Raw genomic sequence first — 57671 nt, forward strand, 5'->3', positions numbered from 1 at the left:
AAATTAACGCCAAATTCGTTAGCAATCTCATACTTCATTTGATCGATTGCATTTTTAGCTCCAGGAACAACTAATTTGTTTCTACTAGAGTTACTTTGTGACATATATCTTCACCTCCTGACACTAATATCTTGTGTCAAACAAAAAAAGATATACGCTTTTTTAATTATTTTTAAAAAATATCGTCGTTTTTCTTATAATTGTGATCGACTGTAATAATTTCAGCAGTTTCTACACATTCATCAATCAAAGTTTCAAAATCAAACCCAGACTCAAATATTTCCGCTTTATATAACTTAGGCTTAGTTGCCGGAGCTTTAGGTGTAAAAATAGTACAGCAATCTTCATGAGGGCGAATCGAAATTTCATAAGTATCGATCCTATCAGCAATATCAATAATTTCTAATTTATCAAGACATAATACTGGTCTTAGTACTGGAATCTTAACAACTTCATTGATTACCTGCATACTATTTAAAGTTTGTGAAGCAACCTGTCCAATGCTTTCACCATTGACTAATGCAAGACAATTATTTTTATTAGCAATTTTTTCACTAATACGATACATCATCCTTCTCATGACTGTCATTGCATAACTTTCGTCACAATTATCATAAACAGCTAATTGCAATTTTGTAAAATTAATTACATGAACTCTAATTGAACCGTGAGTATAATGACGTAATTTATCAACTAAATCAAAAACTTTTTCTCGTGCCAATTCATTAGTATAAGGTGGTGCAGCAAAATGGATGCACTCAATATCTACACCACGTTTTAATGTTAAATATCCAGCTACTGGTGAATCAATTCCTCCTGACATCATCAATAATGCTTTTCCACCAACTCCAACTGGATACCCACCTGCTCCTTTAATAATATTATCCATTACATATATCGCGTCATAACGAATTTCAACTGTTACTAAAATTGCTGGAGCATGGACATCAACTTTTATTTCTTTTGTAGTGTGATGAAATACATATCCTGCAATTTCACGATTAATTTCTTGAGAACTTCCAGGGAAATTCTTATCTGAACGTTTAGTATTAATCTTAAACGTATTCCCATCATTGTTTTCAATTATTTGTAAAACCGCTTGTTTAGCTAATTCGAGATTTTTTTCCATTTTATATGCTACTGAAAAAGAATAGATTCCAAATACTGTTTTCAATTTCGTACATACAGCTTCATGATCAGTACCATTTAGAACTACATACATACGATCATGTTGTAAATCATATGTTAAATGATTAAATTCTGCTAATATCTCCTTAGTATTTTTTAAAAGACGATTCGTAAATAATTTACGGTTTTTACCTTTTGTTGTTAATTCACCAAAACGTACTAAAATATAATTTGCTTCCATATTCTACCTCTGCTTCTTTAATTTACGCATACTTTCTTGTAAATAATAACAAAACCGATCGATTTCTTCTCTTGTAGTATGCTCTCCAAAACTAATTCTAAGCGCACTAGAACTAATTGCTTCATCTAAATGTAATTGCGCCATGACTCGTGAAACATTGCTCGTTTTTGATGAACAAGCACTACGCGTTGATAAATATATTTCTTTTGTTTCCAAATCATGTAAAATAACTTCTGGTTTATAACCTAAGCATGAGAAATTCAAAATTGATGGTAAACAGCAATTTTCATCACTATTAATAACAATTCCTTCTATCTCCTGTAAACATTTTCGACAATAATCATTTATATCTTTAATATGTTGATTTTTTTGTTCAAAATTATCTAATGCTAATCTTAAAGTTTTCGCAAAAACAATATTAGTACAGGCATTAGAAGTTCCACCTCGTAAACTAAATTCTTGTTGTCCGCCACTAATTAAAGGAACAATTGTCGTTGAACGTCGTTTGAATAATAAGCCACTACCTTTTAAACCATAAATTTTATGTGCCGAAAAAGAAGCTAAATCCACATCATTTAAATCGATTGGTAATTTTCCTAAAGCCTGTACCATATCAAAATGCAGTTTTACCTTATCGTATTTTTTAACAATTTTTTTAATTTCATCAATAGGATTAATGACCCCAATTTCATTATTTACATACATAATTGATACTAAAATCGTATCATCACGAATACTTTTTTCTAATTCTTCTAAAGAAATCCGCCCTTTATGATCAACCCCTAAATAAGTTACCTCAAATCCAAAAAACTTTTCTAACTCTTTACAAGTTTCATAAACAGATGAATGTTCAATAGCTGTAGTAATAATATGTTTACCACGATTTTGATATTGAAAGGCTGTACCTTTAATTGCCATATTATTAGCTTCACTACCACAGCTAGTAAAAATAATTTCATCTTCTTTAACTTTGAAGGACTCACTAATTAATTTACGTGAATGTTCCATCAAACGATTTACCTCAATACCTTTATCATACATTGAATCAGCATTATAAAAATAATTGGATAATAAATTATGATAAGTATTTAACACTTCTGAATTTAATGGCGTTGTTGCCACATAATCTAAATATATCATCGTAACCCCCTACATTATTATATGCAATAAAAATCCAAAGTCTTATGACTCCACCAAAATATCTTTCAAACAACATTAAATAATTCTACAATATTTACTACGAAAGTAAAGAAATAAAATCATTTTCTTACTTGCAATTCCAAAGTACTTTAATTTTCCTATATAATTACTTTTATAAAACCAACGTAAACCATCAAATTGTAATTATCTTAAATATTTTAACACAACACTTTTTACTTATCCACCAGCATTTTCTTAGCTGGAACACCAATCGCAACGATATTATCAGAAATGTTTGAAACAACTACCGCTCCAGCACCAACTGTTACCCGATTACCAATTCTAATATCATCAATGACAGTACTACCTATTCCCAGATAAGATTTATATCCAATCGAACTGTGACCTGCCATCGCAAACTTAGGACAAATATTAACATAATTTCCTACCATACAATCGTGTTCAATAATTGCTCCATTATTGACTATACAGCCAATCCCGACCTTTGTATTAATATTAATTATTACATTAGCCAATATCGTTGTACCACTACCAATTTTTGCAGATGAACTAATTAAAGCTGTTGGATGGACTATCGTTGCTAAAGGAATACCAAAAGCAAGTAACATTTTTATTTTTTCTTCTCGTAAATCATTGCTACCAGTTGCAACAATAACCTCATCATATAATTTTACTACTTTATCGAATTCACTTTCTTTAAATACAGTATGATTAATTATTTTTCTACTTCCTTTTTCTTTGATTTCTAAAAAATCAATTTGTTCATATGCATTCATGGCTAAAGCACACTCAAGAGTCACAAGTCCTTGATCTCCTGCACCCCAAATTAATAATTTTTTCATTTTTATCTCCTATTTTTATTAATAAGCTTTAATATCCCCATTATATTACTTTTAAACTATAATACCTTGTACATTCTTCATAATTATACTCTCACCCATAAAAAAAGGCAAAATCTTATGATTTTGCACTATTTTTATTAATCAACATCTCATATGATCCAGGATTGATTTTTTCAATAATATCTACTGCAGTAGTCAAAGCTTTAGTATATTCACCATTTCTAAATAACAGCTCTGCTTTAGTTAATTCTGTGTTAACTTCTAAAAAAGAACTACGATAACGATTACCATAAATAATTGCATCTTCAACCATTTCTGCAGTAACAATCAAATTATGAACATTATCATATAATTTATAGATTACATCTCGTGCAGCATCAACTTGAACTGAGAGACGCTCTAAATCAATTGGTCGACGTCTGATAAATTTCAAAATTTCATCCGCTTTTTGATAAGAATCATCAATATAATCTTTATAAGATTCATTAATCATTGGTAAATGTTTATTTTTAATCTCCGATTTTATTTCTAGTAAGACAATATTAATATTATCTAACTCATCTAAAGCACGTTTTTCTTGTAATCTCAAAGAATTTTCTAATTCAATATACTTATTCAAAGATTCATCAAAAGGTTTACAACGATCAATCAATTCTTCAAAACGCTCAATCAAGACACTATATGAAAAATCATTGCTTTCAATTATTACTGTTAATTGATCTAATTCATCTAAAATCCCTTTAAAAGCCTCATAATCTTCTTTAACAGTAATTTCATAATCAGATAATAAATAATTCCTTTGAAGTTCACCTAAAGAATTAATAGTATTTCGAAGGCCTTCATCTAAATGCCCAATATGTTTGTAACAAGCATTACGTGATTCCTCATAGCGACTATATGCAGCTTCCTCTTTTTCAAAGTCTGCCGCTAAAGAATTTAGATCTTCTGTCATTACTTCAATGGAAGCACCAACATTTTCTAGATTTAACTCTTTAATAGCTTGGATCGTATTTTCTAGATCAGCATTAATCTTATTATAGCGAACTGTTGTATTAAGACGTTCAATTGAAAAATCGCGTTCTTTCATTTCAGTAATAACACGGTATAATTCATCTAATCGCTTAGGAATATATTTTCGAACAATTGAAATATAAGTTGGTAAATCACGAAGATAAGCACTTAATAGATCAATGTCTTTATCAATTTTATCTGCTGATACTTTAGCTTCATCAAAACGCTGACTATTCATCAATGCTTCTAATTGAACAAAGCGTTCTTCAATATCTGCAAATTTTTGAGGAATAGCAGGTACAAAATCTTCTATTTTAAAACGTACAGCAGCAAATTCATCATTTGTTAAACGGAACTTCTCTTTAATTTTAATAATTTCTACACGTTGCACATTTTCTATTTCAGTGATCACCTCAATTTCTTTAAGCAACGCCTTAGAACGTTTCTCATAATTATCAATATCTTGTCTTAATTTATTTAGATCTCTGCGAACCCCTTTTAATTTTCGATAAAACAATCGCTCATCAATATCATTGATCAATGGCGCAATTTCATTACTTTGTAGATTTACTAAATCATTAAATTCTAGTTCAAAATCATCATATTTTTCTAAAACATCTGGCATGTTTTTTCCAATTGCTTTAATCCGCCCTAAGCGGTATTGAATTGGCAAAGTTTTAATTGCATTCATATCATTTTCTAAAACTACAATTTCTTTACGATATATTCTTAATTTAATCATCCAGTATGTTATTAAGATCACAATAGTTACAATTAATACTACCCCTACTATGATTACATTTTTTGTTCCAAATTTTTTTAATATATTATCTAAAAAGTCCATTATATTACATCCCTCTTTTTTATAAATCTTACTAATAAAGTATACCATAAGTGTCATATGATGTCTAAGTAATATCTGTGCAGTTTTAAATTATTTTTATAATTCTTTACATTATTTTTGTTTCGCGTAATATATAAATACAGGAGGTAGTTTATGAATAAAAAAATCTTAACGCCAATGCGAAGCTATTCTCAACGCAGAGTTTATTATATTTACCGTGAATATTTTAGAATGCTTCAAACTGCAAATCTAGATCCTATTATTATTGGACCAAGCAGTGATGATACACTAGATTTTTTAGTCACTCACTGTGATGGTCTATTATTAAGCGGCGGATTTGACATTGATCCCGTTTTATACCATCAAGTATTAAATCCTCTAACCAATAAAGAGGAAGCAGAATTGGAAGAATTAGAAATTAAGTTGATTCATAAGTTTTCAAAAGCTCATAAACCTATATTAGGGATTTGCCGTGGAATTCAAACTATCAATGTTGCATTTAACGGTACTTTGATTCAGGATATTCCTGAGACAAAAAAATATGATAATCATCTCCAGGAAAATTTAGAAGGATATCATCATCTCGTGAAAACTATTCCTCATACAAAACTAAATAAATATTTAGGAAATGAGTTTATGACCAATTCATTTCATCACCAGGCAATTGATGATATTGCCCCTGGCTTTGTTGTCAGTGCAATTACTGCTGATGGAATTATTGAAGGCATTGAAAAAGATAATATTATTGCTGTACAATGGCATCCGGAAAAAAATCATGATAAAATTCAAGCAGGTTTAATTAAATTATATAAAGAGTTACTGGAGGAAGAAAAATGAAAAAAATTGCATTTATTGGGGTCGGAGTAATGGGTAAAGCAATGGTTCAAAATTTGAGTCAAGCAGGATATCCTGTATCTATTTATACGCGAACAAAAAATAAAGTTGAAGATCTTATTAGTGATAAAATTATATGGCACGATTCAGTTGCTGAGTGTGTCAAAGATCAAGACATTGTCATGACTATGGTAGGATTTCCTCAAGATGTTGAGGAAATCTACTTTAGTTCCAAAGGGATAATTGCTAATGCTAAAAAAGATTGTATTCTCATTGATTTCACTACGTCTAGTCCATTGTTAGCAAAAAAAATTTTTGAAGAATCTTCAAAACATAGTTTAGCCAGTCTTGATGCTCCGGTATCAGGCGGTGATATTGGTGCCAAAAAAGGGACATTGTCAATTATGGTTGGCGGTGATGAAAATGTCTTTAAACAAATTGAACCAGTGTTAGAAGTCTTAGGAAGCAACATTAATTATGTTGGTTCAGCCGGAAACGGTCAACATACAAAAATGGCCAATCAAATTGCTTTAGCCGGAGCTTTAGCTGGAGTTTGTGAAGCTCTTACATATGCTAAAGCAGTCAATTTGGACCCTCAAATAATGCTTGACTGTATTTCAAGTGGAGCTGCTGGTTCATGGCAAATGACTAATAATGCCCCACGAATTCTTGCTGATGATTTTGCACCGGGGTTTTACATAAAACATTATATCAAAGATATGAAAATAGCCAAAGCTGTTAATGATACAAACAACCTTGACTTAGAAGTTTTAAATACTGTTTTACAACAGTTTGAACAATTACAAACCGACGGATTTGAGAACTTAGGCACTCAAGCTCTTATTAAATATTATCAAAGATAGTTATGAACTAACTATCTTTTTTTGTTTGCAATAACCATGGCTACAACCATTAAAATCATCGCCATAAATTTATTAAAATTAAAATTTTCTTGTAGTAACAATGAACCAATATATGTAAACACTGGATTTAGTCCTAATAAAAAACTTGTTTTAACACTTCCAATTTCGTGAACAGCTCGAAAATACGTTAATTGAATTATAGCAAATCCAATTCCAGAAAAAATTATGAAAAGTACCCATAAAGTTATTGAAATATTTTCAAGATGATTGCTGCTAGGAATAAATAAAGTAATTAACGCTAATTGAAAGAAGCTCAAACATAAATATTGAAATGTAAAAGGCAAACTGTCTTCTTTTTTACATTGGTGCTGCATTAATAAATTACCATAACTATATAACACAATTCCACCAATCATCATTAAATGACCAAGAGAAATCTGACTAATATTAAAATCTAGAGAAATAAGAAATCCAATGCATGCGATTATCATAGCAATCAACTGGTAACGATTGACCTTAGTATGATAAAAAAGCCATGTCAATAGGATTGTCACTAGCGGTGCTAAGGAATTAACAATTGCATTTGAACTTCCGGTAATTAAATTCAATCCCTCAAAGGTAAGTATAAAATTAATTGTAATCGAAAGTAATGATACCTTTATTCCTAGACTGCCTTTATACCATTTAAAAGGTATTTTTTTATATTTCATGATTACAAAAATTGCAATAACCGACAACAGTACTTTTAGAGCAGCTAAAAAATATGTTGTAGTGTTTTCTAACATATATTTCATTACAAGAACGTTGGTACCCCATAAAAAACTAGAAAAGATTAACCATCCATATAACATCATATCACCAAATTTATTATTCCCCAGATATTCATAAATAAAACTAATAAATATAGGAAAGCAACATAAAAAAATGATATGTACTAATCATATCATTTCATTAATTATCTGCTGTTTATCCTTATTTAACTGTTCAATTAAATCGTTTATTGAAGGAAACTTTTTCTCACTGCGAATATGTTTAATAAACATAACATTTACTTGTTTTCCATATACATTCTGATCAAAATCGAAAATATTAACTTCTAATGAAGCTTGCTTCAAAGCAGTAAAGGTTGGATTATAGCCTAAATTTGCCATTCCTATATATTCTTTACCATCGATGATTACTTTAGCACCATACACTCCATTTTTAGGAAGTACATAATCTATTGCTGCCACATTAATTGTCGGAAAACCAATTTTACGACCGTTTTCACGTCCATGAACAACTTTTCCAGTCACTTGATATTGCCGACCTAACAATTGACTAGCCAATTCAACTTGACCATTACTTAAAACTTGTCGTAAATATGAAGATGAGATTTTATGCTGTTCATATTCTAATTTATCAATAATTGAAATTTCATAATCATTATTTCTATTATTTTTTAGATAAACACTATCGCCACTACCATGATTTCCAAAATGAAAATCAAAACCACAAACAACATGCTTGATTTTTGGTTTAATAATAAATTCGTCAATAAACTGTCGTGGTTCCTTACTAGCTAATTGATGATTGAAACGTAATACAAATAAATAGTCAAAATTTAATTTTTCTAGAAATTCTATTTTATCTTCGAGACTCATCAAATATTTAAAAGAACTATCTAAAAGATATGATTTAGGATGAACGTCAAATGTTAATAGCCCTTTTTTTAGATTCTTTATTTTTGACACTTTTAATACTTCATCAATCAATTTTTGATGACCTAGATGCATGCCATCAAAAAAACCCAAAGCAACACAACTTGGTTCCAAAGCAATCATATTTTCTTCATTCAAATATATTACTTTCATCACCATAAACCTCTAATACTTTTTAAATAACCATTTCCATCAGGGCCATACATTGCAAGAACTTTCCCCTGCCGATTTAAGATAACAACCTGTTCATTTAAATCTGATTTGATTTTTTTTCCATGAAAAATTATTTTTTCATCATCTACAACTAATTGTTGATATGAATTTAAAGCTTCTTCTAAACTTACTGTTGTGTATTCACCATTTTCAATCTGTTCAAGTGTAAAACAATTTTCTAACGAAAAATTTCCTGATTTAGTTCTAATTAAATCTTTCATATGTCCCGGATAACCTAAAGCCTTCGCAAGATCATAGCATAGAGAACGAATATATGTTCCTTTCGAACATCCCACTTTAAATTTAATTAAATTATTTTCGATTTGTAATATTTCTAAATGATTAACTGTAACTGATCGTGTTGGCACTTCTACCTGCTCTCCTGCACGAGCATACTCATATAATTTTTTACCATTTACTTTAATTGCTGAATAGATTGGGGGCTTTTGTTCTTGAGAACCAATAAAATTATTGAAACAAGCAACTATTTCATTATTATCAAGAGCATGGAACTCTTTTGTTTCAATAATTTTACCACTAGCATCATATGTATCAGTACTTGTTCCTAGACTAAGTGTTGCAACATATTCTTTGCTTTCGCTTGTTAAAAACTGCAAAACTTTTGTAGCCTTATTTACACACACAACTAAAACACCAGTTGCATCAGGATCTAAAGTTCCGCAATGCCCCACTTTTTTTGTTTTTAATATTCGTCTTAATTTATTAACCACGTCATGGCTTGTCATACCACTAGGTTTGTTTACTAAAATAATTCCATCCATTTTCATCACCGCTTTACATTGTACCTATCTTTACATTAAATTGCAAATAACTTTGCTTAGTAATGATATTTTTGTTAGAATATAGCAAGGTGATAAAAATGACAATGAAAAAAGTACTTGGCTGTATTCGTAAAGCCGATGAAGAATTTAATTTAATTCAAGATGGTGATAAAGTATGTGTGGGCGTTTCTGGTGGTAAAGACTCTATGCTCCTTTTATACTGCTTATCATTATATAAAAAATTCGCAACTGTAAAATTTGATGTTATTGGAGTACATATTGAAATGGGCTTCCCAAATATGGATTTCAGTGAAGCTGATGCTTTTTGTAAAAAAAATGGTATTGAACTTTATCATGAACCTAGTGATGTATATGAAATCTTAAAGTTAAATAAGACCGATGATGGTCGTCTACAATGTTCATTATGTTCTAAATTTAAAAAAGCACTTGTAATCGATGGTGCAAAGAAATACAGATGCAACAAAGTTGCCTTTGCGCATCATGGTGATGATGCTGTTGAGACACTATTTATGAATATGATCTACGGTGGTAAGATTGCAACCTTTACCCCCAAAATGTATTTAACAAGAACTGAAATGAACTTTATTCGTCCATTAGTTTATGCTTACGAATCAGATATAGTTAGTGCTGTTGAAGAAGCACATGTTCCTATTGTCCCTTCAACATGTCCAGCTGATAAGCATACTAAACGAGAAGAATTTAAACATTTACTAAATGATCTATATTTAAAATATCCGCAAGCTAAAAGCAATCTCCTTACCAGTTTAACAAACGAAGAAAATACAATGTTATGGAAAAAAACGCCAAGAAAAAAGTAAGTTATAAAACTTACTTTTTTTTAAATATGCTTAATTACAAAATAATTTTTCTTGCCGCGACGAACTACAGTCGCCTCATTTCCAAATGCATTAGCTTTTGTAACTATGAACTCAACATCTTTAATTCGTTCACCATTTATTAAAATGGATCCGCCATTAACAAATTCGCGAGCTTCTCGTTTACTCTTTGCTGCCCCACAAGTAGTTAGTGCGTCTAAAATATTCAAGTCTTCATTAACTTCAATACTTGGTACACCTTCAAAGCAAACCTTGACCTGTGCTAATGTTAGTGATTGAATTTGTCCCGAAAATAACATTTTTGAAATATTTACAGCTTCCTCATAAGCTTCAGCACCATGCAAGAATGTGATTACTTCACGCGCTAATGCTTGATGAGCTTCTCTTAAATGTGGTTGCGTTTTATTCTTTTCTTCTAATTCCATAATTTCTTCAGGTGTTAAGAAAGTTAAAAATTTTAAATAATCAATTACTTTATCATCTTCTGAGTTAATAAAAAATTGATACATTTCATATGGTGATGTTTTCTCTCTATCTAGCCAAATAGCCTTACCATTAGTTTTTCCAAATTTTGTTCCATCACTTTTAGTCAATAATGGCATTGTAAAACCATATGCCTCTTTACCATCTTTTTTGCGAATCAATTCAATTCCAGCAGTAATATTCCCCCATTGATCTTGACCAGCTACTTGCATAACACAATTTTTGTTATTGTATAACCATTCAAAGTCCATTGCTTGCATGATCATATATGAAAATTCAGTATATGTAATCCCTGCATCTAAACGACGTTTTACAATATCTTTGTTTAACATATAGTTAATATTAAAATATTTTCCATAATCTCTTAAAAAATCAATGAAATTAAGATCCTTTGACCAATCATAATTATTAACAACTTCAAAACCAAACAAATCTTGTGCTTGTTTCTTTAAGCAAGCAAAATTATGTTCAACTGTCTCTTTGGTAATCATTGGTCTTTCAGTATCTGGTTTAGGATCACCAATCAATCCGGTTGCTCCACCAACTAATAAAATTGGATTATGTCCCGCTTCTTTTAATCGCTTTGAAATTAAAAATGATGAAAAATGTCCAATATGGAGACTATCACCAGTAGGATCAGTCCCAATATAAAAAGTCATCCCACCATTATTTAATTTTTCTTCTAAATCTGGTGAACTAACATCTTTGATTAATCCACGCCATACTAATTCATCATAAATCTTCATCCGTTATCCTCCATTTATAAAATAAAAAGAGATTTCTTCCTAAAAGGACGAAATCTCGCGGTACCACCTTTATTCATGTATAAAATACATGCACTCATCATTCATAACGGAACTACCCGTCTAGACTTTTCACCTAGAAACTCCAGAGTGTATTCATCAGTAGTACATCCTTGTTTACACCAGCCACAAGGTCTCTAAAATGCCTATTTTGATTACTATTTTCCTTCAACGTCGTAATAGAATTATATGCTATATTTTTAAATAAGTCAACATACCCTAATAGTTTTGTCAAAACTTATCGTTCCTGATACTATTTAAATATTTTAATCATATTTAATTTTAATGATTTACTTTATTTTCATATAAATAGTATCCCTACATTCATTATTTCTTTCTTCACAAGTTCCTTCTTCAAAAGTAATTATTTTTTCTTTGATAACACCATTATTATACTCTATTACCATGCTTATTTCATAGCTTAATAATTCCTGTTTAACTGTTTGATAGATTATTTGTTCGTTATCTATTACTGAAATATCTTTATTTTCTAAATTTAATTCAGTATAAAGAATATTTCGATAGTTTAGAGGATCTTGCTGATCATAAGGAACAGTCATCCTATCGCCTTGGTTAATTTCTATCCAAAAAAGTCCGCCATACATATTTAAGCTTTCCTGACTATAGCCTGCTTGTTCTAAAGCTGCACGGTAATCTTTAATAATATCAATGATATGATCATTAACGTATGATTCTAAATTTTCTTCTGTTAACTGATAGCGTTCTTTTAAAAGTTCTTTATCTTGATCACGTAATTCGTTAAACATTTTAAATTGGATACTAAAATCATTTTTTTTATTTAACTCCGATAAATCATCATGAAATAAATCTAATGATTTAACCCGATAAAAATCTAAGCTTGTCCCCTTAATTACAGAATAGCTGATACTCTTAATGTTTTCACCAACAATACGAATATCAAATGGTAAACATGAGCGTTTAGCATTACATCTCCAGGTTGTTCCAAACATATCACTACTCATGTCAATACTAACTTTATCGTCTGTTAATTCATAGGTTTCATCATTAGCATAAATATTTGTAATGAAGTAATCAACATCTATTAATGTTTTTGTTTCATTATCTCCTCTTGGATAAGTTCTAAAATAAATTGTTCCCGTGATCATAACTGCTATCACGATTAAAGCTGTAGCATATTTAAATTTACAGATGCTTTTTTTCTGTAAAATACTATTTTTTACTAGATCAAGCTTTTGCTCTGGTATCTTGATTCCATTGACAATCTTTTTGTAATCATTATTCTTCATGATTCTGCCTCCAGTTCTATTTTCAATTTTGTACGAGCTCGCTTTAACCTTTGCTTAACAGCGGCTTCACTAATTTTTAAAATGACTGAAATTTCCTTCACTGAATATCCCTCATAATAATACAAATGAATCACTCCCTTATATTTAGGAGCCAGTTTAAAAACTAGTTCTTGCAATTTTAAATCACTATTTTCTAATTGATAAAATTTTTCTTCAAAAACACTAACATTTCTTTTCCAATAACTTTTTAAATTATTTTTACAAAGATTAATACAAACTCTTAATAACCATCTTTTAAGATGCTCTTCATCGTTAAAATCATTTTTCTTTAATAGCTTAATAAATGTATTTTGAACAATATCTAAAGCATCTGCCTCATTTTTTAGATAAAGAAAAGCGACTCGATATATCATATCTTTATACTTTTGGAATAGGTGTTCGAACATTGCTTCCTCCATTAAATTTCCTCCCTTCATCTAAATAACAATTGAAAATTATAAATCGTGACAAAAAAAAGACCTTCATAATGAAAGTCTTAGTCATTTGTCGAATTGCGTTTAATAAACATATGTTGTACTGCAATTTCTTTTGAAGTAATTTCTTCATCTTGTAGGAACTTAGTTAATAAACGAACAGCTAAAGCACCCATATCATAAACAGGCACATTCATTGATGAAAGGGTCGGTTTACACATAATTGAATAACTTGTATTCAGCATTCCTACTACTTCCATTTCTTCAGGAATTTTAATTCCATTTTCTTGAGCTGCATTAATAATCGCAACACCGTCTTTATCATATCCACAGAATACTAAATCATGTTTGTGATTTTTAAAATATTCAACAAAATTCGGATATGTATTTTCATAATGGCTAGAGCTTGTAACAATTTGATCGGTAGTAAACTCTTTGTTATATTTTTTATATGTATCCTTGATTCCTTCAATAATTTCATCACTTTTAATTAAATTTTGTTTTGGTAAGATATAGACAATGTCATCTTTACCTTTAGCTAGATATTTATCAACAATCTCCTCAGCAGCTTTTTTAACATCAATATAAATAGAACCAATGTTTTCACCAGACATTTTTGTTCCGATAACAACGATAGGTAAATTATACTTCACAATCGATTCAACAGTTTCGTCAATATTATCATTATTAAATAAGATTACTCCATCAACACGTGACTTTACTAATCTTTCAGTAACATCAGCAACTGTATTTTCATCACCAATATCATCAGTCGTATACATATTGATATTATAATCTAAATGTCTACCAGTATCGCCAATTCCACCAATCATATCTTTGACATGAGCAAATAGTGATTGTGGGAAAACGATTGCAATTGTTGTTGTTTTGCTAGTAGCCAATCCTCTAGCAATATCATTTGGTTTGAAATCTAAACGATCAATAACATCCAAGACTTTTTGTTTTGTTTTTTCTCGAACAACATTTGAACCGTTGATTACTCGAGAAACAGTCGCAAGAGAAACACCAGCTTCTCTTGCGACATCATAAATAGTTACTTTTTTCATTAATCTTTTAGATCCTCAATGATGACATCTAATTCATCTTCAATATCATCCATTGCATCATCTAATTCTTGTAACACATTAAAATCTTTGTCTTGAACTTTTGTTTTGATTTCTTTAAATTTTGTTGTAACCTCATCACTAACTTTAGCAACCGATTCTTTAAAACTTGCGTATTCATCACTAGATTTTACCGAAGTTGCTAGTTGTTCTAATTTAGTTTTAATATCTCCTAATTTTTCTCCTGCTGTATCTTTAAATTCATCAACATCAAATTCATCAATTGCTAATTTGATTTCTTCGATAGTATTGTTGATCAAAGATTCAACATCATCTTTAGTCATGTTTTGAGCTTTATCATATAGATCTTGAGACTTTTCTTTTAATTCACCTCTTAGCTCACTACCTTTTTTAGGAGCACATAACATTCCAATTACTGCACCGATACCTACACCGGCAATAAATTTTCCTAATTTCATCATTATTTCACCTTTCTAAAATTTCTTTTTGAACAATCCAATAATAGCACTTATAGGATTAAACTTAGGTCGATTTGGATCAAAGAAACGCGCGATTGTTTCTACTGGCGCATTCAAAAGATCTAACTTGTAAGTTATATCATCCATAATTTTATCCGCTTTATTAATTGTGCTTTGAGCCATTTCGACTGTGTTCCCCACTTGTTTAACTGTGGTTGAACTACGAAGCAATAAAATTCCTAAGCTAACTAAGGCAAATGCTCCAGAAAGTATTAAAACACAGTAACAAACATCAATTGCAGTCATAGCATTACCTCAACTTTCTACAAATAATTATACCATAATTCTAGATACTTATATAGATTTTTTTATCGCGATAACTTTTTCTTCAAGTTTATAAATATCTTTGCTAGACATAAACAAGAACACAACATTATCGAACTTAGCTAATTCTTTAGCAGCTTCTTCATCTTCACCAATAACTTTTGCTCTTGGTAGATTATTAGCGATATCATAAATATCTATGTCAATTCCTTCTTCTTTCACTGCATTTTCGGGAAATGGACAGAAATATGGATAATCAGCTAAATCCATAGATTTGGCAAAATCAACGGCAAAACGAGCGCCACGTGAAAAACGATCAGGTTTAAAAATTGCTACAATTTTTTTACTCGGGTATCTAACACGGGTTGCTTCAATTACATACTTAATTGCAGTGGGATGATGGGCATAGTCATCTACGTAAACATTATTCCCTACTTCAGTTACACTGTATCGTCGTTTTGTTCCCTCGAAAGTTGCCATTCTATTTTGAATATAATCATTAGTCATATTTTCTAAATAACCAAGCGTAATGATCGCTAATGAATTATACAACATATGCATTCCAAAATAAGGTAAATTAAAATGACCAAATAATTCATTATGAATATATACATCAAACGATAAACCATTACTGTTTTCAAGCACATTTACCGCCCTAACGTCATTATAGTCATTTAAACCAAATCTCATAACTCTTTTTTTAAAATTTATTTTTTTAATGTTTGGATCATCCCCCCAAACAATTACTGTATCTTTTACTTGATTAGCAAATTTTTCAAAAGACTCAATATAACGCTCTAAATTTCCAAAATAATCGACATGATCTAATTCAATATTATTGATAATCGCATATTTAGGATAATAATGTAAAAAATGATCTTGGAACTCACATGATTCTGCAATAAAATATTTACTATCTTTTACTGCATGACCAGTTCCATCACCAATTAAAACTGTAGTTTTATCAAATTCTTCAAACAAATGATAAGCCATCCCTGTTGTCGTTGTTTTGCCATGAGTTCCAGCTATACTAATTGAGATGAAGTTTTCCATAAACTCTCCCAAAAATTCAAAATATCGATAACATTTAACATTCGGATTAGCTAAAGCAGCTTTAACTTCTGTGTGATCATCACCAAAAGCATTTCCAATAATAACTGTATAACCATCTTTAATGTTGTTAGCATCAAATGAATAGATTGGGATATTTCTCTTTCTTAATTCCTCTTCAATGAAGATGTATTTATCAATATCGCTTCCACACACTTCATTTCCTAGTTCATGAAGGATTTCAGCTAATGGCGCCATCCCTGAACCTTTAATTCCAATAAAATAATACATTCTTTATGTCACCTCACTTCACCATTTTAGCACAATTTAAGATAAATGTATTGACCGAACCCTAAAAAGTATGTTTTTTTATTCGACAAGAAAATGATTAAGAGCTGTAACCCTTAATCATTAAATTACAAATAAATCCTTTGGATAACTATTTAAAACTTTACAGCCATCTTTTGTAACCATGACTAAATCTTCAATCCGCACCCCAAATTTACCTGGCAAATAAATTCCCGGTTCAATTGAAAAAATCATACCTTCTTTAACTTCCAAATCAAAGTTAACAGAAACATCACCAAATTCATGAACATCTTTACCAATGAAATGACCCAACCTATGATTAAATTCTTTGCCATAGCCAGCATCGGTAATAATATCACGAGCAGCCTTATCAATATCACAAAGTCTAACCCCAGGTTTAATCATTGCTTCAGCTGTTTCGTTAGCCAAACGAACCAAACCATAGACTTCTTTAGCTTCTTCACTTACTTCTTGATAGAAGACAGTTCTTGTCATATCTGAGCAATATCCGTTATACTTACACCCCATATCAATAATGATACTGTCACCTGGTTTTAAATGGCTATCATCATTTTCATGATGAGGATTAGCACCATTAGCTCCATAAGCGATGATAGCATCAAAACTGTTGCCATCACCACCAAATTTGCTATAAATACCACTCAATTTACCGGCTACTTCAAGTTCTGATAATCCTAAAGATACTTGATGAATCACTTCATGAATTGCTTGATCATTGATCCGACTTGCTTCAATCATTAAAACCTGTTCATTTTCATCTTTAACCATTCTTACAAAATCTACACAAAATGAGCCATTAACAAATTTAACATCTGGTAGTTTTTCCATTAAACTTAATAAAAAGTTTGCACTCCAATGTTTATCAACTCCAATTGTACCAGAATTTTCAACATAATCTGCAATTGTTTTTGTCGCATCATCAGTATCGCTATGCCAAACAATTTCAATCCCTAGATCATTTTCTACAAAGAATAATTTATTGAAGAACAACTTATGGGCACCATTTGCTGCAAGCATCAATACATACATTCTTTCACCGGGGTTATTTACATAATCAATCAAATAATCAATTGAAGAAGGTTCACTGATCAACAAATAATCAAGACCAGCTTCCTTCATATTATTTACAACTGCATCAATTCTATTCTTGTTCATCTTCAATCACCGCGATTCCTAATTCTTCTAATTGAGCATTATCTACCTCACTTGGTGCTTTTGACATTGGACATACTGCACTTGCATTTTTTGGAAAAGCAATAACCTCACGAATATTTTCACTACCAGTAAGTAACATTGCTAGACGATCCAGACCTAAGGCAAATCCCCCATGTGGTGGAGTACCGTATTGAAAGGCCTCAACAAACCAGCCAAATTGACTATCAATTCTCTCTTGGGTAAAACCTAATGCTCTAAAGGCTCTTTCTTGTAATTCTTGTTCGTAGATACGTTGTGAACCTCCACCCAATTCAAAACCGTTTAATACAATGTCATAAGCATCAGCTAAACAATTTGCAGGATCGTTTTCAATTTTATCAATATCACTATCTTTAGGTCGAGTAAATGGATGATGAACCGCATAATAACGTTCAGTTTCATCATCATATTCAAACATTGGAAAATCTACGACCCATAAAAATGCAAATTCATCAGGGTTAAATAATTTTAATTCTTTTCCTAAATGATTACGTAAAGCTGCCAAAGCATCACAAACAACATTATATTTAGCATCGCTAACAAATAATAATAAGTCATTATCACTTGCATCCATTGCTTTTAATAATTTTGTCATTTGTTCTTCGTTAAAGAATTTAGCAATTGGTCCCTCAGCCTTTCCAGCTTTAACTTTTAACCATGCTAATCCTTTTGCTTTATATGTTTTAACTACATCCGTCAATTTATCAATTGCTTTACGAGAAAAATTGTCAGCTTCACCTTTGACATTAATTCCTTTTACATGCCCATCAGCTTCTAACGCGCTCTTAAAAACCATAAACTCAACATCTTTAACCACTTCATTTAAATTAACTAATTCTAATCCAAAACGAATATCTGGCTTATCAATTCCATATTTTTCCATAGCTTCATGCCAAGTCATTCGTGGCAATGGCAGTTGCAGTTCAATTCCTTTAACATCTTTCATTACTTGTGCTAACAGCTGTTCACCAATACTAATAATTTCATCAGTAGTCATGAAACTCATTTCAACATCAACTTGAGTAAATTCCGGTTGCCGATCTAATCGTAAATCCTCATCTCTAAAACAGCGTGCGATTTGATAATAACGTTCAAATCCTGAAACCATCAATAATTGCTTAAATAATTGTGGTGACTGTGGTAAAGCATAAAATGAACCATTATGAACCCGTGAAGGGACTAAGAAATCTCTTGCTCCCTCAGGAGTAGAACGATTTAAATAGGGCGTTTCAATATCAATAAATTCATGATTATCTAAGAAATTTCGAATACTGCTAGTAATTTTATGACGCATAATTATTTTATTCTGCATTACCGGTCTTCTTAAATCAAGATAACGATATTGCATTCTTGCATCCTCACTTGCATCAGTATCATCAGTTGTGTAAATAGGTGTTACTTTAGCCGTATTGATAATATCAATTTGAGCAGCTTCAATTTCAATATCCCCAGTTGGCATATTAGGATTTTTAGAACTTCTTTCAATTACTTTACCAACTACATGCAGGACATATTCATTTTTAATATCCTTACCTAGAGCTTCCATTTCTTCATTTAATACGATTTGCGTGATTCCATAACGGTCTCTTAAATCAATGAAAACCAAAGAACCTAAATTTCTTTTTTTAGCAACCCAGCCTTTTAATTCAACAATTTTATTAACATCACTAATTCTTAATTCACCATTGTTATGAGTTCTATTCATGTACATGTCCCTCCATATGATTTTCAATATATGCAACAATATTTTCAATTGGTACAATATCTTGTGTCTTTGAATGTGTACATTTAATATTGACTACTTCGTCAGCAATTTCTTGATCACCAATGATCATTGCAAAATGACTATTCAAACGATCAACCGTTTTAAACTGTGCTTTTAAAGAACGACCTTGATAGTCCATATCAACACTAAAGCCATTTGCACGTAGCATTGCCGTGATCTGTACCGCTAAATCTCTTGCTTCATCTCCCATTGGCATAACATACACATCCAACCCCTCAGGTTCTTCTAATTCTTCATCCATAGCAATCAATAATCGTTCCATTCCAAAAGCAAATCCAACTCCAGGTGCTTCTGGTCCCCCTAATTCCTGTACTAAGCCATTATAACGACCACCGCCACCAACAGTGGCTCCTGCACCTAAGCGTGGATCATCAGATATTACTTCAAAAACTGTATGACAGTAATAATCTAAACCACGCACTAAATTTGTATCAACAACATATTCAATTTCTAGATCATCTAATAACTCACATACTTTGGTAAAATGTGCCTTAGCCGCTTCACTTAAATAATCAACTGTTTTTGGCGCATTTGCCATCGCTGGATGATCATGATCTACTTTACAATCTAAAATTCTTAACGGATTTGCTTCATAACGATTTTTACAATCTTGACATAAATCATCTAAATATGGTGCAAAGTGTGCTTTCAAAGCTTCACGATAAGCATCACGACTATCACCATCACCAAGAGTATTTATATGTAATTTGACACCTTGTAACCCTAAAGCCTCGACTAATGTTACTGCCATTGTCATACATTCAACATCTAAATATGGTGATTCATAACCAATCATTTCTACCCCGAATTGGTGAAACTGACGTTGCCGCCCATTTTGAGGACGTTCATATCTAAACATTGGTCCAATATAATATAATTTACTAATTTTATCAGGATTAGAAAACATTTTATTTTCTACATAAGCTCTCGCAACTCCAGCTGTTCCTTCAGGTCGTAATGTAATTGAACGCCCCTTTTTATCAGCGAAAGTATACATTTCTTTACTTACTACATCAGTTGTATCGCCAACTGCACGAGTGAATAACTCGGTGTGTTCAAAAATAGGAGTTCTCACTTCTTTAACATTATAATTAGCACATATTGTTCTAATTAGTTGTTCTAATGTTTGCCATTTAGCACTCTTTTCTGGCAAAATATCCACTGTTCCTCGTGGTGCTTTATACATCATCTTTCATTTCCTCCTTGATAATATAAAAACGCCCTTAAAATAAGGACGTTAGTTAACGCGGTACCACCTTAATTCGTGTTAAATAACACGCTCTTATGTCTTAACGCGACAGACGTTTACTCCTACTAGATTTCAAAGTAACTCCTCCCAAGTGTCCCGTAATGATCCTTTAAATACTTTCACCAGACGTATTCTCTCTATAAAAGGATTTAACTACTTAATCTTGTTCATTGGATTAAATTGATTATATATAATATTTCATAAAATTGCAATAACTAATGAATAACCCGTTTAATTTCATAGATTCCCTGAATCCGATCAATATTATCGATTGCTTGTTGTAAACGACTAGCATCTTCAACTGAAATCTTTAATTTAATGATTGCTTTCATATCTACAACATCAGCATGGATATTCAAAATATTAATTTTCATCTGCCCTAATGATGTTACCACATCATTCAATAAATTAGGTCGATCCAAACCAACTATTTCTAAATCTGCTTGAAATTTCATCGTTGAAATGGATGCAAAATCCCAATAAACATCTATCAATCTTGCTTTGATTTCAGGCTGTTGAATATTCGGGCAGTCTCGACGATGTACTTTAATTCCCTGACCTTGTGAGACAAAGCCCATAATATCATCTCCAGGAATTGGATTACAGCACTTTGAAAGTTGAATTCTTAGTCCATCTAATCCCTTAACAACAACACCCGAATTATTACGCGAAGACTGCTGTTTTTCATTTACCTGATTATTTCGCTGAAGCATTTTCGAAATACTGTCAAAGAACCCCGACTTTTTAGGTACAACTCGATCCAGCAGATTCATTGCCGGTAAACTTTTTTTACCAATAAAATATAAGATATCATCAAATGAGCGGGCACCAAAAGAACCTAAGTATGTTTTATACGTATCTGGATCCATATATTTCTTTTCATCTAATTGGCGTTTTTTCAATTCATCACGAAGCATTTTACGCCCATCTTCAATTGTCTCTTTTTTAGTTTCTGCCTCACGATTAGCAATAAATTGTCTAATTTTATTACGCGCACCTGCAGTTCGAACAAATTTTAGCCAATCTTCACTAGGTCCTAATGACTGCTTATTAGTTTTAATTTCGACTACATCACCAGTATTTAATTTAGTATCAATAGGCACCATAACATTATTAACGATAGCTCCAACTGCTTTATGTCCAACTTCCGTATGAATTCGGTAAGCAAAATCAATTGGTGTAGAACCATTCGGTAACTCTACGATCTTTCCTTGCGGTGTTAAAACATAAACATTGGCCTCAAAGATATCACGCTTTAATGAATCATAATACTCTTTAGCATCACCGTCTTTAATATCGTCACTTAGAGAAATAAATTCTCTAAGCCACTGCAATTTTTCACCAATTTCTTGTTGTTCTTTCTTCGATGAATAGCCTTTATTTTCCTTATAGCGCCAATGAGCTGCAACTCCTAATTCAGCTAGCTCATCCATTTCTTCAGTTCTAATCTGAATCTCAAAGGTATTTCCATCCTCACCAATTACTGAAGTATGCAAAGATTGATACATATTTGGTTTTGGCATAGCAATATAATCTTTAAACCGTCCTGGAATCGGGCGATATTGATCATGAATCAAGCCTAAAATTCCATAACAATCCATCTTATCTTGAGTGATGATCCTTAATGCATATAAATCATAAAGTTCATCAAAACGTTTCTTTTTTACAAACATTTTTTTATAAATACTATAGATTGATTTAGCCCGTCCCAAGATACGATACTGATAGCTATTATCATCCAATATTTGTTTAACCGATGCCATCATTTTTGCAACTGATTCTTTCCGTTCTTCTTGTTTAGTCGCTAATAATTTTGATATCTCGCTATATGCAACAGGATCAAGATAAGATAGGCTTAAATCCTCTAACTCTGTTTTGATATCATTGATTCCTAAACGATGAGCAATTGGTGTATAAACTTCTAACGTTTCTCGAGAAATTCTTTTTTGTTTATGAGGTGGCATAAATTGTAATGTTCGCATATTATGAAGTCGATCTGCAAATTTAATCAAAATAACGCGAATATCCTTTGCCATAGCAATATAAATTTTACGATGATTTTCAGCATAAACATCAGATTCATCTTTAAATGGCATTTTACCAATCTTGGTAACCCCTTCAACTAACGTAGTGATTTCCTCACCAAAACGTTCTACCATTTCTTCCCGAGATACTCCACAATCTTCCATGACATCATGCAAAAGTCCTGCCGCAATAGTAGCGGGTCCCGTTTGTAACGTTGCCAAAATATATGCTACCCAAATCAGGTGAATCGTATACGGTTCACCGCTTTTGCGTTTTTGCCCCTCATGCTTCTCCATAATAAAATCGTATGCCTGATTAATTAAATCAATACTTTCTTGATTTGTAATATATTTACCACACACTTCAAGAACATCATTAATTGTAACTGTATCGCCAGCACCTTTATATTCAGCCATAATGTCACCCCCTCTTATTATTAAAAAAGAGATTTAATCTCTTTTTAGTATTTCAATATTGAATAGATATTATACCCTTGAAGTTTATCACGTCCTTTTAATCCTTCAAGTTCGATTAGAAAAGCAATTCCTACTACCTTTCCACCTAATTTTTCAACTAATTTTACAGTTGCTTCAACTGTTCCACCAGTTGCTAATAAGTCGTCTACAATAATAACATTTTGCCCTGGTTTAATACTGTCAGCATGCATGTGCACTTCATTAGTTCCATATTCTAAAGCATAAGTTTCACTTACTGTTTCACGAGGTAATTTACCCGGTTTTCTAACCGGAACAAACCCTGCATTTAAATTATATGCAACGGGACATCCAAATAAAAAACCTCGAGCTTCTGGTCCAGCAACAATATCAACATTAGTATCCAGACTTTTAGTCCACTCAACAAATCGGTCAATCGTTTCTTTAAAAGCTTCCTTATCAGCCATCAACGGTGTTACATCTCTGAAAATAATACCATCTTCAGGAAAGTTTTCAATACTTGCAACATACTTAGTTAAATCCATTCTATTTCCTCCACATAATATCCTATGATATTTAATTATAACATTTTTATACTTTAATTTAAACTATTTAATATCTTCAATAATTAAGTTGACAGATTCAATATTATTAAAAACATTAATATTAAACTTACCAACTGCATTGATCATTTTAGTATCTTTTAATTGTTCAAAAAGATCTCCATGATTAAAAAATAACGCTTGTGCTTTGACTTGCGGTAATGACAAATCAAAACGAATATGTTTACCATTCGATAACGACGTAACTTTACTTACTGGTAAATCTTTTATGAAAAAACGCATTTCTTCATTGCCATTGCCTAGTGGCTCTAATAACTCTAATTGTTTTACACTAACTTTACTAATCTCATTTCCTGTAACTTCAATTACATCCACTAAAGGAGGAGTATAATCTTTTAATTGTATATTTAAATACAATTCTAATTTTTCTTTTAGCTCCTCAACTTTATCACTACCTACACTAAATCCACCTGCTAAAGCATGACCACCATAACTTTCTAACAAATCTTGAACATTTTCAAAAATTTTATTCAACGGTATCCCTTCAATTCCACGAGCACTGCCTTTATAAAGATTTTTTTCACTATCAAATGTCATCACAAAGCTAGGTCGGTTATATTGTCGAGTATATTTTCCTGCCACTAAACCAATGATTCCTTCGTGTATTTCATTTTGATAAGCATATAAAAATTGCTCATTCGGGTCAATCATTGTTAAAACGCTTTGATATTGTTTATTTGTTAATTCTTGTCTTTTAGCATTTACTTCAATTGCTTTTTCACTAACTGCTTTTAATATTCCAATTGAAGCATCACTTCTAAAATATTTAACGAGATGATTAGGATTAATAATTTCACTTAAGCGACCAAATGAATTAATCTTCGGGGCGATGATAAACCCAATACTAGTAACACTATAGGTCTGATTACTCCCCAATAACAATTCTAATTGAGGATATTTATTTTCTTTCATAAATTCCAATGCTCTTTTTACCAATGCTCGATTTTCATCAAGTAATGGCATCATATCAGAAATTGTTGTAATAGCTGCCAATGAAAATAAGTATTTATCATGCTTTTTTAATAATGCACTTGCTAATTTATAAGCTACAAAACCACCCGAGATTTCTTTATAAGGATAATCGGGTGAGATTTTTGTATGAATAATAGAAAAAGCATCTGGTAATTCATCATCATAATTATGGTGGTCAGTAACAATAACATCCACTCCCAATTCATTAGCTTTTTCGATTGCCTCATATGCCTTAATTCCATTATCAACCGTAATAATTAATGTATACCCTTTATTTGCCATTTGTTCAACACGATTTGCATTTAATCCATATCCATCTTCTAAACGACTCGGAATATGGTATCCCACTTCCACTCCTAATTGTCTAAAAGCTTCAACTAAAATTGATGTTGCTAAAATCCCATCACAATCATAATCACCGTAAATACAGATTTTTTCTTTATTACCAATTGCCTCATGAATTCTTTCTAATGTCATTTCTGCTTCAGAAAATAAAGAAAAATCATGATATACTAAACGACTTGATAACATTGTTTCAATTTCTTGAGATGAATATTGTTTATACGCAAAAACCTTAGCTAAAAGTGCATTAATCTTGTATTCTTGCATATAGTGGTTGTAGTCTAAATCATTAATAATCCGCCAATCCATATAATCTCCTTTCAAAGAAAAATAGTTGCCTTAGCAACTATTTTGAAATAAAGTCCGAAAAATCATTTATACTCAAACGAGATGCTTCTTTAACTACTTGTAAACTCAGATAATCAAAAATTTCAGAAAAATCTAAATTCATGATATCATCAATTATTTCACACATGGGAACGGCATCTCTTTGTTTCCATTTGCGCTCAAATAAGTAGTCTTTAATTTGTTGTTCAGAAATATTATGAATATTCTGCTGTTTAAAATCACGGGCTTTTAGTTTTATTAAAAAATTTAGGTCACGTTTATTAAATTTAAAATCATTAATCGATTCCATTTTCAGCCCTCCATTCAAAAGTCACTTACATATTATATGACAAATTTCACCAGAAAGGAAGTGCTTTATGAAAAGAAAACTAATAAATTCTTTTATCATTCTTTCCGCTAGTTCAGCAATCACAAAATTGTTTAGTATTCTTAATCGCATGATTTTAGCGCGACAATTAGGACAAGAAGCGATGGCACTATATATCTTAGTAATGCCAACGGTTTCATTATGCATTACCTTAGGTCAATTAGGAATTCCTTCAGCAGTCTTTCGACTTGTAGCAAACCCTAAATATAATAATAAAAAAATTGTCATCTCCGGTTTAACGATTTGTCTTTTTACTTGTATAATTGTCATGAGTGCCTTACTTTTTTCATCGAAATTTATTAGTCATAACCTTTTAAAAAATGAGGGTGCTTTCTATCCTTTGTTGTCACTGGCATTGTTTATTCCGCTCGTAGGGATTAGTGGAATAATTAAAAATTATTTTTTAGCGAAACAAAATGTCTTTTTAGTTGCTAAAGCTGGCTTTGTCGAAGAAGTTGCTCGATTAAGTTTTAGTTATTTAATGATTAGACAATTTTCTTTCTTAACAGATACCTATCTAGTTAGTTTTGCAACACTGGCAATGTCTGTTGGTGAATTAGCATCCATCCTCTATTTGACGACCCGTCTCAAGGATCATCATATTACAACCTTTAATAAGCAGAGTATTGTCAATAATTTGCAAATTAAAGATATGTTAAATATCGCTATGCCATTAACCGGTTCACGTTTATATCAATGTTTAGTTAGCTTTCTAGAGCCAATCATCCTCGTCTATGTTTTAACCAAATTCGGTTTAAAAGAAAGTATGATCCATCAACAATATGCAATTATAAGCGGTTATGTCATATCATTATTAGTTACACCCACTTTTTTTAATGGCGTAATTTATCGCCTGATTCTCCCGATCATCACTAATGATGTAGTTTATCATAAAATCAGCGCTGCTAGATATCATATTCTAATTGCTATGATTGGTAGTTTTTTAATTAGTCTACCGTTTACATTGATTTTTTATTTATATCCAGAAGTTTGTTTAAAAATCCTTTATGATACAACAAGCGGAGCTACTTATTTAAAATATATGTGCATTCCATTCACTATCTTTTATTTAGAAACCCCTCTTAGTGCATTGCTTCAAGCTTTGAATAAAAATCGTTTAATGTTTGCAATCAGCATCATTCAATGTACTTTAGAAATAGTTTTAATATATTTTCTTAGTCAGTCACTAGGGGTTTTCAGTATAGCTGTCAGTATGTTAATCGGCATTGTCGTTGCACTATTTATTAATATGGTCGCTTGTTATAAATATCTATTTATCGATAATAAAAAAGCTTAAAGAATAAAATTAAGCATTTTCTTTAAGCCATTTTGAAAATAATTGTAATCCTGTTTTTATTTCGTCACTGTTATTAGCAAAGCCAAAACGTAAATGATATTCTTGATCAAAACATGCCCCTGGAACAAAAAACACTCCTGTATCCTGTTGTAATTTAGCACAAAGTTCCCTAGACTTTATCGAAAGATGATATTTTAAAAAGGCTATTGTTCCAGCTTCAGGAACAACGCAATCAACCAATGGCTCTTGAGCTAACCAATCAATGAGAATCTGTCGATTAGTATTAATAATTTTTCTACTTCGTTCAAGTATCTTGTGATAATTTTCAATAACTAAAGTTCCAAGATAATCGTTAAGATAACCTGTTGAAATAATATGATAATCACGACGATCATTTATCAGTTTAATTACTTCATAATTAGCTTTTACCCAGCCTAACCGTAAACCAGCAAATGATGTAACTTTAGATAAAGAGGCTGTAGATATCCCTTTATCATATAAATCACTGATTGCGACTTCACCATCACCTAATCCTTGATACACCTCATCACAAAGAATATATAAGTGGTATTCTTTTGCTAAATCAGTCAAATTTTCTAGAAACTCTCTAGAAAATTTTGTACTTGTTGGATTATTAGGATTAACGAGACAAATCATTTTTGTATTATCCTTAATTGCATTTTCGAAATCACTTAACCGAGGTAACCAATCATTTTCCTCCAACAACGGAATAAGCGTAGTTTCAACACCTAATGATTCTGGAAAAGAATAAAATTGTTGGTATGTCGGTGTAATCGTAATTAAATGATCACCAGCTTCGAGCAAAGAAATTAAAACCATCTCATTAGCATTGATACAGCCATGACTAATCGTAATGTTATCGGCATCACCATTTTGGTATAATCTTGCAATCCCTTCCCGCAATCTTTGACTACCAACAATAGGTCCATAGTCCAATTTAGTATTTAATAAATTATCAATGACTCCTTTTTTATTTTCAACCAATTCTAATAAATCATTAATACTCATTGAAGCTACACAAGTTTCCGCCAAATTATATCGATAGTTGGTTTCATATTCAGTCATCCAAGCTTCAACATCAAATAAATCAATTTTCATTAATGCATCACCTTACTTAAGAAATCTTTTGCACGCTCTGATTTTGGATGTGTAAAGAAATCCTCCGACTTTGCTTCTTCAATAATTTTTCCATTTTCTAAGAAAATCACACGATCTCCAACTGTTCTTGCAAACCCCATTTCATGAGTTACTACCACCATTGTCATTCCTTCTTTTGCTAATTCCTGCATTACTTCCAATACTTCGATAACCATTTCAGGATCTAACGCACTAGTCGGCTCATCAAACAACATCACTTCCGGTCCTAAACATAGTGCTCTAGCAATAGCAACACGCTGTTTTTGCCCACCCGATAATTTATTTGGATAAACATCTTTTTTATCACTCAATCCAACTCGTTTTAACAGCTCTAATGCTTTTTGATTCGCTGCCTCTTGTTCCATTCCCAAAACCTGAATTGGAGCTAATGTTAGATTTTCTAAAACTGTTTTATGTGGAAAAAGATTAAAATGCTGAAAAACAAATCCCATTTTGCTACGAAGTTCTTTAAATGCTTGAGGGTTTTTAGCATTCAATGGCTGCTCATTTATGAAAACAGTTCCTTCTTCAGGAATTTCTAATCCATTAATACAACGTAACACTGTACTTTTCCCACTTCCACTAGGTCCAATCAAACAAACGATTTCTCCTTTTCTTATTTCTAAAGAGACATCATTCACTGCTTTTAAATCGTTAAATTTTTTAGTAATATGCTCAACTTTAATCACTTACAGATAACCGCCTTTCTATCTTTCTCGCAAAATAAGATGTTGTTAAGGTCATAATTAAATATAATACAGCAGAGGCCAATAATGGCGGAATCAAATTAAATGTATTCGCCCCCAAAATTTGTGCTGAATATAATAATTCAGTTGCTCCTAGAACCGAAATTAGTGATGAATCTTTAATTAAAGTAATGAACTCACTGACGATTGGAGGAATGATTCTTTTAAACGCCTGAGGCAAAATGATTAATTTCATTGTTTGTGTATAATTTAGTCCTAATACTTCACAAGCTTCCCATTGACCTTTATCAACTCCCATAATTCCACTACGGATCAATTCTGTCGAATATGCACCACTATTAATACTCATCGCAATAGCACCACAAACATATGGATCAGGAATAAATCTTTCCCCAGTAATCGAACGCATTAATAACGGAAAAGCAATATAGAGAAAAAGTATTTGTAACAACATGGGCGTTCCACGGATCAATTCAACGTAAACATTTCCAATAAGTCTTAGTATTTTATGTTTTGAAATTTTTGCAGCAGCACCTAAAACCCCAAGAATAAGGCCAAAAAACAAAGCACAAGCGGCTAGTAATAAAGATTTACCAGCCCCTTGTAGTAAAAAAATCAAATTGTCTGCTGTGCAAAAAGCAACTAATGCATCCACGTTTATGCTCCCCACTTAGTTTTTAATTCTTGATATTTATCTGATTTAATGAATTCAGCAAGTGCTTTGTTGATGTCTTTAATTAAATCTTCACTTCCTTTATTAGCGATGATTAAATTTTCTTCTTCTAATAAAGTTTCATCTAACATCTTATATCCGCCTTGTTCTACATAGTTTTTAGCAACTGCTTCATCTAAGATGATTGCATCAATCCCACCAGAATTTAAAGTTTCAATTAAAACTTTAACATCTTTTACTGCTTTAACTTTAGCATCTTTAATATCATTAGCTACACTTTCACCAGTAGCAGCCAATTGAGCTCCAATATTTTTACCCTCTAAATCAGTTTTAGTAGTAATTGTACTATCATTAGCAACTAAAGCAACTTGTCTAGAATCATTGTATTTGTCTGACCATAATACATCCCAGTCTTTATGCATTGTAAATCCAGAAATTCCTAAATCAATTTGATCAGAAATCAGACTTGTAGAAATTGTATCAAATGACATTTGTTTAAATTTATATTCATAATTACCACCGTTATCATTCATAATTTTAAACAACTCTTTAGTCATATCAATATCAAATCCAACCATATCTTTGCCCTCTAAAGACTCATATGGTGGATAATCTGGAGAAATCCCAATCAAAATTTCTTTCGTACCATCACTACCGCTGTTTCCGCCGCAGGCAGCAAGTGTAAATGCCATCGTACATACTAATAATACTTTTAATAATTTCTTCATTTTTCTTACCTTTCCTTTCCTATCCTTGCGTAAAATAAAAGTCTCTTAGCTAATTAAAAGCTAAGAGACGAAATTTCCGCGGTACCACTCTTGTTGATATAAAAAGTCTTATATCCCCTCTTGTCTGTAAAGTAGACATACTGACTGCCCTACTATTAGTTCAAACAGTCCTCTTCAAAGTGCGGTTCATTTAATCTTGTTTACTGACCTTTCACCAACGCCAGTTCGCTAAGAAACTTAATTAAATTACTCTCTTTATCAACGAGTTTTTATATATACCTGTATTATATGAAAAAATAATCTTATGTCAACTGTTTTCGGTTATTTTTGACCAAGAAATTTATGATTAAAGTTATCAATATGTTCGCATATCTTCTTTAGCGGTTCATTATAAGATTCTAATTCCATTAATGTAGTATCTAACATTTCATTAGTTTCGTTGAGCATATCAATATTTTCTTGGTACTGTTTAGTTCGACTCCGCTTTTTTTCATCACTACGTAGCAATATCATACAGCCAATAATTAAAAAAGCCAAAATACCTGCTATCATTAAAATCCATTTTATTAGTTCCATTTTTCATCACCTACTAGTAGTATACCACATTTAGCTAATCTATCCATCCAAAATGTTTACAAGCATATTCAATCCCATCTTCTTGATTAGATTTAGTTATATATGTAGCTACTTCTTTTACCTCATCAATTGCATTTCCCATTGCAATTGAAATAGGTGCTTGTCGCATCATTGAAATATCATTATGTCCATCACCAAAAACAACTATATCTTCAGGTTTTCCTCCTTGTATTTCAATCATTTTCAAAATTCCATGATATTTTTCCAACGGCTCAACAATTAATTGATCACCATGATATCGCATATAACCAAGTTTATGGATTGCAGTCAACTCAGCTTCCTGCTTGTGTGTAGCCATAATAAAAATCTTATAAATATTATCAACCCGATGAAAATCAATCTGTGGGTCTACAATAATTTTTGTATGCATTTTAAAATTACTTAGCCACTCATTACATGTATATAGTTCAGGAACATCCCCTAAAGATACACCGAAAGGAAATTTCTTTTCTATGCACTCATCAATTATTTCTAAACAAATATTTTTATCTAATGGTTCAATTCCTAGTAATTCTCCATTTATGACTAAACCATTTCCCCCATCACAAACTAGATTATCAATTTTTGATTCATGACTAAAATCCATTGCCATCCAGTGCGCTCTTCCTGTCGCAATTGCAACAAAATGACCATTTTTTCTTAACTTATCTAATGTTTCAAAAGTTGAGGGTAAAATAATTCCCCCAGGATTACTATTAGTTAATGTTCCGTCAATGTCAAAAAAGAAATATTTTCTCATATATAATTCCACTCCCTTTAGTACGCAACTAATAATCTCAATTGCCTAGCTTTGCTAAACTAGCAATTAACAGGCATGCATACCTTCCTTTCCAAATTAAAATATAGTTATTTTTTAATTCAAATTATTTATTAGTATTTAAAAATAACCCATTATTTATTGTACATTGTTTTTAGCCGGCTTTACTAGTATTTAATTAATTATAGAGTAGCTTTAAACTGATTTTTTATTCGTGTATAAAATTTCTTATCGTCTTCATGATGAATATATGCACCATTTTTTTATTGGATTTTTAATGAAGCTAGATTATTTTTATGGACTGACAGATATATTTTATCCTCTTTAATAATATTTTTAGCTATTTGAAGAGTTACCTTTAATCCTTCACAGTATGCCCGTTTCCTCTATATTCTTTTTTATTACATATCCAATATGTCCGGCACCATGAGCCAACTTTTCAGTCAAGTAATGTCCAATCCTAAATCAGTCAATAATTTGATCCTCTTCCATAAAAACACTTCTGTTTCCGGAACCCATCCCTCAAGAAGTCCAATCCCGTTGGAAGAATTAATATAACCTGGCAAAATTTTATTTTCAAAATCATTTTTGTCTTCTAGAACATTAGAAACATACTCATATTCTTGCTCTAATATCTGCCATATTTATCTTCTTTGAGTACAACATTTCTAATCTCCTTTTTCTTAAATTACTAATCTTATTTGAATCAAAAAATATAGTTAATAATAATTTTTAGCAATAATATTTTATCTATAAAGCTCATTTTAATTCGATATGGTCAATAAAATTAAGTGGTAGATCACTTAAAATATCTAGAGCCCAACATTCCCGCTCACGTTCTAATAACGTAAGTGGTGAATGAGCATCATATCCAAAAGTTACTTTACAACCATACATAGCAATTATCTCCCAAAATTCACGAAACGGATATGGATAACATGCCTTTAATTCATTGTTTATATAATATTGTTTTTTTCCATATCCAAAACCATTTAGATTAATTTCTAACGGTGTATCATAACGGATGCTAGCTTTTGCTATTCGATGCGCCGCATCAACACAAGCATTTGAAAAACTCCTTCTCCCCATCATAAAATAGTCAGGATGAGCTACATATGTAATAAAATTTTTAGATAATGCCTCCTCTATTTGCTGTGCATAAACATATACATCCTCATCAGAACAATAACTGTCATAGTCATAAATTAAATATTTAAAATGTTGTCCCAAAATCATATAATCACATTCTTTTTTCAAATTCATCAAATCATTAAAATGATCTTTTAAATACTCAACCTCATAGCCAACTTTAATATCAATCTTATCTTGATAATCTTGTTTTAATTTTCTTATCGTTGCAATATATTCATCTTTTTGCTCATAAAACATTCGTGCCCCAGAAATCCGTATTTCAGGATAAGGCAGATGTTCGCTAAATCCTAACATTGTAAATCCAGCCTCAATTGCACTTTGAATGTATTGAATATCTAGTCCAGTTGCATGCCCACATCTTGTTGTATGCGTATGAATATTCCATTTTTGCTGCTTCATTAAAAATTCCCCTTTCTAACTAATAAATGTGAAATTTATTTAGTATTTTAAATAAATATTGTTTAAACCAATGTACTATAAAATAATATTAGGAATATTATAACATATTTCTTATTAAATAAATCATCCTGTTTCTCAAAACAAACCAAAACAAAAAAGCCACTATATACAGTGACTTTTTAGCTTAAGTATAAATTATTCTTCTTTTTTCTTCAATACAATCACACTGCCAGCTAAAGCCAATAATCCCGCTAAGGCAAATGTTAACATCATAGAATCATCACCTGTTTTTGTCGCAGTTATAGCACCATTACCTGGTTTAGCATCTGGTGGTGTTTGAGCATTTGGATCATCTAGAGTAATTTCTTTCACTACCAAATTGTCTAATGCTGTTTTCAATAATATTTCTACAGCAGTTACTTCATCTTGGGTTGCTTCGTTATTATCAAGAACTGCTTTTGCTTCTACTAATGCGCTCTTAAGCGATAATAATGATACTGCTGTATATTTTGTTTGATCTGTATTTTCAGCTTTATTGATCAACTCACTTAACAAATCTTTATTTGGCTTTAATCTTAATTGTAAAAAGGTTCTTACTAATTGATCATGCGTTTCACTTACTTCTATTTCTAAAGCATCAGGATTGTTCAAAACATCTTTTGCCGTTGTTAAGACGGATTCTAAATTTTTCCATGTTGCGCTTAAATAATCATTTTTGTTTAATTTTTCAATTTTTTCTACTAATGCACTTAATTGTGTTTTATCGCCCTTATAGAATTCCAACATTTGCATTACATTAGATAAGCGTTCAAAAGCTTTATTTATTTCAAGTTCATTTGCATCCTTTTTATCAAAAATTATTTGAGCATTTTCCAATGCAGCCTTAAATTCAGTCACCACAGCTGGTACAACCTTATCTAACTGTTCTGGTGTTACTTGTTTAGCCATTTCAAGAGCAACTGATAATTCTTTTTTATTTTTCTCAAGTAACTCATTTTTTGCTTTTTCTAATGCTTCTTTAGCTAAATCAACTTCATCTTGTGGTACATTTCCATCATATATAGATTCAGCATTTTCTAATGCTTTTTCAAAATTTTGCCAAGTTTCAATAGTATAATGATCTTTATCTAATTTCTTCGCTTCGGCAATCAAATCTGATAAAGCTTTTTTGTCAGATTTATATACTAATAATGATAAAACCGTATTATATTTATCACGTAAATCTGTTTCATTTTCATCAACAACAAACTGTGCCAATTTATGAGTCAAATTAACATTTTCAGCCGTTTGCAATACGACTTTTAAAGTATTTAAAGCTTCTGCAGCTGCCTCCCAAGACTCAGTAGTATATACACTTTTATCTATAGCTTTAGCTTGTGCAATCGCATCTGCTAGTCCTTTTTTATCTGGATCTTTAGCAATTGCATCATATTCTATACCATATCCTAATTCATAGACATTTTCGTCAGTTGAATATACTCCAGATTTTGGAACATATTTTGGGATATCTACCGGTAGTTTCCCAGAAGCTCCAAATGTACCTAAAGCTACTTCAGTACCTGCTGTCAAGTTAGGACTAAATGCTGCTGTTGCTCCAACTGTACCACCACCGAATGATTCCGTAATATCCAGCCCAAGACTAGTAGTTCCATACACTGCTAAAATACCATCAGCATCTGGGAAGGCTTGAACATCATAAGGATGATTTAATGAAATAACAACCGTCTGCTTTCCATTTTCTTTACAATACTTAGTAAATAATTGTGGGCAAGCTACCAAATATCCATCTATTCCACTAGCACTACTGATTTCTGAGGCATGGACAAGAACAGTACCCCAATCTAGCACATCTTTATTTGTCCCAACAAAATTAGTTCCGTCAGAATTTATAGCACTGTTTACCTTATCGTTTAATCCTGTCCAATTATAGTGCTGCAAAATCTTATAATCTGCCCCCTCTGGAATAATTCCCGCCTGTTTAGCTCTTTGCCAAGCCAAAATAAAACGATTATTATTCCTTGAATAAGTTGATGCAAATACTACTTTTGAATCTTTAGTCAATTTAAGTGGTAATACATTATTTTCATTTTTAACAACAGTAACTGCATTTGCAGAAATTAATCTCTCTGTTTCACGATTTTCAACAGAACCAACCACTTTCGAAGCGATTGCTTTTTTATCATCTAATGTAGTTGTATCATTTGCTAAATCCATGACATCTCTGTTGTATTTACAAACTAAAATTCTTTCCACAGATTTATCCAATTCTTCTAATGATAATTTAATTCCATTATAACCATCTTCTTTAGTATAAGCATCGACAAATGCATTAATCAGTGGAATTAATTTAGATTCCATATCTTTCATAGAAGAAATATCCGTAAATGGAATATCTAGAATATCAACTCCAGCTTTAACAGCTAATAAGTTTCTTTCGTTTGTATCAAAGTAATTAGCCACACCTTGCATTGTCATAGAATCAGTTACAATGACACCGTCAAACTTCATTTCATCTCTTAATAAATCAGTTAAAATTTCCCTAGATAATGTAGCTGGCGGACTCATCAGCTCATCTTTTTTATCTGAGTAAATTTCTTCTGTTACAATATTCGGAAATTGGATATGAGCAGTCATAACCATATCTGTTCCAGCATCAATTGCCGCCTGAAAAGGTACTAACTCTATTTTATATAATTCTTCTTTAGTCGCAGGAACCGAAGGTAAACCTGTATGCGAATCTGTAGCTACATTTCCATGCCCTGGAAAATGTTTAGCGGCAGTTGCCACATTATTGCTTTGAACTCCTTCAATATAAGCAGAAACAAATTTAGCTGCTAATTGCGGATTACTACTGAATGAACGTAATCCAATAACGGGGTTATTAGGGTTATTATTTACGTCAGCATCTGGCGCAAAATTAACATTTACACCAACCGCATTTAATTCACTACCAATAATATTACCTGCTTTAACAGCATTTTCAGTATTACCGCTAGCACCTAAAGCCATATTTCCTGGTAAGGCCGTCCCACCAGTTAAACGATATACGATTCCTCCCTCTTGATCAGTAGCAATTAATAGAGGAATACTGTTTTTACCTAAATCTTTGTCCATTGCTGCTTTTTGTAAACCATCTGTCAATTCTACATTTACTTTTGCATCGGAATTAAAGTTAGCAGCAAATAAGATAACACTCCCTATATCATATTCACCAATAATCTCATGAATTTCATCGTTAATAGTTTGAACCGATGAAATTTTAGTTCCATCTCTCATTGTCCATCCACTACGGAAAGATAACATTAACTTTTGCCCGATTTTCTCTTCTAATGTCATTTTACTGACAAGTTCCCTTGCTTTTTCTGCATTGGTTAGCGCTCTAACATTAGAAATGTTTGCACTAAATACAGTTGTAACAGCCATTGATAAAGCCATAATTAGCGAAATGATTCTCCTTTTCCCTAACCTTTTCATTTTTTTGCTCCTTTACCCTTCTCTAGTCTAAAATAAATCAAAGGCCTAAATAAATTGCAACAAGTATTTGATACTTGCGGATTATTACCAAGTACTAACAATATTTGTTTTCCCTTAATTTTTCACACTCCTTGTCCATCTATTTTGTCATACTTGATTGAATCAGTAAACATTCATTACTTTTAAAAGAATAAAACCTAAGTAAAGCAAGCAAAAAAATTGCTCATACTAATACTTAGGCTATAATTGATTTAAAGGTAATACCACGTCTATATACTTATATTCTAGATAATTATATAGACAATGTCAATGGCAACTAAAAAATAAAGTCAAATAAATGTTATTATTTATACACTTCACATACAACACCTTAAATAAACTTTAATTAGCTTCTTAAAATTAACTTAGATACTTTTCTTCAAAAACATTTATTGCCAACGGCTTGCTGAATAAATAACCTTGAACTGTTTCAACCCCATATGAACACAGCGTAAAAAACTGCTCTTCAGATTCAATTCCTTCCGCTATCATATCCAGCCCTAATCGATGACAAATTTTTGAAATATATTCCATGATTATCTTAGTTCTTGGATTTAATGCAACATTACTAATTAAGCTCTTATCCAATTTTAGAATATCAAACTCAGCATCCGATAATAATGCTAAATTGGCATACTCCGTTCCAAAATCATCAATAGCTACAATAAATCCAGCACTACGAAGTTTTGATATTACCGTTTTAATTTCAAAATTCTTTTCGTCATGTACTCGTTCTGTTATTTCTATTTCTATATATTTAGTAGGTATTTGATATTTTTTACAAGTTTCTAAAATACGTTCAACAAAAGATTTACCACGAAGTGATTCTATAGAAAAATTTATTGAAAGCGGAATTAATGTCCCAGCATTATCACAGTAACGTATCAATGCTTCTGCCCCAACACATGAGCAATCTTCACATAAAATTTTAGGTTGTAGATAGACAACAAAATGACCGTTTTCAATCTCAGATTCTAGATAATCAATATTAGTGAGATGCAGCATCTCATCGCTATGGTGACGATACCGTCTGGAAATCATATGCTTATGATAAAATTCTTTTTTATTTTCATACATCCTTGCATCTGCCTCAGCAATCATCTCATTAATATTACCTACTGCATTAGTCCATTGTGTTCCTATCGCTACTTGACAAACTGGTTTTTTAGAAAAACTTTCACTTAATTCTTTAACTCGTTTTTCAAATGACTCTTTTTTTATGCTTTGACAAATAATAATAATAAATTCATCCCCACCAATACGATAAAAATCAGCTTTTTTAAATACCATTTTCATACGTCTAGCACATTCAACCAATAATGCGTCACCAACTTCGTGTCCAAATTGATCATTTACATCTTTTAAACCATTTACATCTAAATAAATAATTCCCAATGAAGTATCCATATTAAAAAGTTTTTGAGTATCTTTAATATAACGATTACGATTATAAAAGGTCGTTGAATTATCATGATAACTCAAATATGATAATTTTTTTTGACTCTCTGCATGTTGTAATGCTAATGAAACGAAATAACATAATGTTTGAAGCAATGAAGCAATATTAATAATTTTATCTGGAGGTGGATTATCAACTCCTAAATAACCTGCCAGTTCGCCATTTTGTTCCAACGGAGCTACACTAAGCTAGTTATTGACTGACTGTCTAGTATTTCATATTCTTCCAATGAAATTTCTTTTATTTCTTCTAAATTTTCAATGATTACACATTTATCATTTTTAAAATAAGGAATCCACCGATCAATCATTGCAAGAGGAATTCCTTGTAGGGTGTTTTTTTGTGATATAATATTTTCCGCACACCATTCATAGTCATTATACATTAGTTCATCTTTAATATAGATTATGTATGTTCTTTCTGCTGATAAAAAATTCCCAAGCTTTCTCAACACTTCAATAATTGCAGTACTAACGCCATTTTCACGATATAATATACCAATACATTCTGTAATCGTTTTTTCAGCCTCAAGTGTAAATTTTAACTGCTGTTTTTCTATCTCAGATTCTGTAGTATCAAAAGCAATTTCCATTCTTGCAACCTTACCATCCCACTCAATTAAACGATCTTTTAACAGGTAATGCCGTTTAGTTAGCGGATTAGTAAATTCTCAAGTATAATTTTCCTCTTCTTTCAAATAGCAGTTAGTACAAAATTACAAGGCGCATCTCTTCCTTGTAAGACTTTATAACATTTTTTCCATAGATTGAATCAACCTCAAATATTTTCATTCCGGTTTCATTAATAAATAATAAATCATAAGTTTCTAAGTCAACAATATATAAAAGTTCAGAAATATCATTTAAGGGAGCCAGCCAGTCTTGCAAGTTATACTTTACGTTGTTTATTATTTTCTTCCTCTTTCTCTAATTTTTTTCGTATTTTTTCTTGTTTAGTATTATACTTATAAATAAAAAACACTAGTATTGCTAACGCTAGATTCAAAATTATTAATGTTCCTTCTGCTGAATACACGCTCTTTTCAGAATACAATTCCGTAGAATGTACCGTATCATCTGCCAACTCAAAAAAGGCTTCACTATAAAAATATAAATTCCCATTATCTCTGCCTTCTCGAACCAAATAAATTTCTTTTTTTAACCCCTCCCAATCAAATTTCATTTGAGTCATATTTTCTTGGAAATCATCAGAAGCTAAACGAATCAAACCAAGTTCACCATGTCCAGTTTGTAGTTCATCAATAATATCATCTATTTTTTTTCACTAATTTGTCATTTGGCTTATTACTTAATTCTTGTTTGATCAATCGTTGCGTTGCACCACGAACAACACCAGTATAATTGATAACTCTGGCATTTCCTTGAAGATTATGAATTACATAAATCGAAATAATACTAGATAACAATAGTGACGCAGTTAGAACAATTAAAAATAATTTTCTACGCATAAAGGAATCCTCCCAAAGAATTATCTTTTTACACTTTATAAGCAGTTATATTATATTTTCCAACAGTATAAAAAGAACATTCAAAATTTAATCATGTTCTTTTACTCGCTAAATATTTTAAAACTAACCTTTATTTATAAGTATACTCTATTGCACTCTTATACGAAAATTTAACCATAATTTAACATTTTTTGTATCACACTAAAAAAGGCCAATTCGGCCATTTTTAAAATTTGTATGTAACTTAATCGATTGGCAAATTCAATAATTTCCAGCTCAAATCAATCATCTCTGGTTCATCCATCGAATTTTTTATTACTACTTTCCCTTCATGATTTTCTTTCTGCAATAATTTTTTTCCTGCTAACTGCCGCTTTAATTCACATGAAGTTCCATGACTGCCATCAATAATCTGTATTCTTCGCTCTCCTAAAAATTCTTTTAAATACGGTCTTAAAAAGGGGTAATGCGTACATCCTAAAACAATTGTTTCAGTAGTATCATTTAAATAAGGGACAAGTGTTTCATTAAAATATGCTTCTAAAAAGCTCCCATTCAAATTTCCATGTTCTACAAATTCCATTAACCCCTTACATGATACTGGTATTATTTTGGCACGGTCTTTATAGATATCTAGCAGCCGGTTAAACTTTTCTTGTTTTATTGTCATAGGTGTTGCCATTACTAAGATTTCACCACCATGGTTTGATTCAACTGCTGGTTTAATTGCTGGTTCAATTCCAACTATTGTTAAATCAGGATACATTATTCTAAGCTGTCGAACAGCTGCACTTGTTGCAGTATTACACGCTACTGCTAATCCTTTGATCCCTAATTTTAATAATTTATCAACGATAGCAAAGGTTAAATCTCTAATCTCATCTACTGATTTGGTTCCATAAGGAGCATTTAAAGAATCACCATAGTATATAAAATCTTCATGAGGCATTATCTTTATCGCCTCTTTTAAAACACTTAATCCCCCTAAACCAGAATCAATGAATCCAATTGGTAAATTTCTTTCTTCATTTATTTTCATTCGTGTTCTCCCCTTTATCTAGCACTTGATTAACATCTCTAAAATTAATTGCATATTAGCACTTGTATCCAATCTTGTAAAGTACCTTTGAATTAACAATTACATGAATCATTAATAAAAAACTCCTTTATTACCGTATAATAATTATTAAAAACAAGATAATATATTTGATTAAAGCAAATTAAAGCCGTTCATAATAAAAAATGAAGGAGTGATAAAATTATGCCATATATTTCAAATGTATATGCAAGACAAGTATTAGATTCAAGAGGTTTTCCAACAATTCAAGTTGAAGTAACTACGGAAAGTGGATTTTCTGGAAGTGCGATTGTTCCAAGTGGTGCCTCAACAGGAAAATATGAAGCCTTAGAATTACGCGATAACGATGATGCACGGTATCGTGGAAAAAGTGTATTTAAAGCAATAAACAATGTGAATGAGACTATTGCCAAATTAATTAAAGAAAAAAGTGTATTAGAACAACGAGAAATTGATTTAGCAATGATTCGCTTTGACAATACAGAAAATAAAGAAAAATTAGGTGCTAATGCCATGCTGGCAGTATCTTTGGCGGTTGCAAATTGCGCTGCAAACTATCTTGAAATTCCATTATACCGTTATTTAGGCGGTTGCAATGCTCATGTCTTACCAACCCCGATGATCAATATTGTAAATGGCGGAAGCCATGCTACTAACTCACTAGATTTTCAAGAATTCATGATTATGCCAATCAGTGCCAATTCTTTCTATCAAGCAATGGAAATGGCAACAAATGTTTTCCATACTTTAAAAGATATTTTGAAAAGAAGTAATCTAGCAACTTCTGTGGGTGATGAAGGTGGATTTGCGCCTAATCTCGAATCCAATGATGATGCCCTAGAATTAATCATTAAAGCTATTAAAGAATGTAATTATGAACCTGGCAAAGATATTTCAATTGCCCTCGATGTAGCTGCCAGTGAACTATACCAGAATGGTATTTACACAATTAATGGTAAACAATATACAAGTGATGAATTAATTAAATATTACGAACAACTTGTAAGCAAATACCCTATTATCTCTATTGAAGACGGTTTAGATCAAGAAGATTATACTGGTTGGAAAAAACTTACTAGTAGACTAGGAGCTAAAATTCAATTAGTTGGTGATGATTTATTTGTTACTAATACCAATCGGTTAAAAGCCGGAATCGCAGGAAACTATAGCAATAGTATCTTAATTAAATTAAATCAAATCGGTACTTTAAGTGAGACTATTGATTGTATTGAAATGGCTGTAAAAAACCAGATTGCTCCAATTATTTCACACCGTTCTGGTGAAAGTGAAGACACTTTTATTAGTGATTTGGCAGTCGGTTTAAATATTGGACAAATCAAGACTGGTTCGATGTCTCGTAGTGAACGTATTTGTAAATATAATCGTCTATTAAAAATTGAAGATGATCTTGTCGGTAATTCATGTTATCAAGGAAAGATCAATAATAAATAATTTATCTCTTAAATAATTCAATTAAATAACTTAATTAGTTTTAATTTAAAAATGGTAGCGATATTATCAATAACATCACTACCATTTTTAACAAAAATATAAATTCTTTTATAATAAAATGTTATCTTCGTTCATAAAACAATCACTTATTCCATTATAACTTAGTGATTTAATCAACTTTAGTTTTATTTCATAATCATGAGTAGTTTCAAAAAGACGAATTTCCTTTCTTAAAATTGTAGGAATAATCGTCATATGATAACGATCTATAAAATCTTTTTCAATTAATTGTGAAATCAGATTTGTGCCTCCATAAATCCAGATATTTTTTCCTACTTATGATTTTAAAAGATTTAAAAAATCGTAAGCATCATCATTAGTAAATTTAATTTTAGCTCCATTTTCATAATATTTGTGTGTAAAAACATAAGTAATCAAATTGTCATAGACCCACATCTCAGGTGACAATTCTGTTACAATTTGATGATAAGTATTCCATCCCATAATTACTGTATCTATATCTTTAAAAATTCTTGATTGCTATTTTGATTATCTGAATTAACACCTTGCCCATGTAACGCCACATCTCCACGAACAATATAACCATCAAGGCGTATTGCAACATATAAAATTATTTTTCTCACTAATTTCTCCATTTAAGCATGCTCTTCACATAAACTGTTTGTAATTTACACTTTCAAAACATTCTATTGCCTTTCATCATGATATTTTTCTATTTCCGCAAAAGTTAATTTACGCACTTCAGTTCCCGAATACTTAATATATTTATCCATTTTAAATATTAGTGCCATTTCTTTACATACTTTATCACTATTTTTCTTTAGATACTCTTTCAAATAACCAGTACTACTAAAAATCTTATAAGAAGTTCTCCATTATTATTTTCAATTCGATATATCACACATGTTTTTTTTACTATAATCAGCTGTACATAAATACATCTTAGCAATTTCAAGGCTTTTAAATGGAAAAGTCCACCTTATAACCCTCGTTTAAATCACATTCTATACAGATATTTCTTCCACACGTTCCACAAATATACTGAGTATGTTTTTCTAAACAAACTAGCGAATTTAATAATGACGTACAGCGTCTTTCATCCACATAACATTCTTGACACATTTTTCTTCCTACTTATTTAAGTTATATAAATAATTTATCCATTTCGAGGAATTTCTTTTAGTTTCAAAAGCTTTGTATCCCTTATGACTATAAATATATTCTATTTTCCATTGGCCTGAACCTACTTGCTTCTCTTCAAGGAGGTTCTTCAACAGAATCGTACGTTGATCCCACCATAAATTTCGTTCATTTACAATATATACTAAATCTGTCAATGATAACATATATGCTTGAGGAAACATGATTTCATCAATATATTTACTAATGCATTGCTGATTTGATAAGCGCTGATACACATTGTGCTTTAACATATATACAATTCCCTGTTCAATCAGTTGTTCGACATGAGAATCAGCATTTTTAATATATTTAGCATAAGTAATCAATGCTCGTACAGTTTTACCAATCCCAATATAACATGGTGTAGCTTTCATACATCCGCCATGTTTGCAAATTTCTCCATATCGCCAAGATGTTCTTTGATTTCTCTCAAATACTTGATATCTTTTTATCCAATCTAGAGCATTCTGTGCTTCATTACTCTTTGCCATTTGCAATCGAGTATATGCTTCTAAAAGCATTGCATTGTAACAAGGAACAATGCAATCACCTTGTCCATTATATGAAAAACCTTCATCAGCAGCTAAATTATTAGATATAAAATCAATGATTTTTTGAGTATATGGCAATTGTTCAATAAATGGTATTTCTGATAAACAAATAAGTCTAAAAATATTAAAGAAGGGACTGTCTTCATAATCTCTTGTCAATTTTTCAACTAATTTAGATTCTTTTAATAATTCAGATATTTCTATTTCAGAAAAAGCTTCACCATGCTCAAAGCTTTTTCTTAAAATCAATGCACTATCTATAGCTTGTTCTTTCATTAAAATTATTCATCCTTTAGCCATTTTTTTAATTCAATAAACACGTTTTCCATCCTCCGGCTTGTCTCACCAAATAACTCGTTATTGATTACCGGCAGCTCCTCATTGCCAAAAGAACGTTTATCTATATATGTTTGATACCACAATTCAATTTGAATTGCCTCACAATTTTCAACACTGGCTCCATAATATTTAGTAATATAGCCTCCTGCAAAAGGATTATTTTCAGTCACTTTAAAATTTTGCTTCTTCATCATTTTTTTAAAGAAATTTGTAGTTTTAGAAGTACAAGCACGACCATTATCATTACCAAGAATAATATCCGCGCCATAATTCAATCCAAAGCTATGCAAATCAATTAAATAAACTTTTTTAAAATATTTTTGCTTCTCTAGCAATGCTTGTCTAATCGCCTCATGATAAGGTAAATAATAATCAGCAATCCGTCTTTCAATTTCTTGTACTGATAATTCGTGATTATACATTAAAGCTCCTTGAGTGGTTTTTGTATAAATTAGATTTGTCTTATAAGAACTACCTTTTTTATCGTTAATATCACGATTCACATCAATCAAATGCCGGTTCATATTATTAATAATAATTGTGAACCCTAATTCTTTTAAAAAGCCATACAGTTTTGGTAAATACCAATCAGTATTAGGAAAAATAACATCGTCCATTAAATTTTCAGCCATTTCAGAAGTTATATATGTTCCACTATGCGGTAAGCTGATTACTACAGGCAGCTCATGCAACGATGTATTAATTGTATACATCGACTGTTTATCTTTTAATATCTGTATCATACTATTCCTCTCATATTTTCCCATCTTAATTTAGTTTAAAAAAAGTGATAACTATATTTTATCATTTACCCATATGTAGATCATCAACAAGTAGATGGTGTGTTTGAATTAAAAATGGTAAAAGTATTTCACCATCATATTAGAAATATTTTCTCTAGTCGAATAAGAGAGTCTCATTATCCTTCTTACCAAAGTTAGTGTGTAATATATGTTAATATGGTATCCTAGACTGTAATGAAAATTAAAATACATTATTTCCTAGTGAATCAGTAAATATTCAGTTTGTTCTTTTGCCATTTTTGTAGCCAACTGGATATAGTCTTCTATCTTTGGCTGTATTGCAACTATGACTACTTCAAATAATCCAATCTCTAGCTCTAAATATGTAAGGGCTGTGTCGATTTGATCATATAGAACGATTTGACCGTCAAAAAATCAGTACCTGCATGCCTCTATCTCACTTGCATATTTACTTACTGCATAGGTCAAAACCATTGTGAATGAATAATTTTGCTCTCAAATTCTTTTTTAAATTCGCAGTATCTACTTCTAAGTTCAGACAAAAACATTGTTCACTACTATCTCAAAAAAACTGACAATACATTGATCTTTTCCAATTATTAGGGGCAATTATTTTATATAATTCCATCCTATTTCTCCTTTAATCGTATAGATACAGTTTACTCTTCTCAGCTTTTTAACACAACAATAATGATATAAAAAAGATTATCACAATCTTGTTTTAACTATTTATACTGATCTTTAAATTGTTATAAAAAAATAGAAGTTCTGAAATAAACCATTCTTCATTTGGAGACCCAAATAACTGAGTTCATTTCAGTTCTTCTACTTCTATTTATTAAACTGCATTTTATAAAAGGTTGCATATTGGCCATTTTTTGCCAATAATTCATCATGTGTTCCTTCTTCTTCAATTCCTTTTGTAGATAATACACAAATGCGTTTAGCATTTTTTATCGTTGATAAACGATGGGCAATAACTAACGTTGTTCGATTTTTGGCCAGTGATTCTAATGATTGCTGAACAATATGTTCACTTTCATTATCCAATGCACTTGTCGCCTCATCAAAAATTAAAATTGGAGGATTCTTTAAAAAAACCCGAGCTATACTTAATCGCTGTTTTTGCCCACCAGATAGTTTCACTCCACGCTGACCACAATCAGTATCATAGCCATCTGGTAATTCCATTATAAAATCATGAGCATTTGCTTTTTTAGCAGCCTCAATGACTTCTTCATCTGTTGCGTCAAAGCGACCATAACGAATATTATCTAAAATTGTTCCAGCGAATAAATAAACATCCTGTTGGACAATCCCGATATTTTGACGTAATGAATTTAATTTAATATCTTTAATATTTTGTCCGTCAATAAAAATATTACCCTCACTAACTTCATAAAAACGTGGCAGTAATGAGCAAATGGTTGTTTTTCCTGCCCCTGAAGAACCAACTAAAGCAATATACTCACCAGGAGCAACTTTTAAATCAATGTCTTTTAACACATAATCACTTTTTTGATTGTATCTAAACCCGACATGCCGATACTCAATGGCTCCTTTAACATCTAATAAATTATGAGCATCTTTTTTATCCTTAATATCAGGTTCAATTTCCAATATTTCCATGAATCTTTCAAACCCAGTAATCCCATCTTGAAATTGCTCAGTAAAATTAATAAACTTTTTAACTGGATCAATAAGATTATTAATATAAAGCAAGAATGCAATTAAATCAGCTGTATTTAATCCATCATTAGAAATAAAAATAGCCCCAAAGAAAACCGCTGCTACAGTCACCATACTAGTAAAAGCACCTAATCCTGAATGAAATTTTCCCATATAAAAATAACTATTTTTCTTACTGCTTACATAACGACTATTTTCATCATGAAACTTAATAATTTCATGACTTTCATTCCCAAAACTTTTTACCACACGAATTCCCGATAAATTATCTTCAATTCGTGCATTAATATCCCCTACTCTTTGTTTATTTCGCTTAAATGCTCTTTTCATTTTACGATTGTAATAATAAATAAATGCACCCATCACTGGAATAAAAGCAAAAACAATTAATGTTAATTTAAGATTAATTGTTGCTAAAATAATAAATGCACCAAAAAATTTAATAAATGAAATAACAATGTCTTCAGGACCATGATGATAAAGTTCAGTTAATGAAAACAAATCGTTTGTTAAACGTGACATTAATTGCCCCGTTTTTTGTTCATCATAAAAACTAAATGATAATTTTTGATAATGTTGAAATAATTCATTACGCAGATCACGCTCCATATAAACCCCCATCACATGACCTTGATATGCCACAAAATAGTTACATAAATACTCAACAATAACTAAAACTACCATAAAAATCCCTAATTTATATATGATGCCCATTTCAAAATTATCAGCTATTAAAACTGTTCCTGTAATGTAGCGAATAATCATTGGAAAAACCAATGTAATCCCTGCAGCAATCATTGCACAAAACATATCTGCTAAAAATAATTTTAAATATGGACGGTAATACGATAAAAATTTTTTTAATCTCTCACTCATTATTCAACCTCCTTCTATACTCTTTATTTCACCATATAATAACATATTTATCCAATAATTTTAAGTATTTTATCCAAATGTTAAGATTGTGTTAATTTATTTTACAAATAATTTACAATTACTTAACATTTCTATATTATGTTTGTGTATAGGAGTGTGATTTTATGACGTTAGCGGACATTGATTGGCCGATGATACTTGCAGGTTTAGGATTGTTTTTATTTGGAATTGAGTACATGGGCGATGGTTTAAAAGGATACTCAGGTGATAAAATGAAAGATATCATCGATAAGTATACTTCTAGTCCATTCAAAGGTATAGTAATAGGTGCATTTGTAACTTGTTTGATTCAGTCAAGTTCAGGAACAACAGCATTAGCAATTGGTTTAATTCGTTCTGGTTTGATGACCCTCGAACAATCAATTGGAATAATTATGGGTGCCAACATCGGAACAGTTATTACGTCCGTATTTGTAGGGTTAAAAGTATCTCAATATGCAGTATACTTTATTATCCTTGGGGCAGCTTTTTTAATGTTTTCAAAAAACAAAAAAACAAAATATATGGGACAAATCATCTTTGGATTTGGATGTTTATTCTATGGTTTAGAGTTAATGGGAGATAATTTAGCAAATATTTCAAAAGTCCCAGAATTTACACAAGTAGCGAATTATCTATCACAAAATCCATGGTTAGGATTATTGGGTGGAACATTATTAACAACAGCAGTTCAATCTTCAGCAGCGGTAATTGCAATTGCTCAACAGATGTACGGTGCTGGAGCAATCGGTTTATCTATCGCTTTACCATTCCTTTTTGGAAGTAACATCGGTACAACGATTACTGCCGTATTAGCTTCATTTGGTGGAACAGTACCAGCTAAACGTGCTGCTTTCTTCCATGTATTATTCAATGTGGTTGGATCACTATTATTTATGATCGTCTTATCGCCATTCACGCTCTTGATAGAATGGCTTGCTGGAGCATTAAATATTTTACCTGAGCTACAATTATCAGTAGCTCATGGAATCTTTAACGTTGTAACTACGGCATTCTTTTTTCCTTTAATACCAGCAATCGTAAAACTTATCAAAAAAATCTTACCGAGCAGTAAAAAAGAAATAAATATGGATTTAAGCGAATTAGATCAAAATGTTGTTCAGTTATTCCCGAGTCATGCTTTAGCTATTGCTAAAAACAAGATAATCGAGATGGGTCATATTACAATTGAAGCAGTTGAAGGAATTAGAGCTTATTTTGAAACTAAAAACCCATTAGCTAAAGATGGTGTTTATGAAATGGAAAATGCTATTAATACACTAGACAGTAAAATTACTGAGTACTTAGTTTTGATTTCGCATGAAACTCTAAATGACCATGATTCTAATGACTATTTAGCAAATATGAAAACTATTAAAGATTTTGAAAGAATTGGTGATTTATGTATTAACATTGTTAAATATTATGAAGCAATCTATGATGAAAAAGAAGATTTTTCACCAGAAGCTCGTGAAGATCTAGAAGCGATGATGGATATGGTCATTGATATGTTAAATCACGCAGTTAAAGCCTTTGATACTCATGATTTGGATGATATTGTTTATGTTGACGACAAAGAAGCAGATTTAGATTACTTCAACAAAAAAGCTAAACAGCGTCATATCAAACGAGTTGGTCGTAAAATTGAAAATTCAGCACTAGTTAATTCAACTTACGTCGATATTCTTGCTAATCTCGAACGAATGGGCGATCATTGTCAAAATATTTCTGAATCGTATTTATTAGATGAATCAGCCTATCTTAACGAAGAACCAGAATCAGCATTTTCAAAGTAAACCGTGTTTTACACGGTTTTTCTTTATTGTTTGGATAAAAAATGATAATCTAATAATATATTTATAAGGAGTCGATTATGAAATTAAGATTAACTAATTATGATACTAGTGAGTATAAACAATTTGAAGATATGCTAAATAATTTATCAAAGTCAGGCTATAATTGCAAAAGCGTTGATATGTTTACAGTTTTTAAAAAAGATGAGCAACGTCTCTATTATAAAGCAGATATTTTTGTACCTCAAAAAAAATCTTCTAAAAACAATCGTGAACAGCGTGATCAGTGGTTATTAAATTATGTAAACCACGGTTATGAATTTATTGGTAAATCACGAAAGATATATGTTTTTAAAGCCGCTCAAGCAGCCAATATTAAGGGTACAGATCAAGCGCTGCTGCTAACTTATTTTAAACGCAATAAGACCATCTCCAATATTATTTTTATTTTTGTCGCTATGCTGCTTTCTTTTTTACTGATTCCAGGTGTTTTTGCTAATCAAAACCCAATGGAATTTATCACGAACGGGTCAATAATTTTACATTATATTCCCTTATTATTTTGCCCAGCATTACTAATCCGTTTCTTCAATCATCATCTCACTACTGAAAAGATCAAACTAACTTTAAGTAATAAAAAAGCAAATAATAAAATTAGCAAATATCCATTTATTATATCAAATTGGTTATTAATTGTTTCAATTGTTTTAATTATTGCTGGATTTTCAATCGATTTTATCGGGCGTGAGACACTCCCGCTTAATGATAGGATCATTACATTATCAGCACTTGGTCTATCTAGTAACAATGATGAATATAATACTTTTAATAAAAGCAGCAGTTTAATGATCAAAGAGGCAATAAGTTATAATGAAGAAAATGATAATGATGCTTTGATTGTTAATTATTATTACTATAATTCAGAAAAAAAAGCTAAAAATGCTTTGAACGATTATTTAAACAGTGTTAACTTTAAAAATAAAAAGCAAATAACCAATGGTTATCTGCTTTCAAATGATTCAATTTATAATTGCATTGCTTTTGTTAAGAATAAGCGATTAATCATCGTTCAAACAACAGTAGATCTTCTTGAAAACAATACTTATCAAAAAATTACATCATTTAACTACTAAATCAGTTCAATAACTGATTTTTTATAATTTAGTTAATAATTTGATTACTTCGTCTATTTTCTGATCTGCATCATGCTCATTAATCGCATTTTTAACACAATGGTTGAGATGATTAGATAATACCTCATTATTAGCATTTTTAATTAGTGATTGAATAGCTAATAACTGATTCGAAATATCAATACAGTAACGCTCATCTTCAATCATCTTAATAACTGCATCAATTTGTCCTCGCGCTGTCTTTAAACGTAATAAGACTTTTTCATTAGACATTTTTAATTCCTACCGCTTTATAACCAGCTTTTTCAATAGCATTTTTCAAAATACTATCATCTTGAACTGTTTCAACACGAGCAAGATTATTTTCTAAATCAACTGCAGCAGTTGTGTCTGCTAAGCCATTTAAAGCTTCTTCAACATGTTTTTTACAATGTTGACACATCATTCCTTCAATTACAATTTCCTTTTTCATCTTCTTATTCTCCTTTTGATAGTATGGTTTAAAGCGTTTTAATCGTAACGCATTAGTAACAACACAAACTGATGATAATGACATGCATAAAGAACCAACCATGGCATCTAATCTTAATCCAAAACTATAATAGAAAATACCGGCTGCAATTGGAATCCCTATCACATTATAAATAAATGCCCAAAATAAATTTTCTTTAATATTAATAATTGTTCTTTTTGATAATTCAATCGATGCCACTATATCACGAATATCATCTTTCATCAAGATAACATCGGCTGCATCTATCGCAATATCATTTCCTTTACCGATAGCAACACCCACATCACTACGAACTAGCGCAGGAGCATCATTGATTCCATCACCGACCATTAAAACACTATTGCCCTGTGCTTGCAATTGTTGGATTACATTTTCTTTATCTTGTGGCAAGACTTCAGCAATTACCTCATCTAAACCTAATTGTTTATTAATAGCATTTGCAGTACCTTTTAGATCACCAGTTAGCATAACTGTTTTAATTTTCATTTCTTTTAAACGCTGAATTGCTTGACGACTTGTATCTTTGATATCATCAAAAATACTCACCAACCCTATCAGCTCTTGATCATGAGCTAAAAATACTAATGTTTTACCTTGAATTAAATATAAATCAATTTTTTCTTGATATCGACTTAAATCAATTCCACTCTCTTTCATCATCCTTAAATTACCAACTGCATATTCAACATTATCAATTGTTCCTCTAATTCCCAAACCACTTAATGATTCAAAATCAGTAATCTCTTTTAATTCTAAATTCATCTCAGCAGCTTTTTGAATAAAAGCATTCGCTAAAACATGACTAGAACCCTTTTCTAGCGATGCAATGATCGCAATTACTTGTGCTAATTCTAATTTGTGACTATAAATATCACTAACTTGAGCCATTCCTTTAGTTAGAGTCCCTGTTTTATCAAAAACAACTACGTCAATATTATTTTCATTTTCTAATACTTCTGCACTTTTGATTAGGATCCCATTAGTTGCTCCAACTCCTGTTGACACCATGATTGCTACTGGAGTTGCCAAACCAAGAGCACATGGACAAGAAATAACTAATACCGCAATTGCGCTAGTAATAGCAAAATTCAAATCTTCTCCCATTATCAACCATCCTACAAAAGTGATTAGGGCTATTACGATTACTGTAGGAACAAAATATTTAACAACCTTATCAATAGTTCTAGTCATTGGTGCTTTGGAACTAGATGCTTCTTCAACCAATTCAATAATTTTGGCTAATGTACTATCCTCAACCGTTCTTGTTACAGTATATATAAAAGTACCTTGGAGATTATTTGTTCCCCCAATCACTAAACTACTTACTTCTTTTTCAATCGGAAGACTTTCACCAGTAATCATTGATTCATCAATAGAACTAAATCCTTGTACTATCTTACCATCGACTGGCACTGTTTCATTTGCCCTTACTAGAACCAGATCATCAATTTTTAATTCGGAAATTTTAACAATTTCTTCTTTGCCATCATTAAAACGACAAGCGACATCAGGAGCCAATTCTAATAACTTCCCAATCGCATCAGTTGTTTTCTTCTTTGATTTAGCCTCAAGATATTTCCCAAAACTAATCAATGTAACAATCATACCAGCAGATTCAAAATAAACATTATGGACTAAATGCATCTCCATTAAAGATCCGCTTAAAGCTAAAACAACTGAATAAATACTATAGACAATAGCAGCTCCCGCACCAAGTGCAATCAACGAATCCATAGTTGGATCAAAATGGATCAAATTCTTAAAACCATTAACAAAGTAATCTTTTTTCAAAATCAAAATTGGAATCAAAAAGATTATTTGTAATATGATATTAAAATAAACATTATCCCTAATAATATTAGGGATTGGATAACTGAGCATTGATGACATTGATACATACATCAGTAATCCAAGTGCGATGAAACAATAAATTAATTTCCTTTTCAAATTACTTAAGTCGTCATTATCAACTAATGCATCATCATAACTACTCGCCTGATATCCACCATCTTTTACGGCTTTAATAATCATGCTATCATCAACTTTTGTTTCATCAAATTCAACATTCATTGAATTTGTTAATAAATTCACCTCAACATGTTCAACTCCCGGTAATTTACAAACACTATTATGAACATGATTTTCACAAGCTGAACAAGTCATCCCTTTTACACTATATTTACGTTTCATAAGACCTCCTCCCCCCTCCTAGAGGGTACGGATATAGTATAGCCCAAAATAAAATTTTATGCAAAAGAAATGCACAAAAAAACTATTACAAAAGTAATAGTTAATAAAATCTTGTAATATCCTCAACCGTTTTACGTTTAGGCCGTTCTGGCTCAATATCACTAATACCTATAGCAATAACTGAAACAATTATTTCTTCTTTAGAAATATCTAACAATCCCTTGATTTTATCAATATCGCGAATCCCCATGACCAATGATCCTAATCCTAATTCTGTCGCTTTTAAAAGAATATTTTGATTGTGAAGTCCAAGATCATAACAGCCCCAGCCATTTGCCAGTTCGTTACTAGGCGTTCCATCACGTTCAAATCCTGAGCGATTTGGAATGAAAGATGTTACTATTAAAACCGGTGCATCTTTACAATTTTCTTGATTAAACTCCGGTAAACATCTCTCTTTAAACTCATTCAATAAAGGTTGTGATGTAATAACATGATATCGAGCTGTTTGACTATTTTTCCAAGATGGTGCTTCGACTGCTGCTTGAATAAGCAATTGTATCTGCTCGTTAGAAACAGGCTTCTTTTTATATTTTCTAATACTTCGGCGCTGCTTAATAATTTGGTCTAATGACATTATTTTTCCTCCTTACTCATTATTTTGATTACCTCTTACTTCAATTATACCAGAATTTATCAGTTCAATAAACTTATCAACTAAATCGGGATCAAATTGCAATCCCCGATTACGCTTTAATTCATTAAGAGCATACTCTAATGAATATGGTTCTTTATAACTCCTTCTTGAAGTCATTGCATCAAAAGAATCCGCTATTGCCATAATTCTTCCTCCGGCCGGGATATCTTCACCAGAAATTCTTCTTGGATATCCACGCCCATCATAACGTTCGTGATGTGTTAAGACAATTGGAATAACGTAGTCCAATGAAGGTAAATGTCGAATAATATTAACTGAAGCTTCCACATGCGATTGCATAATTTGGTATTCTTCATCACTTAATTTAGAAGTTTTCTTTAAAATATTTTCTGAAATCCCAATTTTACCAATATCATGAAGAAGTGCAGCTTCATTAATAATCTCGACTAATTCACTATCATATCCACATCCGATTGCTAATTTTGTAGCATAATAAGCAACATTTTCAGAATGGGTAAAAGTATAATGGTCTTTTGCATCAATTGCAGCTGTCAATGCATAAATTGTCGGCGCATACTCTAAGTAAATATTCTGTTTTTCTCGATGTGCATCAACAATCGTCACACCACTTGTACTTTCAACCACTCCTGCATTATAAACTGATACACGATTTTTACCATGTCGCTTTGACTGATATAGCGCTTGATCTGCATAATCTAATAATTGCTTAATTGTATTGGCAGATACCGGAATAGAACTAATACCAAAGCTTGCAGTAACTACTTTTAAAGTATAGTCACTATCTCGTTTATTCATATTCATTATTTGCTCGCGAATGTTTTCGGCCAGATCTTTTGCTTCTAAAGGTCCATAATTTGGTAAAATAATCCCAAATTCCTTTCCCCCTAAACGTGCTGTATAACCTTGTGTATTTACATAATCATCCATAATTCGTGCTACATTAATTAAGACAATATCTCCTTCTTTATTACCATACAATTGATTATAAAGCCGAACATCATCTACACTTACTAAAATCAATGATAATTGGCGTTCTCCCAATTTTTCATATTCATTATTCAAAGCCTCATAAAAATATTTACGATTCAACAGTCCAGTTAATTCATCACTACGTGCTTCATTATAAACTGTCTCATACATTTTTGAATTAATTAAAGCAATGGCACTAATTGAAGCAACTGAAGACAAGAAACTAATTTCTCCATAACTATACCCCGAGCGCCGTGGTTTGGGAGCCAGCAGGATCATCCCAATTAATTGCTCTTGTTTAACTGGGATAATTCCTTCAATATTTAGATTTTCAAATAATTGTTTCTCACTGTCCCACATTGAACGATAATTTATTGAATGTCTAAATTCACTATAAAATATCATATCATCGTTATTCATTAATTTAATCACCACAGGATTTTCATGATTAATAATATAGTTATTTTTTCTTAACGGTGAACTGCTGTACTCAATTGAATAATCACCATTGTCATCTAAAAGACAAATATACACTTGTTTGGTTTCGACACATTTCAAAATTATTTCACCCATTGCCCCGACAATTTCATTTACTTGCAAAGTTTTTGAAACATAGTTAGAAAACTCTTTTAAACTATCTGATTGCTGAATTTCTTCTTTTATAAAAATTGCATCAATAAATTTTTTTAACATTGTATAAATTATCGCAGTTACAATCGTAAAAGCTACTGCAATTACTAATACATAATAATTTTTAGTAATCAAACCAAAATGTTCAAATAAAATATTTTGAAATGTACCAACTAAATTAGCAAATAAAATAATTGACAACATTCCAGCTATTACATAACTGCTACGTCGTGAAACTAAAAGATTAAGCCTAAATAAACGTCGTTTATACAAAGTATAGAACATACATATTGCATTAATAACCCCAGCAACAATATCAATTGGAAAACCAGCAAACCACCCCAACATAACACAAGTATTTCCAAATATTAAACATGCAATCCCAGCAAACATTGGCATTAGCCGGATCACCTGATTACGATTTTCTTTAAAGCCTTTTATGATCAACGAAACACAATAAATAATACTTGCTAGAAAGAAACAATAAAAAATATACGTATAAACATTAGAAGTATAATAAAATGCTGGAATCCCGCTAGCCCTTATTGTATATTCAGGTGCTGGCAGCAAGAGTTCTGTTGTAGCATTAATAATGAAAAGTCCGACAAAAAGAAAGAACCAAATAGTATCTTTTTTATGGGGTGAATTAAATAAAAATTCATGGACAAAACTAATAAACGCATATGGTACTAAACATAAACCCAATAAAGAAATATCATACCAAAATTTGACTGATGGTCCAAACATTGAACGCATAAAGAAAGAACCACCAGTCCAAAACATCATCGCCATTAACAATGTCATAAAAGCTTTAATCAACTTAGTTTTCTTTGAAGCCGATAATGAAATAAATAAAAATATATAACAGTACAGCGCAATAATCGAGACATATGTATAATTATTCATATAGTCGTCCTCCCATTTCAACCCGATAATCCTGATCTTGAATCGTTAACAGTTCATTAATTTCTAAAGTTGGAGGATTAATTTTTTTAATTTTATGAGAATGATTTTTTTCATAATAGGCAAATGTTCCAGCTTTTATAATTGTTATTTTTAACGGATCGATACCTAGAATTTTCTTTAAATCCTGATAATCTTGATCTACATATTTAAAATAAATGCTTAATTGTTCCCTTAGTATTTCAATTGAAATAGCTTGGGTGATTTGAGCATGTGGATCCATTTCAACATATAGATGCAGATATGGACGATTATTATGATTAAATTCTTTTTTAGCAATATAATTAGTGATTTTAAGTCCCGATAATTTGACAACTTGATCAATCGAATTTTCAGTAATCCTTGTAAACCCGCCAATATCAATGACATTTGGAACCCGATCGAGATATTTAAATCGCGGTAATTTAATATTCTCATCTTTATTTTTAAGATCAATACACTGATACATATCACCTACTCGATAACGCATAAAGGCTCCGCCTTTTAAAACAGATATTACTAATTCATAACTCATTCCTTCTTCAACCTCATTTATCAATACTGTTCGAGGCTGATAACTAGAATCAGCTAGATTTTTCTCCATTTCGTCACTTGGGATAAACTCATAAAAACAAGCATCAGGGAAAAAGTATAATCCATTTCGGCTCCACGTCTCAGTGCCTATACAAGTTGGTTCCGTTCCAGCAAATATTTCCATTGGACGAATACCCCACAATTCTTCTAAATCATCCTTATAACAAGCATTATCTGTTCCTGCTACCATAAATCCCTT

General features: G+C 31.2%; 54 protein-coding genes and 3 other annotated features (1 of these 57 running past the window's edge). Of the genes, 7 read left to right on the forward strand and 47 right to left on the reverse strand.

Going from position 1 to position 57671, the window contains the following annotated elements; translation table 11 throughout:
- From KSU54_RS08580 to KSU54_RS08600, 5 genes are all read right to left on the reverse strand, one after another.
- On the reverse strand, positions 1-104 hold a 104-nt coding region (locus KSU54_RS08580), incomplete at its 3' end, for a small, acid-soluble spore protein, alpha/beta type (protein WP_217746609.1).
- Positions 105-172: 68 nt separating this feature from the next.
- Positions 173-1369: a tRNA uracil 4-sulfurtransferase ThiI gene (gene thiI / locus KSU54_RS08585; RefSeq protein WP_003538203.1), complete on the reverse strand. Its 1197-nt coding sequence runs from the start codon at positions 1367-1369 to the stop codon at positions 173-175.
- A gap of 3 nt (positions 1370-1372) precedes the next feature.
- Positions 1373-2509 carry a cysteine desulfurase family protein gene (locus tag KSU54_RS08590; RefSeq protein WP_003538202.1) on the reverse strand — a complete coding sequence of 379 codons (1137 nt, stop codon included), beginning with the start codon at positions 2507-2509 and terminating at the stop codon, positions 1373-1375.
- A gap of 233 nt (positions 2510-2742) precedes the next feature.
- Positions 2743-3372: an acetyltransferase gene (locus tag KSU54_RS08595; RefSeq protein WP_003538201.1), complete on the reverse strand. Its 630-nt coding sequence runs from the start codon at positions 3370-3372 to the stop codon at positions 2743-2745.
- Between the two features lie 115 nt (positions 3373-3487).
- A complete protein-coding gene (locus KSU54_RS08600; RefSeq protein ID WP_008791765.1) occupies positions 3488-5227 on the reverse strand; it encodes a septation ring formation regulator EzrA in 1740 nt (579 codons plus the stop codon).
- Positions 5228-5380: 153 nt separating this feature from the next.
- On the opposite strand from KSU54_RS08600, the gene KSU54_RS08605 reads away from it, so the two are divergent.
- Positions 5381-6064, forward strand: a complete 684-nt coding sequence (locus KSU54_RS08605) for a gamma-glutamyl-gamma-aminobutyrate hydrolase family protein (RefSeq protein WP_008791766.1) — start codon at positions 5381-5383, stop codon at positions 6062-6064.
- On the forward strand, positions 6061-6924 hold the full coding sequence (locus tag KSU54_RS08610; protein ID WP_008791767.1) for an NAD(P)-dependent oxidoreductase: 864 nt from the start codon (positions 6061-6063) through the stop codon (positions 6922-6924). The genes KSU54_RS08605 and KSU54_RS08610 overlap by 4 nt, the downstream gene beginning before the upstream one ends.
- Before the next feature lie 11 nt (positions 6925-6935).
- On the opposite strand, the gene KSU54_RS08615 is transcribed toward KSU54_RS08610, so the two are convergent.
- The 3 genes from KSU54_RS08615 to truB all read right to left on the reverse strand — a co-directional run bounded on the left by KSU54_RS08615 (position 6936) and on the right by truB (position 9619).
- Positions 6936-7775, reverse strand: coding sequence for a DMT family transporter (locus tag KSU54_RS08615; protein WP_009009100.1), 840 nt, complete (start codon positions 7773-7775; stop codon positions 6936-6938).
- A gap of 87 nt (positions 7776-7862) precedes the next feature.
- On the reverse strand, positions 7863-8777 hold the full coding sequence (locus KSU54_RS08620) for a bifunctional riboflavin kinase/FAD synthetase (protein WP_003538195.1): 915 nt from the start codon (positions 8775-8777) through the stop codon (positions 7863-7865).
- A complete protein-coding gene (gene truB / locus KSU54_RS08625; RefSeq protein ID WP_009300648.1) occupies positions 8777-9619 on the reverse strand; it encodes a tRNA pseudouridine(55) synthase TruB in 843 nt (280 codons plus the stop codon). Before truB ends, KSU54_RS08620 begins: the two co-directional genes overlap by 1 nt.
- A 62-nt stretch (positions 9620-9681) precedes the next feature.
- Between truB and KSU54_RS08630 the strand changes: the two genes are divergently transcribed.
- Positions 9682-10458 carry a tRNA 2-thiocytidine biosynthesis TtcA family protein gene (locus tag KSU54_RS08630; protein WP_003538193.1) on the forward strand — a complete coding sequence of 259 codons (777 nt, stop codon included), beginning with the start codon at positions 9682-9684 and terminating at the stop codon, positions 10456-10458.
- 20 nt (positions 10459-10478) lie between these two features.
- Here KSU54_RS08630 and tyrS read toward each other — a convergent pair whose 3' ends face one another.
- The 14 genes from tyrS to KSU54_RS08700 all read right to left on the reverse strand — a co-directional run bounded on the left by tyrS (position 10479) and on the right by KSU54_RS08700 (position 26012).
- The gene (tyrS, locus tag KSU54_RS08635) at positions 10479-11705 is read right to left on the reverse strand and encodes a tyrosine--tRNA ligase (protein ID WP_008791772.1); all 1227 of its coding nucleotides are present in this window, start codon (positions 11703-11705) and stop codon (positions 10479-10481) included.
- A gap of 40 nt (positions 11706-11745) precedes the next feature.
- Positions 11746-11943: a binding site (T-box leader), on the reverse strand.
- 109 nt (positions 11944-12052) lie between these two features.
- A complete protein-coding gene (locus KSU54_RS08640; protein WP_117791800.1) occupies positions 12053-13030 on the reverse strand; it encodes a hypothetical protein in 978 nt (325 codons plus the stop codon).
- Positions 13027-13488, reverse strand: a complete 462-nt coding sequence (locus tag KSU54_RS08645) for an RNA polymerase sigma factor (RefSeq protein ID WP_040434370.1) — start codon at positions 13486-13488, stop codon at positions 13027-13029. The genes KSU54_RS08640 and KSU54_RS08645 overlap by 4 nt, the downstream gene beginning before the upstream one ends.
- A gap of 77 nt (positions 13489-13565) precedes the next feature.
- The gene (locus tag KSU54_RS08650) at positions 13566-14570 is read right to left on the reverse strand and encodes a LacI family DNA-binding transcriptional regulator (RefSeq protein WP_003538189.1); all 1005 of its coding nucleotides are present in this window, start codon (positions 14568-14570) and stop codon (positions 13566-13568) included.
- Complete coding sequence (locus tag KSU54_RS08655; RefSeq protein ID WP_008791774.1) at positions 14570-15046, reverse strand: YtxH domain-containing protein; 477 nt, start codon at positions 15044-15046, stop codon at positions 14570-14572. The genes KSU54_RS08650 and KSU54_RS08655 overlap by 1 nt, the downstream gene beginning before the upstream one ends.
- 15 nt (positions 15047-15061) lie before the next feature.
- Positions 15062-15352, reverse strand: a complete 291-nt coding sequence (locus KSU54_RS08660) for a DUF948 domain-containing protein (RefSeq protein ID WP_003538186.1) — start codon at positions 15350-15352, stop codon at positions 15062-15064.
- 48 nt (positions 15353-15400) lie between these two features.
- Positions 15401-16711, reverse strand: coding sequence for a UDP-N-acetylmuramate--L-alanine ligase (locus KSU54_RS08665; protein WP_003538185.1), 1311 nt, complete (start codon positions 16709-16711; stop codon positions 15401-15403).
- A 120-nt stretch (positions 16712-16831) separates the two neighbouring features.
- Positions 16832-17905 (reverse strand): M24 family metallopeptidase, encoded by a 1074-nt coding sequence (locus tag KSU54_RS08670; RefSeq protein WP_003538184.1) that lies wholly within the window; start codon positions 17903-17905, stop codon positions 16832-16834.
- Positions 17892-19649 (reverse strand): aspartate--tRNA ligase, encoded by a 1758-nt coding sequence (gene aspS, locus KSU54_RS08675; protein ID WP_003538183.1) that lies wholly within the window; start codon positions 19647-19649, stop codon positions 17892-17894. Before aspS ends, KSU54_RS08670 begins: the two co-directional genes overlap by 14 nt.
- Positions 19642-20919 carry a histidine--tRNA ligase gene (hisS, locus tag KSU54_RS08680; RefSeq protein WP_117791801.1) on the reverse strand — a complete coding sequence of 426 codons (1278 nt, stop codon included), beginning with the start codon at positions 20917-20919 and terminating at the stop codon, positions 19642-19644. Before hisS ends, aspS begins: the two co-directional genes overlap by 8 nt.
- A 38-nt stretch (positions 20920-20957) precedes the next feature.
- Positions 20958-21159: a binding site (T-box leader), on the reverse strand.
- 35 nt (positions 21160-21194) lie between these two features.
- A complete protein-coding gene (locus KSU54_RS08685) occupies positions 21195-23420 on the reverse strand; it encodes a RelA/SpoT family protein (RefSeq protein ID WP_003538181.1) in 2226 nt (741 codons plus the stop codon).
- Between the two features lie 44 nt (positions 23421-23464).
- Entirely contained in the window at positions 23465-23983 is a 519-nt protein-coding gene (locus KSU54_RS08690; RefSeq protein WP_008791775.1) for an adenine phosphoribosyltransferase, read from the reverse strand.
- Between the two features lie 63 nt (positions 23984-24046).
- Positions 24047-25684, reverse strand: coding sequence for a single-stranded-DNA-specific exonuclease RecJ (recJ, locus tag KSU54_RS08695; RefSeq protein WP_217746606.1), 1638 nt, complete (start codon positions 25682-25684; stop codon positions 24047-24049).
- A gap of 37 nt (positions 25685-25721) precedes the next feature.
- Positions 25722-26012: a post-transcriptional regulator gene (locus tag KSU54_RS08700; protein ID WP_003538178.1), complete on the reverse strand. Its 291-nt coding sequence runs from the start codon at positions 26010-26012 to the stop codon at positions 25722-25724.
- Positions 26013-26079: 67 nt separating this feature from the next.
- Between KSU54_RS08700 and KSU54_RS08705 the strand changes: the two genes are divergently transcribed.
- A complete protein-coding gene (locus tag KSU54_RS08705; protein WP_003538177.1) occupies positions 26080-27387 on the forward strand; it encodes an oligosaccharide flippase family protein in 1308 nt (435 codons plus the stop codon).
- Positions 27388-27396: 9 nt separating this feature from the next.
- On the opposite strand, the gene KSU54_RS08710 is transcribed toward KSU54_RS08705, so the two are convergent.
- From KSU54_RS08710 to murI, 13 genes are all read right to left on the reverse strand, one after another.
- The gene (locus tag KSU54_RS08710) at positions 27397-28506 is read right to left on the reverse strand and encodes an aminotransferase class I/II-fold pyridoxal phosphate-dependent enzyme (protein WP_003538176.1); all 1110 of its coding nucleotides are present in this window, start codon (positions 28504-28506) and stop codon (positions 27397-27399) included.
- Positions 28506-29234 carry an amino acid ABC transporter ATP-binding protein gene (locus KSU54_RS08715; protein ID WP_003538175.1) on the reverse strand — a complete coding sequence of 243 codons (729 nt, stop codon included), beginning with the start codon at positions 29232-29234 and terminating at the stop codon, positions 28506-28508. The genes KSU54_RS08710 and KSU54_RS08715 overlap by 1 nt, the downstream gene beginning before the upstream one ends.
- A complete protein-coding gene (locus KSU54_RS08720; protein ID WP_003538173.1) occupies positions 29227-29907 on the reverse strand; it encodes an amino acid ABC transporter permease in 681 nt (226 codons plus the stop codon). Before KSU54_RS08720 ends, KSU54_RS08715 begins: the two co-directional genes overlap by 8 nt.
- Positions 29908-29909: 2 nt before the next feature.
- Positions 29910-30653, reverse strand: a complete 744-nt coding sequence (locus KSU54_RS08725; protein WP_008791777.1) for a transporter substrate-binding domain-containing protein — start codon at positions 30651-30653, stop codon at positions 29910-29912.
- Between the two features lie 60 nt (positions 30654-30713).
- Positions 30714-30924, reverse strand: a binding site (T-box leader).
- 50 nt (positions 30925-30974) lie between these two features.
- Positions 30975-31229, reverse strand: coding sequence for a hypothetical protein (locus KSU54_RS08730; RefSeq protein ID WP_003538171.1), 255 nt, complete (start codon positions 31227-31229; stop codon positions 30975-30977).
- Between the two features lie 34 nt (positions 31230-31263).
- Entirely contained in the window at positions 31264-32028 is a 765-nt protein-coding gene (locus tag KSU54_RS08735; protein WP_117791802.1) for an HAD family hydrolase, read from the reverse strand.
- Positions 32029-32805: 777 nt separating this feature from the next.
- Positions 32806-33597, reverse strand: coding sequence for a histidinol-phosphatase (locus KSU54_RS08740; protein WP_009009086.1), 792 nt, complete (start codon positions 33595-33597; stop codon positions 32806-32808).
- A gap of 195 nt (positions 33598-33792) precedes the next feature.
- Positions 33793-37071, reverse strand: a complete 3279-nt coding sequence (locus KSU54_RS08745; RefSeq protein WP_117791803.1) for a glycoside hydrolase family 3 protein — start codon at positions 37069-37071, stop codon at positions 33793-33795.
- Positions 37072-37470: 399 nt separating this feature from the next.
- On the reverse strand, positions 37471-38742 hold the full coding sequence (locus KSU54_RS08750; protein ID WP_117791804.1) for a bifunctional diguanylate cyclase/phosphodiesterase: 1272 nt from the start codon (positions 38740-38742) through the stop codon (positions 37471-37473).
- Between the two features lie 5 nt (positions 38743-38747).
- Positions 38748-39161, reverse strand: a complete 414-nt coding sequence (locus tag KSU54_RS08755; protein WP_003538163.1) for a hypothetical protein — start codon at positions 39159-39161, stop codon at positions 38748-38750.
- 296 nt (positions 39162-39457) lie between these two features.
- Positions 39458-39796, reverse strand: coding sequence for a hypothetical protein (locus tag KSU54_RS18820; RefSeq protein WP_226814473.1), 339 nt, complete (start codon positions 39794-39796; stop codon positions 39458-39460).
- A gap of 40 nt (positions 39797-39836) precedes the next feature.
- Positions 39837-40037 carry a hypothetical protein gene (locus KSU54_RS08765; protein WP_022007956.1) on the reverse strand — a complete coding sequence of 67 codons (201 nt, stop codon included), beginning with the start codon at positions 40035-40037 and terminating at the stop codon, positions 39837-39839.
- Between the two features lie 244 nt (positions 40038-40281).
- Entirely contained in the window at positions 40282-41076 is a 795-nt protein-coding gene (murI, locus tag KSU54_RS08770; protein ID WP_003538159.1) for a glutamate racemase, read from the reverse strand.
- Between the two features lie 222 nt (positions 41077-41298).
- Here murI and eno point away from each other — a divergent pair, with 222 nt between their 5' ends.
- Positions 41299-42567 (forward strand): phosphopyruvate hydratase, encoded by a 1269-nt coding sequence (gene eno / locus KSU54_RS08775; RefSeq protein ID WP_003538158.1) that lies wholly within the window; start codon positions 41299-41301, stop codon positions 42565-42567.
- Positions 42568-42675: 108 nt separating this feature from the next.
- Here eno and KSU54_RS18825 read toward each other — a convergent pair whose 3' ends face one another.
- The 7 genes from KSU54_RS18825 to KSU54_RS08800 all read right to left on the reverse strand — a co-directional run bounded on the left by KSU54_RS18825 (position 42676) and on the right by KSU54_RS08800 (position 47989).
- Positions 42676-42891, reverse strand: coding sequence for a dihydrofolate reductase family protein (locus tag KSU54_RS18825; RefSeq protein ID WP_226817385.1), 216 nt, complete (start codon positions 42889-42891; stop codon positions 42676-42678).
- A gap of 12 nt (positions 42892-42903) precedes the next feature.
- Positions 42904-43071, reverse strand: coding sequence for a hypothetical protein (locus tag KSU54_RS18830; protein WP_009300625.1), 168 nt, complete (start codon positions 43069-43071; stop codon positions 42904-42906).
- Between the two features lie 11 nt (positions 43072-43082).
- On the reverse strand, positions 43083-43223 hold the full coding sequence (locus tag KSU54_RS18835; protein ID WP_003538154.1) for a hypothetical protein: 141 nt from the start codon (positions 43221-43223) through the stop codon (positions 43083-43085).
- Positions 43224-43274: 51 nt separating this feature from the next.
- Positions 43275-43424 (reverse strand): hypothetical protein, encoded by a 150-nt coding sequence (locus KSU54_RS18840; RefSeq protein WP_009009081.1) that lies wholly within the window; start codon positions 43422-43424, stop codon positions 43275-43277.
- A gap of 294 nt (positions 43425-43718) precedes the next feature.
- Positions 43719-44597 carry a hypothetical protein gene (locus tag KSU54_RS08790; RefSeq protein WP_117791805.1) on the reverse strand — a complete coding sequence of 293 codons (879 nt, stop codon included), beginning with the start codon at positions 44595-44597 and terminating at the stop codon, positions 43719-43721.
- Positions 44598-44602: 5 nt separating this feature from the next.
- Positions 44603-45403 (reverse strand): N-formylglutamate amidohydrolase, encoded by an 801-nt coding sequence (locus tag KSU54_RS08795; RefSeq protein WP_009300620.1) that lies wholly within the window; start codon positions 45401-45403, stop codon positions 44603-44605.
- An 852-nt stretch (positions 45404-46255) separates the two neighbouring features.
- The gene (locus KSU54_RS08800; protein ID WP_217746607.1) at positions 46256-47989 is read right to left on the reverse strand and encodes an ABC transporter ATP-binding protein; all 1734 of its coding nucleotides are present in this window, start codon (positions 47987-47989) and stop codon (positions 46256-46258) included.
- A gap of 164 nt (positions 47990-48153) precedes the next feature.
- Here KSU54_RS08800 and KSU54_RS08805 point away from each other — a divergent pair, with 164 nt between their 5' ends.
- A complete protein-coding gene (locus KSU54_RS08805; protein ID WP_003538149.1) occupies positions 48154-49824 on the forward strand; it encodes a Na/Pi cotransporter family protein in 1671 nt (556 codons plus the stop codon).
- 77 nt (positions 49825-49901) lie between these two features.
- Positions 49902-50954: a DUF2812 domain-containing protein gene (locus tag KSU54_RS08810; protein WP_009009075.1), complete on the forward strand. Its 1053-nt coding sequence runs from the start codon at positions 49902-49904 to the stop codon at positions 50952-50954.
- A 21-nt stretch (positions 50955-50975) separates the two neighbouring features.
- Here the strand turns inward: KSU54_RS08810 and KSU54_RS08815 are convergent, their stop codons facing one another.
- From KSU54_RS08815 to KSU54_RS08835, 5 genes are all read right to left on the reverse strand, one after another.
- The gene (locus KSU54_RS08815) at positions 50976-51227 is read right to left on the reverse strand and encodes a metal-sensing transcriptional repressor (RefSeq protein WP_003538147.1); all 252 of its coding nucleotides are present in this window, start codon (positions 51225-51227) and stop codon (positions 50976-50978) included.
- Positions 51220-53658, reverse strand: coding sequence for a heavy metal translocating P-type ATPase (locus KSU54_RS08820; protein ID WP_003538146.1), 2439 nt, complete (start codon positions 53656-53658; stop codon positions 51220-51222). Before KSU54_RS08820 ends, KSU54_RS08815 begins: the two co-directional genes overlap by 8 nt.
- A gap of 100 nt (positions 53659-53758) precedes the next feature.
- Positions 53759-54295 (reverse strand): nitroreductase family protein, encoded by a 537-nt coding sequence (locus KSU54_RS08825; protein ID WP_003538145.1) that lies wholly within the window; start codon positions 54293-54295, stop codon positions 53759-53761.
- A 12-nt stretch (positions 54296-54307) separates the two neighbouring features.
- On the reverse strand, positions 54308-56842 hold the full coding sequence (locus KSU54_RS08830) for a histidine kinase N-terminal 7TM domain-containing diguanylate cyclase/phosphohydrolase (RefSeq protein ID WP_003538144.1): 2535 nt from the start codon (positions 56840-56842) through the stop codon (positions 54308-54310).
- Positions 56835-57671, reverse strand: the 3' portion of a protein-coding gene (locus KSU54_RS08835) for a GH3 family domain-containing protein (protein ID WP_003538143.1). It continues 798 nt past the right edge of the window; only the last 837 of its 1635 coding nucleotides appear in the window; its start codon lies off the right edge, out of view; the stop codon is at positions 56835-56837. The genes KSU54_RS08830 and KSU54_RS08835 overlap by 8 nt, the downstream gene beginning before the upstream one ends.

The organism is Erysipelatoclostridium sp. MSK.23.31 (assembly GCF_019125875.1).
Taxonomy (GTDB): Bacteria; Bacillota_I; Bacilli_A; order Erysipelotrichales; family Coprobacillaceae; genus Thomasclavelia; species Thomasclavelia ramosa.

Bases quoted from the DNA above. Each gene is read 5' to 3' on its own strand.
- thiI (WP_003538203.1), bottom strand. From the start codon at position 1,369: ATGGAAGCAAATTATATTTTAGTACGTTTTGGTGAATTAACAACAAAA.
- KSU54_RS08590 (WP_003538202.1), bottom strand. From the start codon at position 2,509: ATGATATATTTAGATTATGTGGCAACAACGCCATTAAATTCAGAAGTG.
- KSU54_RS08595 (WP_003538201.1), bottom strand. From the start codon at position 3,372: ATGAAAAAATTATTAATTTGGGGTGCAGGAGATCAAGGACTTGTGACT.
- KSU54_RS08600 (WP_008791765.1), bottom strand. From the start codon at position 5,227: ATGGACTTTTTAGATAATATATTAAAAAAATTTGGAACAAAAAATGTA.
- KSU54_RS08605 (WP_008791766.1), top strand. From the start codon at position 5,381: ATGAATAAAAAAATCTTAACGCCAATGCGAAGCTATTCTCAACGCAGA.
- KSU54_RS08610 (WP_008791767.1), top strand. From the start codon at position 6,061: ATGAAAAAAATTGCATTTATTGGGGTCGGAGTAATGGGTAAAGCAATG.
- KSU54_RS08615 (WP_009009100.1), bottom strand. From the start codon at position 7,775: ATGTTATATGGATGGTTAATCTTTTCTAGTTTTTTATGGGGTACCAAC.
- KSU54_RS08620 (WP_003538195.1), bottom strand. From the start codon at position 8,777: ATGAAAGTAATATATTTGAATGAAGAAAATATGATTGCTTTGGAACCA.
- truB (WP_009300648.1), bottom strand. From the start codon at position 9,619: ATGGATGGAATTATTTTAGTAAACAAACCTAGTGGTATGACAAGCCAT.
- KSU54_RS08630 (WP_003538193.1), top strand. From the start codon at position 9,682: ATGATATTTTTGTTAGAATATAGCAAGGTGATAAAAATGACAATGAAA.
- tyrS (WP_008791772.1), bottom strand. From the start codon at position 11,705: ATGAAGATTTATGATGAATTAGTATGGCGTGGATTAATCAAAGATGTT.
- KSU54_RS08640 (WP_117791800.1), bottom strand. From the start codon at position 13,030: ATGAAGAATAATGATTACAAAAAGATTGTCAATGGAATCAAGATACCA.
- KSU54_RS08645 (WP_040434370.1), bottom strand. From the start codon at position 13,488: ATGGAGGAAGCAATGTTCGAACACCTATTCCAAAAGTATAAAGATATG.
- KSU54_RS08650 (WP_003538189.1), bottom strand. From the start codon at position 14,570: ATGAAAAAAGTAACTATTTATGATGTCGCAAGAGAAGCTGGTGTTTCT.
- KSU54_RS08655 (WP_008791774.1), bottom strand. From the start codon at position 15,046: ATGAAATTAGGAAAATTTATTGCCGGTGTAGGTATCGGTGCAGTAATT.
- KSU54_RS08660 (WP_003538186.1), bottom strand. From the start codon at position 15,352: ATGACTGCAATTGATGTTTGTTACTGTGTTTTAATACTTTCTGGAGCA.
- KSU54_RS08665 (WP_003538185.1), bottom strand. From the start codon at position 16,711: ATGTATTATTTTATTGGAATTAAAGGTTCAGGGATGGCGCCATTAGCT.
- KSU54_RS08670 (WP_003538184.1), bottom strand. From the start codon at position 17,905: ATGAACAAGAATAGAATTGATGCAGTTGTAAATAATATGAAGGAAGCT.
- aspS (WP_003538183.1), bottom strand. From the start codon at position 19,649: ATGAATAGAACTCATAACAATGGTGAATTAAGAATTAGTGATGTTAAT.
- hisS (WP_117791801.1), bottom strand. From the start codon at position 20,919: ATGATGTATAAAGCACCACGAGGAACAGTGGATATTTTGCCAGAAAAG.
- KSU54_RS08685 (WP_003538181.1), bottom strand. From the start codon at position 23,420: ATGGCTGAATATAAAGGTGCTGGCGATACAGTTACAATTAATGATGTT.
- KSU54_RS08690 (WP_008791775.1), bottom strand. From the start codon at position 23,983: ATGGATTTAACTAAGTATGTTGCAAGTATTGAAAACTTTCCTGAAGAT.
- recJ (WP_217746606.1), bottom strand. From the start codon at position 25,684: ATGGATTGGCGGATTATTAATGATTTAGACTACAACCACTATATGCAA.
- KSU54_RS08700 (WP_003538178.1), bottom strand. From the start codon at position 26,012: ATGGAATCGATTAATGATTTTAAATTTAATAAACGTGACCTAAATTTT.
- KSU54_RS08705 (WP_003538177.1), top strand. From the start codon at position 26,080: ATGAAAAGAAAACTAATAAATTCTTTTATCATTCTTTCCGCTAGTTCA.
- KSU54_RS08710 (WP_003538176.1), bottom strand. From the start codon at position 28,506: ATGAAAATTGATTTATTTGATGTTGAAGCTTGGATGACTGAATATGAA.
- KSU54_RS08725 (WP_008791777.1), bottom strand. From the start codon at position 30,653: ATGAAGAAATTATTAAAAGTATTATTAGTATGTACGATGGCATTTACA.
- KSU54_RS08730 (WP_003538171.1), bottom strand. From the start codon at position 31,229: ATGGAACTAATAAAATGGATTTTAATGATAGCAGGTATTTTGGCTTTT.
- KSU54_RS08735 (WP_117791802.1), bottom strand. From the start codon at position 32,028: ATGAGAAAATATTTCTTTTTTGACATTGACGGAACATTAACTAATAGT.
- KSU54_RS08740 (WP_009009086.1), bottom strand. From the start codon at position 33,597: ATGAAGCAGCAAAAATGGAATATTCATACGCATACAACAAGATGTGGG.
- KSU54_RS08745 (WP_117791803.1), bottom strand. From the start codon at position 37,071: ATGAAAAGGTTAGGGAAAAGGAGAATCATTTCGCTAATTATGGCTTTA.
- KSU54_RS08755 (WP_003538163.1), bottom strand. From the start codon at position 39,161: ATGGAAATTGCTTTTGATACTACAGAATCTGAGATAGAAAAACAGCAG.
- KSU54_RS08765 (WP_022007956.1), bottom strand. From the start codon at position 40,037: ATGCGTAGAAAATTATTTTTAATTGTTCTAACTGCGTCACTATTGTTA.
- murI (WP_003538159.1), bottom strand. From the start codon at position 41,076: ATGAAAATAAATGAAGAAAGAAATTTACCAATTGGATTCATTGATTCT.
- eno (WP_003538158.1), top strand. From the start codon at position 41,299: ATGCCATATATTTCAAATGTATATGCAAGACAAGTATTAGATTCAAGA.
- KSU54_RS18830 (WP_009300625.1), bottom strand. From the start codon at position 43,071: ATGGGATGGAATACTTATCATCAAATTGTAACAGAATTGTCACCTGAG.
- KSU54_RS18835 (WP_003538154.1), bottom strand. From the start codon at position 43,223: ATGGAGAAATTAGTGAGAAAAATAATTTTATATGTTGCAATACGCCTT.
- KSU54_RS08790 (WP_117791805.1), bottom strand. From the start codon at position 44,597: ATGAAAGAACAAGCTATAGATAGTGCATTGATTTTAAGAAAAAGCTTT.
- KSU54_RS08795 (WP_009300620.1), bottom strand. From the start codon at position 45,403: ATGATACAGATATTAAAAGATAAACAGTCGATGTATACAATTAATACA.
- KSU54_RS08800 (WP_217746607.1), bottom strand. From the start codon at position 47,989: ATGAGTGAGAGATTAAAAAAATTTTTATCGTATTACCGTCCATATTTA.
- KSU54_RS08805 (WP_003538149.1), top strand. From the start codon at position 48,154: ATGACGTTAGCGGACATTGATTGGCCGATGATACTTGCAGGTTTAGGA.
- KSU54_RS08810 (WP_009009075.1), top strand. From the start codon at position 49,902: ATGAAATTAAGATTAACTAATTATGATACTAGTGAGTATAAACAATTT.
- KSU54_RS08815 (WP_003538147.1), bottom strand. From the start codon at position 51,227: ATGTCTAATGAAAAAGTCTTATTACGTTTAAAGACAGCGCGAGGACAA.
- KSU54_RS08820 (WP_003538146.1), bottom strand. From the start codon at position 53,658: ATGAAACGTAAATATAGTGTAAAAGGGATGACTTGTTCAGCTTGTGAA.
- KSU54_RS08825 (WP_003538145.1), bottom strand. From the start codon at position 54,295: ATGTCATTAGACCAAATTATTAAGCAGCGCCGAAGTATTAGAAAATAT.
- KSU54_RS08830 (WP_003538144.1), bottom strand. From the start codon at position 56,842: ATGAATAATTATACATATGTCTCGATTATTGCGCTGTACTGTTATATA.